Raw genomic sequence first — 57,671 nt, forward strand, 5'->3', positions numbered from 1 at the left:
AGCCCTGGCAATGAAGCCACCGCGCTGGTGGCGTTGGAGATCATCGAGCCCATGATCGTCTGAAAGCCGGAAGTGGCACCGTTCAACTGATTCTCCAGTGTATTGTTCAGGCTCATGTTTCCGCAGACCAGGTTACTGTTCCAGCCACCGCCAATGCTGATGCTGTCCATGTTCCCGGCGCTTCCCATGGTCACGGCGTTGCCGCCACCGACGCTGTACAAGACATCGTCACCGATGACGCTACCGGACGAGCTGGCACTGATCCCTGGCGTCTCGGCAAGGGCGCTGTGTACCGTCAGGGCGCTCATGATTGCGATAGTCAACATGGCGGCGCAGCGCATGATTGAAGTCCTCTTGATCATCATTGAAAGTCCGTACTGCCAAGAAAAGTTTGTCCTTGCCGCTTGCAGCAGGAATAGGGTCGCCATAGCGCCCAGGCATAACCGCCATCGGTCGCCTGCACACGGGGCTGCGAGTTCGGGAATACCGCACAGCTTTGACTGAGGGTCGGCGTGAGCTCTTGCCACTTACCGGTGGTGGCGTCGGTCTCGATCAATTCCCCGGCAGGCCAGTAGCCTGGCTGAGGCTTTGCCAGAAGGGGTTGATAGACGTGAATCTGACCGCGGCGAGTGACCACGTCACCAGCGCGCTGCGCGATCACGGCCGCTGCCTTGTAATCGTCGGCTTGATGGATAAAACCACTACGGGGATAAAGGCTTCCCCACATGTCCCCCGAGGTGAGACCGCCCACTTCTCGCCGACCGGGAATCAGGGCTTCGGGATAGGCTGATTCTGGAACGCCGTAACGCCAGGCGACGGTGTCCAGCGTGCTCAGCAGGTAAGGCATGTAGGGGGTCGCAGCACCCTGACAGGCATACCCCGAAGCGCTGGCAAACTTACTGAACGTAGCACCTCCGGGGTGGCCAATGACGTCAGTGTTTTTGAATTTGGCCAGGTTGTCTTCGTTGTTGTGGTTGGTGGTTCCGTCGCCGCCATCCTGGGCGAATGAAGTGGGTGAACTCAGCGAAGAGACTTCGACCCAAGGGTTTTCCCCAGTGTTCGAGTAGCTCGATACAACCGCGTCGGGAACATAATGTCGAACCTTGGTCGACGTCTTGACCTTGCAGCCAAACGGCGTGCAGAGCAGCCAGTAGCATATGCCGACCACCTTGTACTCCAGGCAGTCAGGCGACAGGGTTGAGGCGGCGAGGGTGGCCGAGGTCACTGTACCGGCGGCGGCTGGCCCGGTCGAGATCGACAGGGCCAAGGCCGTCCATGCCGAAGGCTTGCGCAGGTTCATCACGGTATATCTCCCTGGCCAGCTTCATCTTGATGGTGGGCAGCAGCACGCCACTGGGCAATGCGCTGTTCCGCCGCCAGAACATTGGTTTCGCCATACACAACAAACGTGCGGTCGACCACCACTGCTGGGACCTTCGTGACCCCAATGCTCCAGGCGTCTACAAGGTTTTGCTGAGATAAGGCCAGGTCGCGCTGCAAGCGCTGCACATCGCTGCTCTTGAGGCGTTGCTGCATGATGGCGATGGCTTGTTGCTGATTCGCCGGCAGTCCTTCAGAGAGCTTGGTCTCAAGCCGTTCTGATTCGTCCAAGAGAATCAGCCGGACATGTGCAGGTGCCTGAACTGGGTGGTTCCGGTCAGTAATGATTAACGTCTCCGCGTTCGCGAGGGGGACCTGTGCGGCCGCAATCAAGATCAGGAAGGCCACGCGGTTCTTGCAACTGAAGCTATAGGGTCTGGAGGGGGGCATGAGGCAGTACCTGCAGGTGGTGTCAGGTACAGAAAACGCGATTAATCAACTGTCGTCAGTAGGAAACCGTTATCGGGACGGTTGGGGTTTGGTGTCGTCTGCTCGGATCGTGCGCCCGCTATCGAGCAGCAGGCGACGTAGTATTTTCGGTAAGCAGTATTGCAAGCGGACCTGTAAGCTTTCCGCCGAGCTTTTGAGGTAGCGTCATAGGTCCCGTTTTCTCCGCAATCGCTGTGCTCACGATTTCCGATTACGGTAAAGTTACTCGTCCATTGTGTGTCTGGAGTTTCGATGTCGCAGTTCAAAGAGCCAGGGTTGATCCCAGGCGAGGTCACGTCTCACGCGTTTCCCCAGAATCGACGCCACGTTGGCATCACGCCGAGAGGGGACCTTTTTCGGCGGATTACCTTGTATAGGAATTATTGAAATTCCTATACAAGGACCCGTTTTTAGACGCCGATGTGGCGTGAAAAAAGCGTTTAACCAGCCTCAACGCCACGTTGGTATCACGCCGAGGGGGGCCTTTTTCGGCGGATTACCCTGTATAGGAATTATTGAAATTCCTATACATACACCTATGATTGACTATCAGAGATGGCTGTTTCCAACGCTAATCGGATCTTTGTAGCACGCGATGTCTCGATCGACGCGCTGTAACCGTAATCACCACGATTAACGCGGAAGGCCTGAACTCGTTCCCTCAGCGATTCATTTATCTGCTGACGCCCGCTTGTGCTGACATCTTTTTCAGCACTTCCTGGTTGGGAACTTTCCACCTCTTCCACCACGCTACTGCTATGTGTGTGCTTGAAGAAAATGGGAGGCAGCATTTTTTCTCCGAGCACAAGTTCGACACCAGCATCTTCCAAGAGCACGTTTGGAGACGCCGCGCTCTGCCTGTATGGATCGATTGTCCCGTATTCGGCCATGTTGTCATGCCACCGGTCAAACAGTGAGGCGCGCTGGTGGGCATGCAAAGCGAAGTGCAAATCGAATATTACGCAATCTGCGGCAGACTTCTGCGCCCCCACCTCCATGAAGGCGAATTTGGCCCTTTCATCAAGGTAAGTAAAAGCTTGGCGCCGTAGCTGGGTGTGGCCGACTGCAAAGGTAAGCACCTTGGCCGGTTCAAGAATAATTACGCTTGTTTCACCATTAGGTCTCAGTCGAACATCTGCTGCCACGTGATGTTCACCATCACGTTCAAGCCGCAAAATGGCGCGTTGGGAAACTGGACTGGTTTGTCCACGCAGAGATTGCAAAAAATCGAGCGGAGAGTCAAAGTGCTGTAGATTTAATCCAGGATAACGACGGTTGTAAGTTGAGACCATCGCTGGCAAATTCTTAATATCAAGCTTCAGAAGCGCCTCGTCTGGCTGCTTGTTTGTAGCCAACATTTTCAGCGTACGTGCACCATACGTCACCAAATTTGAGTTGACTCCTTCTTCACGTGCCCCTGTCAAACTATCGGCCAAGAGCTCGGCCTTCCCTAAGGAGACGCTGATTTATTCTAAAACCCAGCTGTTGCCCCCAGATAAATCAAGGCCTCCAGAGCGTTGCAGGGACGAAAAATCGAATAAATCAGCGCCTCCCTAAGGCCCGATCCGGCAGGTTACTGCTAGAAAGATTGATCTCCGGGGTTGCTGAAGGCGTATACGCCCCTGATTTGCTAACAATACAGCCCATAATTTCACCACTTTAGTAATTTGACTACAGAGAGGCCTCGGGTCCTTTGAAACCGTTATTGAGTGACGTCTGCGTCTTTCTCCATGGGGACGTCAGTCAGTGGTTTTCACCAAAAAAAGGTTCCATGAAAAAACGTGGTGCCACCCATTACCGGGGGCACTGCGGCAGTGGCAGCGTCAGAGGGGCTGACGGTGGATCGGGAAAGATCGTCGTCAGGCTGGCCGCGAGCGTCGAGATGCCCAGTTGGGGTCGCCTCAGAAAACGGATTTTAAAGTACGTTAAGCTGATTTCAGTCGTCGTAAATCTGCACAGATTGCGAATGAAGTTTCTCGCCAAAGCATCGGGTTGTTGCGCAGGCTTGCGTCCAGGTATTGATCTTCAACCTACTGTACGTAACGTGGGCGACAAGCAGGCTGCCGAACTCAAGTTGAGTAAGTCAGTCCGGCATCCAGTGATGCGGCAGCAGTTGTCCTATTTCACTCGCTCGCATCCGATGAAAACCAAGTGAGCCATAGCTACGGACCTGCATCCAAAGCAAGCGCGCTTGCAAAGCTTGTTCAAAGGCAGGATTCATTTATCTATCCTTCGTGCTGGCCAGCCAGTCGATTGCGGAAAGCAGCGCGTCACCGTCAGGTGCTCCCTGCAGCTTGATCGATCGTCCAGAGACTTTATCCTTGATGACCAACGTCGGTGTGGCAGTGATGCCGTCCTGGCTGGCCTTGTTCGCCTGGCTAATAACAGTCTGTCGGACAGCCGGGTTACTCGAAGCGCAGTTATCAATATATTGCTGTCGATCCTCAAACCCCGGGATCTGCGGATTGCCAGTAGCTCCAGCACCGTTCCACCGAGTACGTTGATAAATGAGCTCGACGGCGAGCCAGAACACGTCATTGCCTCCCTCGATCGCTGCGCACTCAGCCCAGCGAGCTTCATAGCTCGCGGCTGGCTCGTGCATGGGAAGAGGGAGGTGGTGCCACTGGAGGTTCACGTCTGGATGCTGATCAACCCATGCTTTGAGCTGTGGGAAATAATCCTTGCAGTACGGGCATTCCAGATCTGCATACTCCACGATGGTGAATCTGGCACGGCTGCTCCCGTAAACCCACGCGCCATTATGCTTCGTCTGTTTGGTTGTCTTGCTGACGCTGTCGGCGGTGTTGGGCATTTGCATGGCCTGTCTGACATCTGGCAGGCATTCAAAAGCCAGAATTGCCAAGGCTACCGCACCGATGCCGTACAGGATCTGGCGACGTGTGGGTCGCTTCATGCGGAGGCCTCTTTATCGAGGAACTGTTTGGCCAGCAACTCCTGATTCAGCAACGTGAGAAGAGCCTTCTGCGCGCTTTCAGGCTGTGGATGATGCTCAAGCCACTGGTCCAGCGCTTTGTGCAGTTGGGACTGGATCTCTCGACGATCAACCGCTACATGTTTCACGACTTCCAAGTGCTCGATCAGCACTGGCGCGCAGATCTTCAATGCCAGCAGGGCATCTTCCTGTGGGTTTTTGAGTAGTTGAGTCAGGCTGTCGATCAGATTTTGAGTCAGGGCATCCATGGCTCTCATGCCAGGTTCTCCAAGGGTGAAGAGGGGAATGTAATGGTTGCCGGTTCAATCCCGCGAAGGCGGTCGAGGTCGTGTGCGATCGCCATTGCGGCCCCCAGCTCGTCTACCCCTAACGACTGCATTAGATCGTACCGCTGTTTTTTTTCTTCCGGCTCAGTCATGGCCAATGCCAGGAGCAGGCTTGGGGGCACGGCTCGAAACAAAACCTCCATCGATTTGGAAAGCACAACCCCTTCAGTATACTTTCCGCTTTCTTTACGGGCTGACAGCATCAGTGACTTTTGCGCAGGCGTCAGCTTACGGAACGTGGTGATTTTCTCCACTTCATCCGGTGGCATGTTCAGGCAGATCCACCACTCGATCATGTTAAGCATCGGTGCTGCTGCTGACGGAAGGTCGTCGATGTTCTGAGTGGAAAGCCAGAACCAGGCACCGAGTTTTCTCCACATCTTGGTGATCTTGATGACGTAGGGCGAGAGAAGGGGGTTTTTCGTAATGATGTGACCCTCGTCAGTGAAGTTGACGATCGGACGCCCCTTGAATTGGTCCCGTTCTGCAATGTTGTTCACGGTGTTGATCAGCGAGATGTAGGCGACCGACAGTTGGGCGTTATACCCCTCGCGGGCGTAGGTGGCCAAGTCCAGGATTGTGATGTCGGCCTCAGGCCAAGGCGTACCCTCCCGGTTGAACATCTCACCGTCAGCCCCCATGCAGAACATGTCCATGGCTTCAGCCATCTCAAAGATGCGTTCTCGGCGCTTTTCCGGAAGGGTGGTGTCCTTGCCAGCGTCACTCAGCGCATCACGCACATCCTCCGTCTTGACTGCTCGTTCAGCGTCAAAGCATGTTCTGGCTGCCGTCAGAATGCAGTGCCTAATGGCGCTGCGGTCTGCGCGAGTGAGTCGAGCCTCTTCTCTCTCTTCGCCGCCGGTGATCATGAGCCTGGCCACGATCTCCATTTCGCCCAAAACATCACGCTCCTCTTCGCCCTGTTCAGGCATTGTTTGCAGATGCTCATCTGATCCTTCAATGTCATCGGCATCCAGGATCGTGACTTTGTCAGGTGTTGACACCAGGCGAATGGCATCAGTGAAGGGGGCCAGACTCACGCCCGACCCTGGCGCCAACTTGAGCCGGTTGACCGTCAGCCCAAGCTTTTGGGCAAAATCTCCCAGTAGGCCGAAACTATTACCGGCTTCAATGATGAACAGGCGCGGCCTGTAAATGGCGATTAACTGCATCAGCAAATTGTTGGCCGTGGCTGACTTACCTGAACCTGTCGGGCCAAACAGGAGCAGATGGGCATTCATCTGCCGATCAAGCTTGTTGAATGGGTCGAACGTCAGCGGTGCACCGCCCCTGTTGAACAGGGTTATGCCGGGGTTGCCCGTGCCGCTGGCACGACCCCATATCGGCGAAAGGTTCGCGACATGCTGGGCGAGCATCATCTGCGTGTACCAGTCCAAAGCATGTTTCTTGTTCACATCAAAACTGGCGGGCAGCCATCGCAGGTAACTGCTGAGAGGGGCGACTTCATCACGAGGATAGACAGGTTCCATACCAGCGCTAAGCATGGCATTGGCAAGCTCCATGCTCCGACTTTCCAGTTGTTGCTCATCCTTGCCGGTCAAGTAAAAAACCACGTTGCCCCGGTACAGCTTGTGTTTTCGACCGATCAGTTTCCGGGTTTCGTCGACCGCTTCACGGGTCAGGGCGGAGGCTTGATTGTCACCGACTGATTTACGTGCCAGTTTTTCCAGGTGGGCCTCCAGAACATCCTGTGGAGTGATCACCAGCGTGATGTTGAGTACTGTGTCCTCGGGCAACTTGTCGAACAAGGCATGCAGCGCGTCCCCGCCTTTACGGTTTTCACCCGTCAGGTGCCCGGTCTTTGGCGCATCGCGTAAGCGATCGAGGACGATGACCCGATGAGGGCGCGAGTCGAAGTACCAGAGACCTTTCTTGGCATCCGATTGCGGTTCGCTGTAAAACAGGCACTGAGAGAAATCATCGCCGCTGGCCAGCGGCAGCGTGCCTTCTTCTGGTGGTTCGACCTTGCGGTTATTGACGGTTTCGAAGAAACGATCGATGTCCTGGCGCTTTGATCCCAAGTGTTCGGGATGCGGGTTGAACCAGTGCAACAGCCAGTGACGAATGTCATGGCGATCCATGCGCCGGGTTTTGATGCCCGCGTTGGCCAGTCCTCTCGTCAGGCGCTCGCAAATGTTTTTCAAGTACATCGACGGCGTCTGGCCACGAACCAGTCCATCGCCGGTGCAACGCCGGTAGACGACCATGCGAACCCTGCGTTGCTGGCCGCGCCAGGGCAGTTGAGACACTTTGGTGTCTTCAAATAAACCTCCCGGCTTGGAGATTGCCTCTAGGTGATGTTTGAATTGCTGCAGGTACATTTCTGTAAACGCCGTACCCTGAGCGCGAGGCTGGACGTAATCATGCAACGTCTCCAGATAATCTTCCCAACTGGTTTCATCCTTGGCGTAGAACTGCACCACCCAAGGCGATTCATCCAGTTCGTCAAAACTGTCCTGCAGCGCATTTTCGAGAGCATCGCGCGCTTTGCGTAACCACTCAGGGTCCCGGCCTTCGGTGCCGATGGGGGTCAGTTCATAGAATGCTGCCAGTGACTTGCCGTCCTCGAGCAGCATCGCTTGCTCCTGAGGGAGGTACTCCGTCCAGGGCAGCATGTCGACGAATGACGGGTTGACGGCATACAGGGCTGCGATATCGTCGACCGTCGCAGGTTTGCGCTTGGGATCTAGCCACGCGCCCGGCTCTGGTATGCCCTCAGCCGCCAGGCGAGCCAGATAACGCTCTCTGGCCTGCGCGAAGATGGCCTCTTCTCGTAGCTGATCGGCGATCGTCTCGACGGGACTGTCAGCCACGCTGGCAGCACTTTTATCCTGACGCTTTTTTATACGTTCCAGAAATCCCATCAATAATCCTCCACCCGCTCACCGGGCATCGCGTATTGCACGCGTTGATACAGCGGAAAAACAGTCGTATACCCCGGTACTGGCGCGGGATCTGAGCCCGCCAGGTGAGGGAATACGTACATGACCAGGTCCGGATTGGGCAGGCGCTTGAACTGGCTGTAGATCTCGTTTTGAGCGGTACGGGTGTAGGCCGCGCTATCCTGTAAGGGCTGGGTAGCGCGTACATCGATTGGACGGCGCAACTCCGAGCGTGCATCGAGCAATTGCCGGCCACTAGCGCTCCCGGCCGAACCGGTCGTCCCTTGGTTCCAGACATCCATCATGGTGTTTTGACCATGCGGAAGCATTTGCTCTTTGTTTGTCGAGCATCCAGCCAGCAAGCCCGCCGTGAGAAGGCAAAACATCAGCGCGCTGCGCGCTGACCCCAATTGATCAATCCAGGTTGGCATTGGCATGGTTCGCTCCTGAGGCGTATTTGACCTTGCGGCCTTTGAGTTCGTAGTCAATTTCCAGCTCCTGATCGATGTGCAGTGAGACTTGCGCACCAGGCAGGACATAAATGGCCGCGAACGCTTGTCCGTAGAGTTTGTTAACCCAGCTCGAAACATCCGTGACGCCTTGGGTCAGGATCTTTCCCATCGCCTCGTTACCAGACAAACCGGTGCTACCCAGCGTCCCAGAAGCGTTCGAGATGTAAGAGGAGGTGCTGCCCTCGGTCTTGATCAACGAGGCTGCTCCAGCACCTGCTGCGGTAATCAGGGCTTGTGAACCGATGTACTGCTGCGCATTGCTGCGTCGCTCGCCGGCGATGCACGGAATGCCGTAGGGATCACTGATCCAGCCCAGACCACCCTGGATGGGTTGTTGGTCGCCAGAGTTGTTTTGGTTGTTCTGGTTATTATTCTGCTGATTACCGCCCTGGGCTGGGGCGGGTAACGTGCGGACAGTGCCGTCGTTGAACACGAAGGTCAGGCTTTTGATCTGCCCCCGCACGCATGAGAGGGTCCAGTCGCCGGACGCTGTACCGCTGGCCACGGCACCGGCCACGTCTGGGAGATCGATGCCATTGGCCGTCAGGTTGTCCGGGCCGATCAGCACTTTGAAGGGGTAGGGGTCATTAACCGTCCCATCCACGGGAACCCGGCCAATCAATGCTGACATGGCCACTGACCCCATCAACGTCGAGTTCTGAGGCAGGGTGTAGGCTCGACGTACCTTCTTACGCTCCTGTTGTTGGCCACCCATGTCATCACGAACAGACTGTGCGCCTGTCGTCAGGGCTTTCTGGCCTCGGTCTACGGATTCGCCGAAGGCTGTAGGAAAACTGTAGCCGCTCGGAGAGACGCTCGTGCCAGCGGCGATCGGTTTACCGTTGCTGTCCAGGGCCGTCGCGTCCTGCGGATCGATCCAAACGATGTCTGAACCGCTTGAGTCGGACTTGAACTGTTGGCCATCACCTTGCTGAACGCCCAGGCCAATCGGTAGATCCGGGTTCGTAGCGCCGGTTTGTCCCATCCGGGTCAGTTCGTCCATCTGTTTCTTGAAACCCTCCACCACGCTTTGCTGTTGCTGCTGACTGTCGAGCTTGAACTGCTCCTGGGCATTCTTCAGACGCTGCTCTACCGTCTGATCGATGTTCGCCAATCGTTGTTTGAGCGCCTCGTTGTCCTGCTTGACGGCCGAGTTCTGCGCCATCACATCGGTGATCTGCTGCTTGAGCTCGCGCCCTTCAGCCACGACCGTGCGTAGCGTGTCGCTCGGCGTGTCGCCTTCCACACCCAGAGCCTTGGCCTGTTCCGCTGTGAGTTTTGGGGCCGGTGCGTTGTCAGCCTGCTGTTCGGGTCCACCTCTCATCATCTTGATGCCGATGAACACCGTGAGCAGGAGAAGCGGAACCACCAGGTACTTGAGCAGCGGGTTACTCTTCATGCTTGGCTCCCCGGGTTGCACGCGGATCTGCTGGGGCGGCGGAGAACACGGTTGCTTGTGTCAGCCCGTGTCCCCGCGTGACCAGGTACAAGGTCGTAGTGTCACTGGCATCACCACGAGGTCCGAGATACGGGTGCTGAAATGCTGCGGTCGCGAACTCACCCATCAGTTCACGAGGGTCGAGCATGACGCGCTGCGCCGTCTGATTTTGTAGCTTCACGGCGGTCACCCAAAAATCGTCCAGACGCCACGCGCCCAAGGGTGTGGCCTTCACAGGCAGAGTGGGGAGCAGGGTGGTCAGATCCAGGCGGCGATCGATCTTCACCTGGGCAATGTCGTCCACAGGCTCGACGGTGCGCAACGGTGCATAGAGCATCTGGGCTGCATAGCGGGTGAGGACGACTGGGACGGGCGTTTCTCGCTTGACCACTTCCTCTGGTTCATCATCCTCAACCTTCGAGCGACTGGTTTCCTCTGGGCTTGCGGTAGAGGACTTGCCTGAGCGTGCTGTAGCAGCCCCTCCATAGCGTGCGGATGATGTTTCACCTTCCACAATCTTCACCGGCTCCAGCGCCGGTTGATCCGTAGGTGCCTCTGTAGCCGCGATGTCGACAAGTATGATCTCGCCGGTCTTTGCGTTCTGCAGCTGGAGACGTGTCGGCTCGATCGCTTCCTTGGCAAACAGGTAGATCGCGCCGCCCGTACTCTGCACGCGCAGCTTTTCAGTCAGCGAGCGCGGGAGTCCAACACGAACATTCTGATCAACGAAGACAATGCGTTCCTGATTGATGCGCAGTGGTATTGCCAGCGGCAACCGCTCCCAGCGGAGAATCTCCACCGCCGATGCGACTTGGGCGTTGCCAGCCAAGACCATCAGTAATGTCGAGCATGTGAGTACACGCAAAACACTCATTTGAAAACTCCTTTCGATGGAGCTGCGGGAGTTTCGACGTTGCCCTCGATGCGTTGTGGCGCGCCGTTGTAGCAGTCCCATGCCAAGCCGAAGGGATTGGTTTCAGGGTCGACGTCCATGCGTACAACGTGAAGCGGGTATCGTGCGAGGGCACGCTTGACCAGCTGACCGCCGTAATACTCGTCGGCTGAGATGTCGAGCGTCACCGTCCAGTCGTCGATGGAGTTGGTCACCGTCCGCAGTTCAGGCGAGTCGCCAAAGCCTCGGCCGGGAATCTCGTAGACACCGCGGACGCGCTTGCGCAGCTCACCACTGGACTTGCGCAGATCAAAATCGCTCTGCAGGTATTGCTTGCAAGCCGGTGTGATGTAGGCGTCCAGGCGTGTGATGTTCGTCTGATAATCCTGTTCACCGTCGACCGGCCAGCGGTTCATTTGCTGAAAGATGTACAGGCCAAAGGCGTACACCGACTGAGGAGGGATGTCCCACCAAAGGCGTGTGCTGCCGGAACGCAGGTCGGGCGGAACGTGAATGGTCATGTTCTGCGGTGCTCGATACCAGCCGATACCCAGCCCCAAGGCCAGGAGCGCCAGCAGGACGATGGCCATCCTCAAACTGGTGATGTGCGCTCGCTGCGAGTCGGCCAGCTTTAAATAACGGCTCATTGTTGCGCCCTCCGACGGCACGTCCAGTTGCCCGATCGGATGACCAGATTGGCGTTGTTGTATGACGTAGGACCGAGTGTGGCGAGCCGCAGCTGCAACGTGCGGTAGAACCAGGTCTCCGGTCGACCGCGTTTGAGGCGTCGCAAGACCCGAGCTGCGACGAGCAGCCCCAATGTTCCTCCGATGAGTGCGCAGACCACGGGCATGGATGGAGTGATCACGAAGGCCAACGGCAGCCCCATCACAAAGCCAAACCCGCTGCAGCCAAAAACGGTCACCCACATCTCATCCGCCGTAAGACCGCCAATCACCACGGGCTGGTTATTCAAGCGACTGGGCAGAAAACGCAGGGTTCCGTCTTCATGCTGATCGTGCTGAAGCTCAGACATGGAAGCCTCTACGACTTAAAGGATGTTAGACGCGGTGGTGACCAGGTAGATCGTGACGCCAATCAAGCAGACGCCGACGACAGCGGTGCTGCCCAGATCGGCCCATTTGGCCTTGCCCATGTGGATTTCGTGATAGACGCCCAGGGCATGTCGGCCCACCAGAATGATGCCGAACGCGCACAGGCATAAGCCCAGCAGCGTGAAGCCGTCGAAGGCGTAGTTTTGGAACGTCTGCAGGAAGCTGGTCCCTGTGCCGCGCGTGGGGGCTTGGGCACCCGGTAGCGCTGCAAAACTACTACCGGGGGTGGCAGCCATCAGCAGGACCGGATAAGGCCGATGTTTCAAAAAGGTACGTGCCTGGGTGAACAATGAAAGCAGCGTCATCTTTATCTCCTGTGAAAAATCAACTCAACAACATGAAAGTCATGATCATGAACAGCACCGCCCAGCGAGCGGCAGCGACTGCCGCCGCCGGAGCTGCCAGGTTTCGGGTAGCCCAGCCGCGATAAATGCTTGAAAACACCCAGACGCCCCACAGCAGGAGGATCCCCACTGCAATTCCGGTCCACAGCGTGTTGCTGCTGGCAGGCGTAAAGCCCGCCGCCGCCTGGAAGGCGCTGATCTGGGTGGAGGACATCGTCATGGCGTGTGATCACCGCTGACGTTGTACTGGCCTGATATCTCGACGGGGTCGCGGGGCTGTGCGCGGGACGGCGACAGGTAGTCCTGCAAACCTTGGCGGATGCGCGCGATGTCGCTGACCAACCGGGGATAGTCCAGGTGATAGCGTTGGGCCGGGTCTTGTGGAAGATCGACACTGCGTTGCGCAACGGCCTCGAGCGCGTTGAGCTGGCGAATCATCACTTCCACATTGGCTTGTTCAGAAGCCGTGCCGGCTGCCTGGGCATACGTGGAGAGCATCGGTGTGCATAGGAGGACTGCGGTCAAGCAGATCTGCACACGTGAAGACGTTGATCTGAGCACGGGGGGATTGAAGTTCACGTCGCGGGCCTTGGATGCTGTGGGAATCTATGTCCACAGCATGACCAAGGGCCGAGTTTGAATCAGTACGAAACCCTTTTTAGGTCTGAGAGGGTTTATCCAAACGGGTCGGTGTGACAATGCTGCGTTTAAATAAGAAAAGGAACCCGGTACTGATTGCATACCCAACCGCCCAGGCCTGGGCGTTTTGATTACCAAATCGTTCGTGGCCACGATTGATCGGCTGAACGCTGACCAGCTCCCACCCCTCTCGACCGTAGCGGTTCAATACGTCGAGAGTCTCAGGGTTGCTTAAGTAACCTTGAATATCCGGTTCGGTCGTCTCATCTGTCGACTTGAACATCAGCACGCCGCTGGTCACGGTTTTATAGGGCAGGGGGACGAAGGTCTGGGTGTATTCAAAGAGTGTCATAGGATACCAACTGCAAGGTGGGGTGATCGGACAGATCATCATCGAAAAGCTCGGCGATTGGTGTCCGGGAATTTTGCCCAATCAGGAAGTCTTTTTCAGAATTTCCCTTGAGTGGTGTTTAAGACGGATTCGGGTCCACGCAGTTAACGCAATCCTCGCCCAGTATCGCGTCGGCAGGTAGGGCGAGCTGAGGGCGAAGCAACTGTCGTATCCTACTGAATCCACTTTGCCCATCAGAAAGCTTCAGTCGCGCGCGATGAGTACCAAACGCCATCATTATTGACGGGCATAGCGCCTTTGCATATGGCTCATTCAGGCGCTAACAACTCCACCATGGCCTTTATTTTTCGAGATATGGGGGAATAACGGAACCCATCAGCACAAGCGCACCACGAACGTAACACTTAAAGTGCCCAGATCACCGCTCCCTTTATTGCGCATTAAGAAATTACCCGATGGAAACGTTTTTTATGGCTTTATCGAACCGTCCGGAAATCATCGATACCGCTGATGGCCATTCCCTTTCCAACTCAGACAACAGCGATCTTGGTAGCAATTGGCAGGTGCGTTTCTGGATGATTTTCTCCGGTCAAACTCTTTCCCTGATCGGCTCCGGGCTGACCCAGTTCGTTCTCCTTTGGTGGATTACAGACACAACGGGTAGTCTGGCAGCGCTGGCAACCGCTGGGGTCGTAGCGCTCTTGCCACAGGCGCTGATCAGCCCTCTGGGAGGCATATTTGCTGACCGCTACAGTCGCCGCGTGTTGATGATTGCCACCGATATGATCAGCGCGCTGTGCATGTCGATATTGATCGTACTGTTTCTTACCGAGCGTGTTGAACTGTGGCACATTTACTGGATGATGTTCGTACGCAGCGCGATGCAGGCGTTCCAGACGCCGGCCGCATCGGCTAGTGTTGCTATGCTTGTGCCACGCAGTTTTTTACCCCGTGCAGCGGGTTTGAGTCAGGCCATGCAGGGAATAAGCCTGGTTGCTGCCGCACCGCTAGGCGCGCTCGCTATCAGCATGATCCCGCTGGGATGGGCACTGTCCATCGATGTGGTGACAGCACTATTGGGCTGCTTGCCGTTGTTGCGCTACCGTATTCCCCAGGCATCCAATAGCAACCGCACGGGCCTATCAACTCTAAGGAGTGAGTTTCGCGATGGCTTGCATTTGATCTGGAGTCACCCTGGCTTGCGCCGCCTCTATGCGTTGATGGGGGCCGTGGTACTTGTGATTATGCCTTCGTTCACATTGGTGCCATTGTTGGTCAAAGAGCACTTCGGGGGTGGTGCGCCGCACGTTGCGTTTATTGATGCGATGGCAGGCGCTGGCATGTTGGTAGGGGGCGTAGTTGTGGCGCTATTTGCGCCTCGCCAGCCAGTCACATGGATCCTCTGGGGCTTCGCTACCTCATGTTTCGCGCTAGCATTAACAGGTCTGATGCCGGCCGACCTCTTCAACATCGCCGCAGTGTGTTGGATGGTTAGTGGCATGTCCTTCATTCTAGGCGATGCCCCAATGACTGCATTGCTGCAAAGCAGCATCCCCAATCACCTGCAAGGGCGTGGTCTTTCGTTGCTGAATATGGTCATGGGGCTAGCCGCTCCACTAGGTTTGGCACTGACAACTCCACTAGGGAGACGCTGATTTATTCTAAAACCCAGCTGTTGCCCCCAGATAAATCAAGGCCTCCAGAGCGTTGCAGGGACGAAAAATCGAATAAATCAGCGGCTCCCTAGGGAAGGTCTGAAAAAGCCTTTTCTTCAAAAGTCGAAGCCAGTAAATACAGGCGCTCCAGCCCGGTTCCTCTCCAAAAAAATGGGCTTTTTCAGAGGATACCTAGAGGGTGTAGACAAAATCATGTAGTGAGTCGGCGCGCGAGTATTCGAGCCTCGGCCAACCAAACCCATGCCTCGCTTACCGCAAAAAGGCGATCATGATGCATGATCAGTCGCCGAGCTCTCTCATTCCAGGCATGAGTTCGCTCCACTACCCATCGCTTGGGCATGACCACAAATCCAGTCTGAACAGGCTCCACGGAAAATAGATCGCCTTGTTCAGAGTGCCATTGCCCTGTTCTTCTGTTATTCGGGCCACGGATCACTTGAACATCGATAGCGTGCAGTTGATGGGTGCGCTGTGCCCATTTTCCTGCGTACGCACTATCAACAAAAAGCGTGCTCAGTGACGGATATTTTTCCTTCGAGTACGCCACCGCATCATCCGCCGCGTCACGATCCTGCACGCTTGCAGCACTGATACTGACAGCCAGCAGCAGGCCCAATGTATCGACAATCAGACTTCGTTTACGCCCCTTCACTTTTTTGCCTGCGTCGTAGCCGCTGTCACCGCCTTGAGGAGAACTGCGGGTCGACTGTGAATCCAGGATCGCTGCTGACGGGCTGTCAGCGCGTTCTTCCCGCTCACGCCATTGAGCTCGCAAGCGATCATGCATTTGCTCGAACTTGCCTTGAGCGCTCCACCGGCGGAACGTTTTGTAGACATTGTCCCAATGAGGAAAATCGCGGGGTAGCATTCGCCATGAGCACCCCGTGCGTACGACATAGCAACAGGCTTCCAGCAACGTGCGCCGAGAGTGAAGCGGTGGCACTCCTCGTCCGCCCTGGCTTTCAAACAGGTCGGCGACCAGTGCCCACTCGGTATCTGTCAAGCAACTCGGATATAGCTGCTCCGGCAGTTGGCGGCGGTGGGTTTCATTGTAGCCATAGGCTTTATTAGGTTCAGGTGACTGAAAACTTCCCTTGGCCCGCTGCTTTACACGCGTAATCCCTGCCATTTTCAACGCTTTTGCAAAGGTGTCGGGATGCGCAGTGATACCGGTTTCGGCGAAGAATACGAGCGCCAATTCGGCCTGGCTGGAATAGGGCTGTGCATGAGCGAGTTTCACCAGCACGGGATAGTGCTCGGCGGCAATCGAGCGAGGACGTCCGGTTTTAGGCATGGCTTGAGGGCTATTCAGACAAGGGAGTGAAAGTTTAATTTATTTTGTCTACACCCTCTAGGGAAACTCTGAAAAAGACTTCCTAATTTGGCAAAATCTCCGGACACCAGTCGCCGAGCTTTTCGATGATGAAACAGATGACCTTCGCCGACGCCGAGTATGCCGGCAAGCGCAAGCAGACCCGTAAGGAATTGTTCCTGATCGAGATGGATCAGGTGGTGCCCTGGAAAGGTTTGATTGCCCTGATTGAGCCCTATTATCCAAAAGGAGAAGGTGGCCGGCCCGCCTACCCACTGATGGCGATGCTGCGTGTTCATCTGATGCAGAACTGGTTCGGCTACAGCGATCCGGCGATGGAAGAAGCGCTGTATGAGACGACCATCCTGCGTCAGTTTTCAGGCCTGAGCCTGGAGCGCATTCCAGACGAAACCACCATTCTCAACTTCCGTCGTCTGCTGGAAAAGCACGAGTTGGCGACCGGGATTCTCGGCGTAATTAATGGTTATCTGGGCGACCGTGGCTTGTCGTTGCGTCAAGGCACCATCGTCGATGCCACGCTGATTCACGCGCCCAGTTCGACCAAGAACAAGGATGGCAAACGCGATCCTGAGATGCATCAAACCAAGAAAGGTAACCAGTACTATTTCGGCGCCAAGGCTCACATCGGCGCCGACGACGAGTCAGGCCTGGTGCACAGCGTGGTAGTAACAGCGGCCAATGTGGCAGACGTCACGCAGGTTGCCAAACTGCTGCACGGCGAGGAAAACGTAGTCTGCGCCGACGCAGGTTACACCGGGGTCGAGAAGCGCGAAGAACACGCTGGGCGCAAGGTCATTTGGCAGATTGCCGCCCGCCGCAGCACTTACAAAAAGCACGGAAAACGCAGTATTTTGTACAAGGCGACCCGCAAAATCGAGAAGGCCAAGGCCCAGGTTCGCGCCAAGGTCGAGCATCCGTTTCGGGTCATCAAACGCCAGTTTGGCTATGAAAAAGTGCGCTTTCGGGGCTTGGCCAAGAACACCGCGCAGATGGTGACGTTGTTCGCCCTGTCAAACCTGTGGATGGCCCGCCAACATTTGTTGGCGAGCGCAGGAGAGGTGCGCGTGTAATGCAAGAAATGGTTACCGCAAAAGGCTTTGCAGCGGCCGAAAGAGCTGAAAAGCGAAGATAATTGAGCAAATTTCGACATGCATCGTTTTTTGAAAAGTGCTGAGGACTCGGTAGCCGGAAAACATCCGGCTACTTCAGACCTTCCCTAGGGTCTGTTCCCGTTTGCACGTAACCCATTGATCCTTATGAGAACAGCCCCGTATTGTTGGAGTTCTCACACAACACCAATACGAGCCTGCAATGCCCCGATTAATGCTCAGTGATGAGCACTGGCCGAAGCTACGAGAAATTTTGCTACACGAATCGATCTACAACAAGCGAGATTTGCGCACCACGGTTGAAGGCATGCTGTATCGCATGCGTGTGGGTTGCCCTTGGCGAGACCTGCCGAAAGCGTTTGGAAACTGGAGCAAGGTCTACAAGCGGTTCAATGCCTGGTCTGCTTCAGGCAAGTGGGTCAAGGTGCTTGAGGTGCTGATGACTGATCCTGACATGGAGTGGGTCTTCATTGATGGCAGCTATGCCAAGGCTCATCAGCACAGCGCAGGTGCTGCCAGCACGCAGGACCAGGCCATCGGAAAAAGCCGAGCCGGTAACACCAGCAAGATTCACCTGGCTGTAGACGCTTGTGGGCTGCCTATTGCATTTGACGTGACCGCAGGCCAGACCAATGATTGTTCGCAGGCGGCCTCGTTGATTGCCAAGGTGCCCGATGCAGAAGTGATCATTGCGGACAAGGGCTACGACACTGAAGCGATACGGGCTCAGGTCGAGCAGCAAGGCAGCAAAGTGGTGATTCCACGAAAGCGCAATTCTCTGAAAGGGAACGCAGATCTGGACAAAGGGTTATATCGCAATCGACATCTCGTAGAAAACGCCTTCGCCCGGTTGAAGCATTTCCGGGCGGTGGCTTCTCGATTTGACAAACTCAAGAGAAACTATGAAAGCGTCATAGCAATGGCCTGCGCTTTTCTGTGGCTACCAATGTGAAACGGGAACAGACCCTAGGGAGGCGCTGCAAAAATAGCCAACTGTCCCCACCCTTGGCACACTAAGTTCCTTCAACAGCCTCCCTCTCCGTGAGCGTTACGCGCGTGCAGAAGACCTTCTCCGAACTCGAATATACCGGCAAGAAAAAGCAGACTCGCCGAGATCGCTTCCTGGCTGACCTTGAACAGTTGGTGCCCTGGGCCCTGCTGGAGGCGCAAGTGGCGCCGTTTTATAGCAACACCGCAGGCAAGCGCGGACGCCCTGCGATAGGGGTGTCGCGCATGTTGCGCATGTACGTCGTGCAGCAGTGTTTCGGTTTCTCCGATGAAGGTTGCGAAGATGCCGTCTACGACAGCCAGGCCATCCGCGGTTTTATGGGTATCGACCTGGGTCGCGAGTCTGCACCGGATGCCACCACCTTGCTGCGTTTTCGCCGCTTGCTGGAAGTCCATCAGCTAACCCGGCTGCTGTTTGAAACGATTAACCAGCATCTGGCCAGCCGGGGGCTGCTGCTCAAGGAAGGCACTATCGTCGACGCTACTCTGATCGCCGCGCCGCCCTCGGTCAAGAACCGAGAAGGCAAGCGTGATCCTGAGATGCATCAGGCCAGGAAAGGCAATCAATGGCACTTTGGGATGAAGGCCCACATTGGTGTAGACGCCACGTCGGGGCTGGTGCACAGCGTAGTAGGGACGGCCGCTAACGTGGCGGATGTCACCCAGGTTGGCCAGTTGCTTCACGGTGACGAAACCTATGTTTCGGGTGACGCTGGATACACCGGTGCGGCCAAGCGACCGGAGCATGCTGAACGGGACGTTATCTGGTCGATTGCAGAACGGCCAAGCAGTTACAAGCAGCACGGCGAAGGCAGCGTGCTGTATCGGGTCAAGCGCAAAATTGAATATGCCAAGGCGCAACTGCGTGCCAAGGTCGAGCACCCCTTCCAGGTAATCAAGGTGCGCTTCAATCATCGCAAGGTTCGCTACCGTGGGCTGGAAAAGAATACAGCGCAGTTGTTCAGTTTGTTTGGGTTGGCCAATCTGATGCTGGCCAAGCGGTATTTACAACAGACGGCAGGATAAATCCGTCTGAAAGGCGGGACTGGCCCGCCTTTCAGCAAAATGAGGGCAGAAATCTGCTCGAGAAACGTAAAATAAGGCCGGCAGGTTGAAAAAAACCGGCTTGGAAATGGGGACGGTGCGAACGGGTTAATTGTTCAGCGCCTCCCTAGGGAGGCGCTGATTTATTCGATTTTTCGTCCCTGCAACGCTCTGGAGGCCTTGATTTATCTGGGGGGCAACAGCTGGGTTTTAGAATAAATCAGCGTCTCCCTAGGTGAGCTTATCGGCGTGCGATGGCTGTTTGTCGTTACCGGCGTGTTAGGCGGACTGATTTGCCTGATGGGATTTTTTTCAACCGCCGTGCGCCGTCTTGAAGACGGCACGCACTATTGATGCCCTCTCACAAATAACGTTCATGGCATGGAACCGATAACGACTTTTTGGCCACTTACATGGTTTAAGGACATTCCGATGCATACACTCTAGGTTTGGCAGAGTGTTTGATCTCAACCGCAGGGACACCCGATGAAGCAGATGATCTTCGCCGACGCCGAGTACGCTGATAAATGTAAGCAAGCCTCTAAAGAGCGTTTTCTGACCAAGCCTCATTATCCAAAATGCGAATGGGTTCGTCCGGCCTTTCCGTCGATGGCCGTGCTGCGCATAAAACATGATTAAGCAGGCGGGATCAGCGGTAATGCGGGTTACACCGGCGTGGACAAGCATCAGGATCGTCAAATTATCTGGTCGATTGTTGTACGTCCGAGCCGCTGCAAAAAGCTTGGTGAGACAAGTTGGATCGTGCAGGTGCATTGCAAAATCAAGTACGCGAAAGCCCAGTACGCGCAAAGGTCGAACATCCGTTCGCGTGATCAAGCGCCAGTTTGGGTATACGAAAGTGCGGTTTCGCGGGCGCTCTAAAAACACCGGGCAACAGGCCGCGCTCTTTACCCTGTCGAATAATTGGGGGGTGCGAAAGCGCCTGCCGGGGATAGGGAAGTTGCACCTAAGTGTGGAAAACGTCTTGGGACTGTGCTAATCGACAAAAACTTAATGAATTAAACGCGGGAAAGGTCTGATTGTCTGATATGACGGGGAATTTTTTGAACCTCAGGCTACTAAAAGGTGATCAAAAGTTGATGCCTGCTTCAGACCTTCCTCAACGCGTTTAATGAAACAACCTGGAGGTGCCATGGTGTAATCATCTACCTGCTGACGCTATGAATGTCTGAATAACGTGAATCTCAGGATGCAGCGCTTGGCTGTGAAGGTCATACGTTTAAATGCGCCCCTTCAGTCAATATAGCGGCGTTTAAAATCGATAGAAAAACAAGGTCAACCATGTCATATCAAAAAGCAGAACCCGCTTACTTCACAACGACCCAAAGCCCAGTAGAGGTTTATACAGAATGGGACCCGTTGGAGGAGGTTATCGTCGGAATCATGGATGATATTCGTGTCCCGGATTGGGACATCGGCCTAAAAGCAATTATCCCGAAAGAATCCAGTGATTTTTTTATGACGTACTCCGGGCGACGCTTCCCAGAGGAGTTGCTTGTTAAAGCCAGGCAAGAAGTCAACACCTTGGCGCGAATATTGGAAACTGAAGGCGTTCGCGTAAAAAGGCCCAATGAGTCAAATCACCACCAACCCATCATGACGCCGCACTTTACAACGGGCGGAACCTTTTACTCCGCCATGCCCAGAGATTGTCTTTTCGCAATCGGCAAAAAAATCATTGAAGTACCCATGGCTTGGCGAAGCCGTTACTTCGAGACCTTCGCGTTCCGCGACCTGTTGAACGACTATTTCAGTCAGGGCGCCGAGTGGATCGCGGCCCCCAAGCCCATGCTGAAGGACGATGTCTGGCAACCGAATTATGATTTCGAACAAGAACTTCCGTTTCGTTCTATTATCACGGAGGTGGAGCCGCTGTTTGATGCCGCCGATTTTATGAAAATGGGCCGGGATATTATCGGGCAGCGCAGCCATGTGACGAACAATAAAGGCATTGAATGGTTGCGTAGAACCTTGGGTCCGGACTACCGCGTGCACATCTATGAGTTTGAAGAGCCGGGCCCCATGCACATTGATACAACGATATTGCCGTTAGCACCGGGCCGCGTACTCATCAATAAAGATTGGGTGCCACAGATTCCTGATATTTTCAAGGACTGGGAAATTCTCAATCCGCCCCCCTCCAACCTCCCGGATGACCATCCTTTGTTCATTACGTCGAAGTGGATTCACACGAATGTCCTGATGCTTGACGAGCGGACTGTCGTGGTCGAGAAAGATGAAGAGGCGCTCATCTCCGCTTTCCGCAAATGGGGCTTTGAAACCATTCTTTGCCCTTTCAAGCACTTCCAATCCTTCGGCGGGTCGTTCCATTGTGCCACTTTGGATGTTAAGCGACGGGGAGGACTGCACCGTTATATTTGAGGGCCTTGCCTAAGTGTGTGCAGGGCCTGAAGGCCCTGCCACTGACAAAGACATTTTCAATCGGACACAGACGATAGGAACTCGACATGCGCCCTACAAAAAAAATACTTGTGGTTTCTTCCGAACTGGATGCCGCGAAAACGGTACGCGACGTCAAAACCATGTACCCGTCTGCCACGTGGGATTTTATCTTCCTGTTGGAGGATTTTCTGGGAGTGGCCAACGATGAGCTGAAGTGCCCTGAACACTTTATCGTGCGCGACTTCGCCGACACAGCCGGGGTGATGGCGGTGCTGGAAGTGATCGCCCAGCAGCACGTTATCTCTCAGGTTGTCCCCAGCGATGAATTTTCTGTTTACATTGCTGCATTGGCCAATGACCGCTGGGATCTTCCCGGTATAACCCGTGAAAAAGCCAAATCTTTTCGTGACAAAAAAGCAATGAAGGAAATCGCTCAACACGCCGGTATCAGGACTGCGCGGGAAATCACCTTGTCCGACATCGAGGGCGGGCATGTTGAATTTCCTGTGGTCGTTAAACCGCGCTCTCTGGCAGGTTCAATGGGCGTCAAAATCATTACTGAAGCAAAACAACTGGCGGAAATGGATGTCGACTGGGGAGCGGCTTACCGAGATATGGATGAGCGTCAGTACATGATTGAACAGTACAACCCTAATACGATTTATCATATTGACTGCATTGTTCTTAAGGGCCACCTATCTTTTATTTCAGTCGGTCAGTACTTGGGTAAGCCTATTGACTTTTTGCAAGAAAAGCCGGTCGGAGTATTGTCTGTACCTGATCAGGCCGTCGAAGATACGTGGCGACCCTTTGCTGAATCCGTGATTAACGCTTTTGAAGCCCCTGAGGGGGTTTATCACATTGAAGCCTTTGCCGATGCCGGCTTCGGCTTAGAGTTATTGGAAATTGCTTATCGTCCTGGCGGAGCAGCGATTGTAGAAATGATTGAGATGGTGCATGGGCTGAATTTGAAATGCATTCACTTAGCGGCGCAACTTGGGCTCGTCGATTATGTCGATTCGCAACGTCAGGAAGAGGCGTTTGGTTATATGACTTTTCCAAAAAAGCATCTTTCTACTGAAGCGCTTTACGTTACTCAGATTTTCTTGCCCGCCCTCGAAAGCATGCCGACCTTGACAACCCACGTAGTGCCGGCTCTAGGTGACATCGCATCAGGTGAATTCTACTGTTACAAGGATTCGCTGGGATCCTTCGTATTTTGTGGAGACCGTGACCTTGTCTTACGGGATGTGTACTACCTGAGCGAACATTACTCGGTACAGGTCGCCGCGAAAAACAGCCCTCCGTTTGAGGAGTGACATTCCCCTTTGCGCAATTAATGATAACCACATTTAAAAGAGCTATCAGGTCATGGACAAAAATAAGCCAAACACTATTCTGATCGTCTCTTCCGAACTGGATGTAAGCGAGGTGGTCTCCCGAATCAGGAGTCTCTACCCGATCCCTGCCTGGACGTTCATCTACCTTCTGGAGGATCTTCTGGGGCAGGCGGGAGAGGAGCTGAATCGCGATGGACACTTTGTGATCCGAGACTTTGCCGTTCACACCGAGGTCGAAAAGGTATTCGGCCAGATTGCAACGAAATATTCCGTCACCGCCGTCATTCCGAATGACGAGTTTGCGGTATACATTGCTGCATGGGCCAACGACTGTTGGCAGCTGCCTGGATTGACGTTTGACGTGGCGACACGGTTCCGTGATAAAAAGCGAATGAAACACATTGCCCAAACGTTCAATATCCCGACAGCAAAAGAACTGTCGCTTGATGACATTACGCGTGGAGAGGTGACGTTTCCGGTTATTTTGAAGCCTCGGTCTCTGGCGGGCGCTGTAGGGGTCAGAATCATTACTAAGGCCCAGCAACTTTCTGAGGCATATGCCACCGAAAGTGATGACTATCAGGATATGAACGAGCACCAGTATCTTATTGAGACTTACAATTCACAACCCCTTTATCAAATTGATGCGGTGGTTCTAAAAGGGCAGCTGGCGTTCCTGTCTGCAGGTGAGTACCTAGGTAAACCCATCGATTATCTGGCCGAATGTCCACTGGGATATTTTTCACTTGCAGAAGACGATCTACACACCCTATGGCGTCCATTCATCGAGCGAGTGTTGTCCGCTTTTGAAGGGCCTGATGGTGTTTACCATATTGAAGCGTTTGGTGATGCGGGCGACGGATTTGAATTACTTGAGATTGCCTATCGGCCCGGTGGGGCTTCCACTGTCGATATGATAAAAATCGCTTATGGAATAGACCTGCGTTTCATTCATCTTGCCGTCCAGTTAGGGCTTGTCGATGCCTTGCACGTTGACCGTAAGGGCGAGGCGTTTGGCTATATGACGTTCCCTAAAAAACACTTGGCCAAAGAAATGCTTTATGTCACTCGGGTTTCACTGTCGAGTATGGAAACCCTGCAAACACTGAAGATGAAGAAAATTGCGCAGGTAGGCGATATCGCTTCAGGTGAATTTTTCTGCCACAAGGATTGTTTGGGGGCCTTTGTATTCTGTGGCGATCGAGGCAGCGTCGCTCATGACTTGAAATATGTTGAGGAGCATTATCAAGTGCATGCAGAAGCTGCGCGTGGTTGATAGACAGTACCCGTCCGGGCATCCCGGCTTGAATCAAACCGGTCGCAAGTTATGTGGCAGCAACTGATCTGTCTCGCATCGCCCGATGCATCGGCTGGCGCGTGAGAACCTTCCTTAAGGAGCCGCTGATTTATTCGATTTTTCGTCCCTGCAACGCTCTGGAGGCCTTGATTTATCTGGGGGCAACAGCTGTGCTTTAGAATAAATCAGCGTCTCCTTAAGTGTAGCGGCTTGCAATCGGAAACGACCGTGCTCGCAATCAGCACACTTTTCGGCTCAGATTAACTGCGACTGACGCAGCCCTCTGGCTCACATTAGTTGCGAGCAAGCTTGCATTCAACTGCGTCTGCTTGCATTACATCGCTGGCAACTCACATTAGCTGCGAGTGAAAATGAGCGGGGCAGATCGGCAAATCCGCCGTGAGCATTTCGTCGCGCAGTGTGTCCATGTCAGTGGTGTGCTTCCCACTCGACGCATTCGCCGATTTTGAGTCTGTCTTTGGAACCCAAGAGCCCTTGCGACCACACATTGGATCCGATTAATTCATCCGGGACAGCTGATAGCGCTATGAATCCTCTACAATCTATTCAACACAACATTACAACTCCCCCAATCAGTGGCGGTCAGCCATTAGACGCGGTGGGCCCTCAGGCCCAGCAATCCCATCCTGAAAGTATTTCACTTTCTCAATTGAGCGACAGCGCTCACCAAGCTCTCAACGCTCTAGCAAGCTCCTCAGCTAGTGCCGAACACCAAAGCATTGCATCATTGGTACTCAACGCTCTGCTGGATGGCACACTTCAATTTCAATCCAGTAACGACATGCAAGTAACCTATCAAGCGCCAATCTGTCTGCCAGATGATACCGATACCGTAAGAGCCGACCACTTGATTAATAACGAGCTGACGGTTCAGGCCCGATTAAATGATCAGTCGGAGTACGACATCGTCAGCGCACATTTGCATGGCTCTTCGAAAGCCATATCCTTCGACGTACCCAGCCCCCCGCCCGCACATGGTTCAGCATCTTCTGTCTTGAGTGAACGGACCCATCTAGGTATGAGTCGCGTTCTCTCACAAGATGCAGTAGACAGCAGTAGCCTGGAAACTCCGTTACTGAGCTCGCCAGACCATTCTCGTCCGCCATCACAGCCAAAGCCCGTGCATATCGGGTCGGTCCGCAGGGACTCTGGTAGCCTTGTTTCCGATAACCCGGTAGTGCAGGCCCTGCTATCGTTTGCGCAGGCCGACCAGGCATTTCCACCACAGGCCGCGAGCATTGCCGGGGTCCAGCTGGAAATGCGGCCACGTCGGGATATTGAGAAAGCACTTGAGGAATTCAAAGGCGCCTTCACTGTGGAGAAGGCGCAACTGATGTCCGGTGCCAACTCGTCGGAGCGTGTAGATGAGGATGTCAACGCAGACATCCATATCCCCTTATTGCTCAAGGCCATCGAGCGGGGGGCTGCGGCATTTGGTCCAAACGCATCAATCGGCCAGAATAGCGCGAAAGCGTTTCTCGCCTCATGTGCTCCCAAGATCACGTCCAATGACGATGTCCTCTCCGAGTTCATCAACCAGAAACTCAAGGGGGACGACGATCTTCAGGTTCGCCTGGGCGCACAGGAATTGTTGCATGTAGCCACCAAGAAGGAATTCCAGCTCGGCGGTCTAGCCGGCAGCATCGGGGTCAGCAGCATACTCGGCTCGGCATGGGAGCTTGGCGCTTCTGAGCTGTTGAAAAATGCCATCTTCGGCAAAAATTTCTCACCGAGCCAATATGCCCTGCAATTGGCTGGAATCGATTCAGTGCCTCCTTTGATTATCGAGTCCATGGACACCATGTGCGTACTTGCCATCATCAAGGGCATGAAAGGTGAGGAGTGGTCCATGAGCGATCTACTTCCCAAGGCGTTGAAGGCCGGTGCCATTTCCTCGGTGGTGTCATTCCCCAATAATGTTTTGCAGTATGCAGGTTTCAAATCCAGAGTCGGCGATCTTGCGGCAAACTCAGTGACAACTGAAGGGGCCATCTTTGGCGCCGCCTCCGGTATTCCACCCGAGGTCAAGGAAAGTGAAGAGCTGATGCGTGCTGGCTTATTCCAGAGCATGAAGGACGGCGTGATGGCTCATCCAGGCGAGGGGGTGGACACCAAAAAGACGATTGAGCGGATGACGCGCCATGCGCTGGATATCGCTCCGGGCGAAAGCACCGCTGTCAAGTCCATGGGGCTGGCATCGATTGTCGGGATGATTCCACTGATTGCCAGCAACAAGGCAACCGGGCTGCTGTCGGAACAGGTACTGCGTATTTTCCGGAGCGCCGTCTTCAATCCAATCGAAGCCATCGCTCTGAACGCGTTGGCGCTTGGCGGGCGTGTCAACGTTCCCGGGCTATTTGATTCCGACAATGCCAAGCATGCACGCGTGGTACAAACCATCCTTGCGCGGGCCAGCCAGCACATGGAAGCTGGAGACCGTGACATTTCCGCAGAGGAGCTACATCAAATGCTGGCTCCCCGGAGCGAGTTCCTGCGCCATGTGGGATCTGCGATTGTCAACGGCATGAATGCCAGCTTTGAGGCAATTCCCGCCCTGGTTCGGAAGCTTGGATACGGTGAGGCTCCATTGGCCGAACGTATTCCGTATCAAGACCTGGCTGTGCCCGACACGTCGCGGCAGCCCGCACCCTGAATCATAGTCGACGCGATCTACTGGACTTCACGAGCAGCAGTCAGGCGGGTAGCATGGTTTTTCACCGTGCTACCCTCGCCATCGCGGACGGTCCCACATTTGTCGGCACTACGGATCAATCTGGGGCTACCGTCGACTGGACAAGCGCAGATTTGGCTAAAGCGGACATCAATAACTTTGCTTTCTCTGGATGCGTCACATCATCTGGACCTACTTGCTCTACAACACCAAATCCTTCTGTGTGTATAGCTTTTGGTTTAAATAGCAGTTTTGCCGCCCCTGGCACTGAGGCCAGTAATGTCAGAGGATCATACAGGTTTAGCTTCGTCACCTTAGGCCAGATATCTTCAAACGAACTCTCTTTATTTTTATCCAGTTGTGCTGCTTCAATCTGTGCATTCGGCATGAACGTCCGAAAGAACCATGAGTCATCCAACCCGGGAAGCAATCCAGCTTGAATACCTTCCCAGAGGCCTTTCAACGCACTCTTCTGAACGTCTCTCAGGTAGTGGCCTACTGGATGTCCGCTCCCCGCTATCCCTTCGTAAAATGAAGGCGAAACCGCCGTTTTATAGGCCGCCTCCTTTGTCACTATACGAAGTGGAATGCCAAGCTCCTGCGCTTTCCGATAAAGACTGCGCGCAGCGTCCATGTCGGTCGCATTGTTGTAAGCGCGTGCATCAGGCTGTACAAAACCATCTGCGTCCTTTAAAGGCTCGACGCCGCCCATGATGGTGATGTCATCAACCCGTTTGCGCACCATATCTGGGCAGGTAGTGATGAGCGCATTGATATCACTCATGCCTGCAATTACGACAATACCGACTCCATGTGGCGCACGGGCCAGGCGCCTGCTCATGTCCTGCAAGCTGTCGCGGTGTATTTCACCAGGTCCAGCCCTTAAAGCATGACCTTCCAGTAAAAATTTGGCATGTTCCTTCGACTGAAGCGAATTCATTGCGTAATCCCGACCACGCGACACATGCACGTCATGCAACTCAAGCTTGTTGAACACGCCTTTGGCCATCTCGGCACGTTGAGAGCGAACTTCAGCATCACCCAGTGTTGCCACTACGTCCGTGATGTGCACAAAGCCCTCAGCCTGCAATTGCTTGCCCAAGGTGTAGGTCACGACATCATCCGGGTCCTTGTTAGGATCAGTGAAAAACCACGTATCCTTAGGGAGGCGCTGATTTATTCGATTTTTCGTCCCTGCAACGCTCTGGAGGCCTTGATTTATCTGGGGGCAACAGCTGGGTTTTAGAATAAATCAGCGTCTCCTTAGGTAAAAGGGGCTTGTGTGATCTCAGTTCGTTGATGGCCATATTTTCATCTGAGGTCAGATGAGAGTTACAGGCTCCCACTTGTGCAAGCATCGTGCGCTGTGCCGCAGTCAATAAAGCTGGCGCACTTTTCGACCGCTCCAAAACTGGGCTGCTCATGCTTGCTTGCTGAGAAAGTGCTGATTGCGCGCTACTTTCCGATGGAGTACGTGATATTTGTTTTGACTGATCTAGGATGAGACGTGAGGTGGTATGGCCTGCGGTGATAGGACGATGCATTGAGTCGACCTCCTGGATAGATGAACCTGCTGTGTGGCAAGCAACGCCGTTTCGGTTTCATCACTAGGGTGAAGTGCGGCGCGCTCCGGGTTACAACATATGCGGATTTTATCCGCCGGATACCTGACAGGCGAGAAACCTGTCTCAGCGGAGTTGGTGGAATCCGTGCTGTCGCGGCAACTGGATGATCTGGAACCAACCCTGACGCGCCATGGCTACCGCATCAAGGATCTGGTCGAACAGTTCGACGCCAGACCCACCGAGATCAAGGCGCTGTTCAGCAACGCGCTCGATCCGGCCCGAGCCGCTGAACTGCGTGACAAAATGCTGGCCGCAGGGCTGCCGATTTGATTCAGGCCGAAGACCGGTCAGTTGCAGTTAATGTGAGTCGGAGAAGATGGAATGCAAGCCGATGCGGCTGAATGCAAGCTCGCTCGCAATTAATCTGAGCCCGACGGCTCCGTCAGTCGCAGTTAATCTGAGCCGAAAATTGCGCTGATTGCGAGCACGGCTGTTTTCGATTGCAAGCCGCTACACTTAAGGTACGCATATTGGTCATGGCAATTGAGCGTCGCAAGGTGCAGCTTATCAAGGTCTTGAGCGCTGCTTCATGTCCTTGAAGCGCTGCATGATGTCGATCACGAGTGAGTTGACGGCCAGAATCTTCATGGCTCTTGTGACAGCTACGTACAGAAGGTTCAGCTCATCGTCGCGTTTGCCGGCGTCGATGTCAGGCGAGAGCGGATCTGCCGAAAAATCGTCATAAAGCCCAACGAAGTCCCACTCCAGACCTTTGGCTCTATGCGCGGTGCTGAGGGTCACGGTTGCATCGAGCTCCGACGTGACAGAAGCAGCACGCAGCTGCTCGATTCGTTGAGGTAGGTCTGGGTAGTTTTCGATGATTTTGATCGAACGCAGCATCTCAGGATCCTGCGTGGCCTTCGCGATCACGACATACTGGTCGTAATCGGCATAGTCAGTGAGCAGTTTTCGCTGCTGGACCTGGTGATTCATGTGCCGGCTGAAATAGAACAGGTCCTCCAGATCGCGCAAGGAATAGCTGTCGATCCCTCCGATCCACTGCCTGCGGTGGTTTTGGTTGACCAGGCGCAGCGCGTTCTCGATCACACCGCTCACAGTACGGTGCAGGTAGGTGCGGTGAGGGAGATCGTCCGGTAAGGCTCGTTTCACCAACGTCGGCTGTCCCAGGCCTTGCAGGGGGATCTTTTCACCCTTGAAGGACAGGATGACGTTGGCCACGTAGGCAACTGCCGGCCCAAACCTGAAGCTCTGAGTCAGAAAGTGTTTCTCGGCGTCCCTCATCGCTGGGCTGTTTAAAGCATCCACAGCGCCTCTGAACCGATAGAGCTGCTGATGTCGATCACCGACGGTGACTTGCGTGATTTTTTGGATCTGGACCAGATTCGCAATGACCGGGTTCACGTCTTGCCCTTCGTCGAGCAAAATCGCACCGAAGCGCTGGCTCAGATCCGGCTGGCTCATCTGGTACAGCTTCAGATAGCCGTCGTGCGTCATGGAGACTGAGCGATCGTTGATATCGACCATCTTGTCCCAAACGTCCATGGTCAGATTCAGCGCTTTGCTCATGTATTGTTGCTGGACCGAGGTCAGCGTGCGGTTGCTCTGGAATCGCACGAAGTGATCCTCCTTCAGCTCCAGGTCTTTGCTGGCCATGAACGCATTGAGGGTCGAGACGATGTCTTTGGCCAGCTCCCAATCCTGCGTATTGATCGTCCTTGCGATGTCGGTCAAACGCAGATTGCCGGCCTGCTTGTGTTTGTACTGGCTGCCATAGACAGCGTAGGCGAGGCCGTGAGCTGTTTTGCAGGTCACGTTGCGTGGAAAACGGTTCTTTGCCGCGATCTCAACGGCTTTGTTGTAGCAGAGGTACAGCATTTTGACCGACGAGTTATGCGTGGCGTAACCGACGAGTGTCGTTGTCTTCCCGGTACCGGCAAACGCCTGGACCAGTAGCTTCTTTGCGAAGGAGTGAATAGCTGGCAGTTGTTCTTCTGTCCATTGCATGGAGGGCACCTAGAGGTATTTTTTGAAGCTGGACGCCGTAATGCTGACCGCCAGGCCGAGCAGCGCCGCGCATGGCAGGAGCACTAGCAAAGGGCTCACGCTGAATGGCAGAGCCAGGTAAAGGCTCCAGGGGATTATCACCAGCGGCACCATCGTTGCCCGAGCTTTGTGATACAGGTAGCTGGACTCACGGCCGGCACCGAACCGCCGCAAGTCTCTGCGCACCAGTCCGTCGACGAAACCCACGAACGCCGTCATCATAAATAACGGGATTGCAAGGGTGAGGATCACCAGGCGTACGCAAAACACCAGTGTCGTGTAGAGAGCCGCGAGGCCGTAATCCTGAAACTTGCTGACTCCCACGCCCAGCATGTAACGCATATCGAAACCGCGTGTTCGTTGTCCTGTCGCAGCATAATCAGACGTGTGTTGAACCCAGTCCTGAAGCCCGGTCTTGACCACCAGCCAGTCATACGTGGTTTGAACCAGCCATGTCGCTGTTCGGCCAGGCTCTTGAACAACCACACTCTGCAGGAACCCTTTGGAGAGCCAACTGAGTTCATGATCGAGTATTGCACGAGCATGCTGCCAACCTGCCTCCGGCCAGAAAAAGTACATGCAGATCCATTCGACGATGATGGCCCCCCCAGAGACAGGAACATCACTGCCGCGAACCGGAAGGGCAGGGTGAACAGTGAACCGATGAGCGTCTGTTCCTGGTCTTGTTGCTGTTTCGCACGGTCGGCAACGTCTGCCATATCAGATGACCTCCCGCCGGTCGTTCAACAAGCCGAAAGTCATGCCGCGTCCTCGGGAGCTACAGCAATTTTTTTGAAGTCGTCGAGCAGATCAGCAGGCAGCGACTCGTTGAGCGTCTGATAACCAGGCGCTGACCACCAACCCGTGTCGTCGACCTTGCCCACCTGATAGGTCTGACGCATGCTTTCCGCCAGGGCTTGCAGATCTGCCGGCATCACCTCATAAGGATCATGCCCTGGCAAAGGCATTCTGATTTTCCACAGATTGCCGCCTTCCATGAGCGCAAAGCATTGGCCCTTGGGCAGGCCGACGACGTGCGCGGGCTCAATCATTGGCACGCTGACCTGCTGCACCTGGTCATGGCTGGAGGACGTGAACGCGGTATTGCCCGTTGCACTGTCATTCGCCGAGCTGGCCGGTGTGGATGTGAAAACCTGAACCTTAGGCAACTGGTTTGTGAGCAGCTCGGCGGTGGACGTTTCACGGACGCGCAGCATGAACACGTTGTTGAAGTTACCGATCACCTGGCCAGCCTTGGCTTTATTACCGATCTTCGCTTCGATATCGCTCATGGTCTGGGTGTAGGCAGTCACCTGCATGCCGGCACCGCCACCCTTGTTGATCATCGGAATGAATTCCTCACCCATCAGCTCGTTGAACTCATCGGCGTGGAGGTTGATAGGCACTTTGGTGCCAGGGACGCCGCCCGGTAGTCCGTCGTCGACACCGAACTTGTAGATATGGCCTGCTACCGAGACCAGGTCGGAGAACATCGAGTTGCCGACGGCAGCAGCGACCTCAGTGTCCGACAAGGCGTCCAGGCCGATATAGACCACAGCCTTTTTGCGGACTACTTGCATCCAGTCGAAGATCGGTCGCGGATCATTCACATCCTGATAGTCCGGCGAGATCAGTTCCGCCATGCGGCCTGTTGTCAGCTTCTCAAGCAGTGGCAGCAGCGAGGCGACGATCTTGTCGAAATAGGTCTTGTCGTAGCGGACCGCGCTGCGCAGTCCATCCATCACTGGATCTGCAACGCGCGTCTGAGACAGGTATTGATCGATGGCCACCACGCGGAACGGCCGGCCCTTCATATTGAACGGTACGTTTTTATCGTTGAGCTTGCCCTCAATGGCAACGATCGCCTCCCAAGCCTTTGGATCAGACTCATCAAAGTATTTAGAGGCATACTCTTGAAAGATCCCTTCGATGTTGATCACGTGCTGCTGGATCTGCAGGTAGTCAGGTCGACGGCCCAATGCGACAAGGGCTCTTGCGATGATGTTCACGAAACGCCATGCGAACTCACGGAATGCTGCTGAGTTACCTTCCCCTGAGAGTTGGCCTGCGATCCGGGTGGCCACCTCCGAAATCCGCCCAAAACGCCCAACGGCGTTGTAGCGTGCCGAGTGATCAGGCCAGCCCAGGTGGAACACATAAAATTCGTTCAGGCGTCCGGCGCGTTTGGCTTCCAGATACATGCGTTTGAGCAGATCGGCGTCGCCCTTCGGGTCGAAGACGATGACGACCTCGTGCTGGCCGTGCTTTTTTCGCCGGATGTCCTGAGTGATGAACAATTCCGCCAGGCGTGTTTTTCCGACACGCGTGGTGCCCAGAACAATTGAATGGCCTACCCGCTCACCCAAAGGGAGAGAGACGTTCTCCTCGTATGGCTCGATGCCGTGCAGCCTTGGCAACCCGCCGACGGGTGGCAGAGGTCGCACAGGATTGATGGGCACGTCCCATGATGTGGCTCTGGCCAGAAGCCGGACAGGGTATGGAGCGAACTCCGCTCTCTCCTCAAAGCGGCGTGCTGCACGGAACAGTGAGGTGGCTTCAACGTAGCTGGCGTACTTCGGCAGGTATGTGTCCATCAGGCGCTGGGTATGGCGCTGCTGCCAGCGAAAGCCCAGACCAATGAATAGACGTTGATTGCTCACCGGCACTTCTTTACTGGTCATCGTGTAATGAGGCAGACGACGGATATTTCGTCGATAGCGCAGCACATGCCATGCCTGTTTCAGGCGCACTAACCCCAAAGCCAGAAAGCCCGCAGCCGTCACGATGCCGAACAGCGGAGTCAGCGCGAACGCCCAAGGCGCGAACACGCATAGAAAAGCACCGGCAGCGCACACGTACACGGTGTACAGCTCAACGGCGGGTCTGAGTAGGGATTCGATGGCGTATTCATGAGCCATAACCCAACCTCCTATTGCTCGATGGCAGTTGGGGTGATCAACACCGGGTAGTGGTTCAGGCCGAGTCGTTGAGACAGGTCATCGCCAGAGGCGGGGTATACTAGCGTGTTGGGCAACCAGCTCCTGACTACAGCAAGTCGCTCTGGCGTGGCGACGTTGACCACCAGTCCTACGGCCTGCATCTGTTCAAGCACCGCGCCGCGCTCCTGGAGCCATCGGCGTGATGTTTCATCGTCCCCTATCAGGAACAACGGCTGCAGGCCTGGCGCGTTGATGATCCGGCCCTGAACGGATCCTGGAGTCATTCGAGTGGTGCGTACCGGTAATCCCTGTGCTGCTACAGGATTCAGGTGTGAGGTCAGGTCATTTGGGACAGAAGAGGGCTCGGGATTGAGAGATCGATAGTAAGGCAACGCTGAGTCACCACCTTTGTCTTCAACCACGGTGAGCTCTGCAGCCTGGCAGATCATAAATGGCAGGCAGAGCGCTGCGCCGAGGTTCACTGATTGGGTCATGGATTGGTCACCAGCATTTGGATGCCGGTTACCCGGCTGAGATGTTTGGCAAAGGCCTTGCGATAATTGGCGGCTGGAGCGCCGCCGGCAGGCCGGTGATAGCGTCCGGCGACGGTGATCCAGTCACCACCAAGCGCTCGCTGTTCAGCCAGGATCTGCGCAGTCACATCGAGGTTTTTGTAGGGATTGAGCGCGTCGCACGGATTGCTTGATTTGAACCTCTGGCCGTTCCAGCCCATGTTCACCTGTCCCAGACCCACGTCGACACGCTTTGGGCCTGCCTGAACCAGTGCTATGAGTAGGGCGGTGCAGGCATCTGCGCGGGTTGCAAAACGGTAACCCGCGCCGGCGACATTCAGTGTCCAGGGCCACGGCACAAGCTGCCCACGCAACTTTGCCCCGCTTTCCTGCAGCGCCACTGAGTAGAGCACTTCCGAAGGGATGCTCGCGGCGTGGGCAGCCAACTGATAAGCCGGTGGAGGCAGCTCGGCTGCGTGACTTGTCAGCGCGAAGCACAGCAGGGCAAGGCCTGCCCACGTCACTGACGCAGCCATTGCCCATTCACCTCTCGCACAACGGCCGGTAACTCGCCACCCAGGCTCAGGCCAAGCCAGCGTCCACCGTCATGGTTGAGGGTGATTTGTCGGGTTCTGACATTCGCAGGGTCGATCCCCGAGACAATCGCCCAGTTGCGAATTCGCTCGTCGTCGTTCTGGCTACCCACCATGTAGACGTCAAACGGCTGCTTCTGAGCTTGAAGGGCCTTAACCCGAACTGAGCACTCCGGGCAATCGTCCTTGACGAATACTGCCAATCGGCCATTGCCCTGGTTAGCAGGGCTCCCGGTCGCACCTTGGGACGCCGAACTGGAGATGGGCATCAGATTGGGATAGAGGCGTTTGAAGGCATCGTCATATGCGCGTTGATACGCCAATTCTTTTGCCGTGCGCTGCGCCTCGGCTTTGACCTGGAGCTCTGCATACCGCCGGCGCTCTTCATCATTGCGGGCTTCGATACCCAATGCAGTCAGCGGATCCAGCCCGGGGGAATACACACCTCGTGAACTCTGCATCAGCGTTTGGTAGCGCTGCCATTCTTGGGAACTGAGGTTCCAGTCCCGGGCCAACATCTCGTCGCTGGATTGCGACTGGCTGTCGGTCAACACGCTCTGTTGCTCCCGGCTGTTGGACTGTGGGGAGTTGTTGGTCGCCGCGTTGGCCAAGCCCACTTGTGTCAGCAGGGTTATTCCCACCAGTGTGAACATTCTCAGGTTGTAGATGGACATATGAACCTCTAAGGAGACGCTGATTTATTCTAAAACCCAGCTGTTGCCCCCAGATAAATCAAGGCCTCCAGAGCCTTGCAGGGACGAAAAATCGAATAAATCAGCGGCTCCCTAAGGACGCAGGGGCAGAATGCGGGTGGAGCCGTTGATGCTGAACAGTGCGCGGGATTCATCCAGGCTGTTGAGCTGCCAGTTGCTCCCTGCGACCATATCGCCGGGGCGTATGAGGTTCAGTTGGCTCAGTTGAGTGCTGCCAGGCGGGGCAACTGACAAGAAACGTTCCCCTCCGCGATACTCCACACCCACGACCGAAAACGGTGGAGGTGCCTCTGGAGCTTTGGTTTGTGCTGTTGTTTTGCGGGAGGGGGCAGGAGTCTTTGGCTTGGCCGCAGCAGTGACTTGAGCAGATGCGGCTTTAGTTGCACGCAAGTCCTGGAGTTTTACTTGAAGCTCCTCGATCCTAGCGCCCATGACCACAACCTCTTGCATCGAAGCACCCTGCTGGGCAGCGTCCTTCGCCGCTTCCTGCACCTGCTTCAGGAGGGCTTGAACGGCATCGATGCGGTTGGACAGAGCCTGCTGGCCGGCCCTGAAATCATCGATGGTCACGGACTTCAACTGGCTGGCGGCATCGAGCCGGTCATCCACGCCGTTGATGCGTAGGGTGATGGCGTTTACGGTTTCCAGGTTCGCAGCGGACTCAAAGTCGGCCTTGAGGTGGAAAATCTGCCACTGTTGGTAGACCAGCGTGCCGATCAGGACGATCAGGGTCAGTATTTGCAGGATGGCAGAACGGGAAAGAGAAGGGCGCAGTGGCAGCTTCATGGAGGACCTCACTCAAGATGTGAGGCACGTTCGCAAAAGCGGTCCATCTATGCAGCAGCAAACCATTATTATGGTTGAATAGGTTTAGAACGCGAGTGTGTAACCAGGCTTATTGCTTTCAAGCTAAGGAGCCGCTGATTTATTCGATTTTTCGCCCCGGCGATGCTCTGGAGACCTTGATTTGTCAGGGTGCAACAGCTGGGTTTTAGAATAAATCAGCGTCTACTTAAACGTCGGCCCAGCGAAGCTTCAGGTAGTCAACCACCTGCTGAGTCTGTGAGGCCCGCAGAAACATATGTCGAAAAAACATGCACCCGGACACCTCAGCCAGAGAATCATTCAGGTCAAGCTGACGGGTAATTTCAGGCACGCCTCCCTCAACAGTCCAGTCGGGCTCGGCCTCTGATGCCGTTCCCACTTTATACAGAGCCATACCAACATATAACGCTGTGCCGGTACCACTGACGGTATCCGCCCACCACCGTGTGATGACGTCATAGCGGGCAACCTCCCGGGCAAACGGCCAGTAGACCTGTGGGGCGATATAATCAATGATGCCGTCAATTACCCATTTCCGGGTGTCTGCATACGCAAAATCGTAATTGGGTGCACCTGCCTGCGTATCAGACCCCAGCGGGTCATCAGATTTATTACGCCAGACGCCTGCCGGGCTGATACCAAACAAGACATCTGTGTTAACTGCCGCTATTTTTTTATGGCATGCATCAACCAGCGAATACGTGTTATTTCGTCGCCAGTCGGCCTTTGTGGTAAAGGTCGTATTGTATGTCTGGTAGGTAGCATCATCATTCAGCAGGGAATCTGCGGATTCATAATAAAAATAATCATCGAACTGAATGGCATCAACATCGTATTTGGTGACAATTTCTTCAACAATATTACTCACCCAAGCCTGAGCTTCTGGCACGCCGGGATTGAGAACAAAGCGCTTCGCTGAAGTGCCTGTCCATTCAGGATGCAGTTTAAACACACTGACCGGCGAGTCAGAGGATGAGTTATTCAGCTCTTCTATTGTGGCATCGCTGGTGTTCATTGATATGCGGTACGGGTTCACCCATGCGTGCAGCTCGATATTACGAGCGTGCGCCTGCTCAACAGCATAAGCCAGTGGGTCGAAGCCGGGATTTTTCCCCAGCGTCCCCGTCAGGTACTTCGACCATGGAAGCAGGTCTGATGCGTAGAATGCATCTGCGCAGGGAACAACCTGGAATATCACTGCATTCATTTTCATTGCCGCAATATCATCAAGAATGCCGGTCAACTCTTCTTTCTGTGCACTGACACGTGCGGCCTCATCAGTGATGGCCAGAGATGAGGCTGACGGCCAGTCAAGATTCGTAACGGTTGCGACCCAAGTCGCCTTGAGATTTTTGTTCGCAGTCGCCATTGCGATTTCTCCTTTGAGTATGGTTCTGAGGGAACGAAATATGCTGTCCATGCATGGGCATTTTGAAATGCCTATGCATGAACGAGCGCTACACCTGCCAATGCGCTGGTATGTAACCATAGCCGAAGCGAGCTGCTGGGCTGAGCGCACGAAGAGCGCCTGCTCTCACAGGCGTTCTTTAGGCATTATATGGGAACGACGTGTCAGCTCAGCGTCACGTCCTTCATCGCAGGAATATAACCGTAGTCATATTCTTCCTGCACGAACGAGCGATCCCCTTTCAAGAGGATTCTCACCGTCGGCGCTTCGGTCCCGCCGATACGATAATCCTCGCCGTCGGTGGGCACGCTGTCGATGAACGAAGTCACCAGACCGTTCGGCATGACGCAGTGGGAATACGTCTGGAAAGGCTGCTCGGGCGGATTGCCGAGCACCAGGCCGGAAGCGTTCATTGGCCGGTACGGACCGAACAAATGTTCGCCGACAAAACCGTAGACACCGTCTGGCCCTGTAAGACCTTCGGCATACGTAAACTTGTGACTGATGGTGAACAAGTAATACTTGCCGTCTTGAAAGACATAGTGCGGGCGCTCGGTCTGATCATTCACGCCGACGGCAGTGACCAATGGCGGAAGTATTTTCCACTCTTCGCCACTGAGATCTTTTGCAACCGCCAGACCGATACAACCCACCTGGAATCTGGCACCCCCGACGTTTTCATGACCCGGTGGCACAGGGCCAAGTTCGGCAACCCCTACTGTGTGCGAACCGCGTTCACCGGCGACATTGCCTTCAAACACCATATACAACTTGCCATCATTAGGATCAATGAACGGACTGGGGTCGCGAAAGTTCCAGCTCGAGTTCTGCGCTTCGGTTTGATAATAGGTGCCGTCGGCCTCGAACAGTTTTTTGACTTGGGTAAAGTCTTTCAACTCCACGCCCTGATCGGACGTCACAATACGGCCACGTACTTTGGCGATTGCTGCGCCGGGCGTGACGCAGGTGTAATAGAGATCAATATCGCCTTTGTCATTCAACAGTATGGGTGTGCCCGCCCACTCTCGAGTGGTGGGCGATACCCCCTCGGCCATTACACGACCACCAAAGATCCAGTCCTTGCCGGTACGCGAGTACCAGTAGCACATGCGTGCGCGGCCATGACGGTCTTCCCAGTCACGCTTGATGTCATAACGGCCATTGGCGTCGAGATATTGCGGATCATTGGGGTGACGGTCAGCCGTCAGGGTCAGGATGACCGACCAGCCGTTGACCGAAACCACCGTGCCATCCAGCTCGCGCAGCGGCATGGTGTCCCAGATGAATACCGTGTCACTCATGACCGGAAAGTCCTGACTGACCAGTGGCTGCGTGGTGGTCGGGTCATTTTCATTGACCTTCAGCGCATCGGCGCGGGACCAGACAGTAGGTGGGTATTTGATGTTATCTACGAGAGGACTATTTTGGAGCTGGCTTACAGCAGAGTTGCTATTGTACATAATTGATACCTTCAGATAGTTGTGGGAGGCAGCAGCGACGCTGCTGTACCTCTGTTGCTCAAAGGCGATAACTCAAGGCTCACGGCCTTCACATGATTCAACGTCCCGCAGCGGGAGCACTTGATCTGGAGTTCGGTGTAGTCACCCATGCGGGCCAGCAGCTTCTTGCACTGCCCGCATCGATAGTCTTTCAACATTTGTAATGGTCTCCTTATGCTTCGCCCAATGAAAAACCCCGCCGAGGCGGGGTTTGGAGGGGATCGCAATTTACCGGTTGGCGCTGTTGGAAAGCCCGTATCCGGCGGCTGCCCTGAGGCGCAAATCGCATATCGTGGTACCTTTTTACCCCCCTCCGGAAAGGCTGGAAAGGGGCAGTTTCGGGGTAGGTCGAGTTTGGCCGGAGTTCAACACGAGTTCGACCACAGTTGCGCAATTGATCCGGATAAACGGTACGAGACAGCGCTTCATTGGGGGCGCTTCAGAAAACGGAATTTAAAGTACGTGAAGTATCAAGCTGCTCATCAATTCACGATACCGGCGTTTTTCGTCTACCGAGGCTGACGATGCAGAAACCTGGCAAAGCGCCACCACTCCATTTTGCTCAGATGAGCAAACAGCTCTTAAACCGTGATCTCTCGAGTTGCGTGCTGTGTGGTGTCCAAATGCTTTACGTACGGACCCTGTCGGGTTTGGCGGTGCATCAGTTGCTGATCAATGCCCGTGACATTGGTCTGTTGAAGTACGTGCGTCCCTAATGAATGCAAGCCCGTTCGCAATTAATCTGAGCCCGAAGGCTCCGTTAGACGCAGAAGAGTTCCCAGTCGCCTACTCATTCAGAAGAAGATAAAACATAGCCACCCGAAGGTGGCCATGGTCAAGCGTTAATGAGTTGTCTGGCGAGCGCCATTTCTACAGAATCACCGTCCTGATTCAACGAGTCCAGTCCGGACTCTGGAACATCACCTGATGTGCTCTGCGATACGGCGATTTTCTTGGCCATCAGCTGCAGGCAGGTGATCTGTGAACTGCCGATGTAACCGAAAAAAATCACCCTCACAGACTGTGTGAAAACCTAGCAATCTGCGCAGCGCTCAAAGAAAATGCTCCGTATCGAAAGATACAGAGCATTTTTCGTTATGGCCTACATCCAAGGTGAGTCCCGCAGCCAGACCAGCCTATTCCCGGTCTCGCTGGAAGAGTTGATCCCCGAGGATCACCTCGTTCGTGTCATTGACCTGTACGTTGCCAGGCTCGATCTGGTGCAACTGGGCTTCGATAAAGCGATTCCAAAAAGCACGGGGCGCCCTGCTTATGATCCCGCCGATCAGCTAAAACTCTACCTCTACGGCTATTTTCAGCGGATTCGCTCATCGCGACGTCTTGAAGCCGAGTGTCAGCGCAACATCGAAGTGATGTGGCTGATCAACCGGCTCAAGCCCGACTTCAAGACCATCGCCGATTTTCGCAAGAACAATAAACCCGCCTTCATCGCGACCTGCCGTGCTTTCGTTCGGTTTTGTCGCACGGCAGGCTTGATCGCCGGTGAGTTGGTGGCCATCGACGGCAGCAAGTTTCAGGCGGTCGCATCCTCACGGCGTCATGTGAATTTGAAGCAGCTCAAGCGCCAGGAAGAAAAACTGGATAAGCGCATCGCTCAGTATCTGGCCGAGCTGGATGAGGCCGACAAGGCTGAAACCACAGATTCAATTGATCGCAGCGCAATCAAGGTAGCCCTGGCACAGCTTGAGGCTCGACAACAGGATAATCAGAGTTGCCAGGCACTGATGCGTTCGATGGGCATCGAGCAGTTCAACACCCATGAAAGCGATGCCCGAATGATGCGCACGGCCAAAGGGCCACGTGTGGCCTACAACGTGCAAACCGTCGTGGACGCCGAGCATTGCCTGATTTTGCATCATGAGGTCACCCAAGATGGCGATGACCGAAAGCAACTGGAGCCGATGGCCAAGGCCGCCAAAGCAGAGTTACAGCAAGATGATCTGACGGTCACTGCCGATGCCGGCTACTCCAATGGCAAGCAGTTTCAGGCCTGCGAGGATGCTTCGATTACGGCCTATGTACCGCCCAATCGTTCGAAAAACCCTGGCAGTCAGGAAGAGCAGCTCTTTGAGCGAAAAGACTTTATCTATGAGACCGGACACGATCGTTTCCAGTGTCCGGCAGGCAAATGGTTAACGCTAAAACAGCACAACAAAGGTGATCGGATCTATCAGGCTGAGGTCGATGACTGCGCCAACTGCGCGCTGAAAACGCAATGCACTCGAGCCCGGCGCCGTTATGTCTCACGACATGCCCATGAAGAGGCTTTCGAGCGGATGGAGCAAAGAATGCAGGCGCATCCTGAGATGATGGCCAACCGAAGATCCATCGTTGAGCACCCCTTCGGCAACCTCAAGCAATGGCTATTTGGTAATGGCCGTTTCTTGCTGCGACAACTGGAGGGTACAAAAGCTGAAATGGCCTTGGCGGTGAATGCCTATAACCTGAAACGAGCGATTAAAGTGCTCGGTGTGCGCCATCTGATGGCTTTGATGGGCTGAGCGGACATTTTTTTCGTCTGCTGCCAATACAAAAAAAACGCCCCGAACAAGTCGGGGCGTTTGCTTGGGCCTTCATCAGTGTGTTTTCACACAGTCTGCTCACGTCCTGCTTCTGTCCGATCCTCCATGAACGCCTTGCCGCCTGTTGCACCGTGTAGACGTTGTAACCCGCCTGCATGTGTCGCCGCTGATGCCCTAGGGCCGGGCGCTTCCTACGAAAGCCTGTGAAATATCTTCATCGTAGTGCGCACTTGGTCAACATCTGCACCATCGCGGCGAAGCCGATGTTGACCTTCAATGGGTCATGGACAATGACATCCAAATCAGCGGATTGGCTTGGTTCACCACCGGGCAGGTCAAGTCATGGCAGACGTCGCTGCTTATTAAACATGATCGAGCCGAGCAGCAGGACCAGAATGCTCGCTATCAACATAGCGGAGTTCGCCCCTTGAAACCGTGCGATCAACCCCCAAGCCAACGCCCCTAGTGTACTGTTTGCGAAATAATTTACCCATGACCTGCAACCTAAGTCATTGATAAAATTTGAATTTTCCGTTATTCAGTAGATGGTTTTTTCGAAAACAGTACACTAGCGTCCCTCCAAGGTAATTTGAAAAAAAGTACAAGGACAGTCTGAAGGCTCTCTGGCCCGGCGGCGAGGCTCTCGTCAGGTCACCGCACAATCGTATGAATAGGATAAACAAGGCGCAGCCGCAAAGTAACAGCGCCAGGCCGTGAATGACTACATGCGATGTCAGCGCGAGCAGTGTTGTAGTTATCGAGAAGATGAGCGTCAACACAGCCTCTTCGTACCGGGCGAAGAGTCGGATCGAAAAACGACCCGAAAAGGTTCCAAGCAGAGCCCCAACTCCCCAAAATACCATCAGCAATGTGTACCGGGTCGCATTGTCGCCGTAGTGAAGTCTGACCAGAGAAGGCAGCAGGGTTTGGACACTACAGCATCCAAACGCTAGGGCTCCGACCAAGAGCAGGTTCTTTGCCGATGTTAAATTGATGAGTGACGTGGGTGGAGCCTTGTCCACCCCATTGTTTTTGATGGTGGTACGCCATTGGGCCTTATCCCAGAAAACGATGACCATTACCGTCCAAAGGCTAGCGACAATACCGACCAGAGCTGGTAGCGCGGTTAGGCTCTGGTGTATGACGTACGCAACGAATAAGGGGCCGGCCAGTTTTGCAATGCTGACCGCCAACCCGTGAACCGACAACACCGTATCTATATCATTCTCGCCAAACAGGGAGATGATCGTTGCTTGATAGGACGGCCCCCTGATCGCAATGCCGGCATTCAGGATGAGCAACGCGCTCATCCCTAAAGCGAAACTCGGGCTTCGTATGAAGTAGACGGCACCCAACACACAGCTCACGCCAATCAAAACCTGCCCTATGAAATGCAGCCCTTTGCGAGAGTAGCGATCGCCTAGATAACCTACAAACAGAGTGAGTATGGCAAAAGGCGCGTTACTGGCGAAATAGACCCAGAAGGCTGCGTCAACATGGCCCGCGCTCCACGACCAGGCAAACAGCAATGTTTGCGTCTGAAAGACGATCTGAAGTACCAACGTGCCAACCCAATACCCGGCGAAGGTAGGATTTTTCATGATGTCGAGCAGGCGGCTGCTATTGGCGGTGGGGGTCATGTCGCTCCTTATCAGGCTGCGGGCAGCAGACTGTCAACTACGGAGGGTAATGCCCAGGGTGTATCGGCCAAGGCCACGGCCCCACTGTTTTTCAATTCATCGATGGCCCCATAGCCCCACAGTGCACCCACCGGATTTATTGCATTTAGCTGCGCAGCCTGCATGTCATCACGTTTATCGCCAATCATGAAAACGCTAGATGGGGGCTTCGCAAGGGATGCCAGCAGCGCCTTCACCAGATCAGCCTTGTCATCCAGTTTACCGTCGGGTGAAGTGCCGAAGATCGACTGGAAAGCATTGAACAATCCGTTGTAGGTAAGCATTTTTTCAGCAAATTCTTGTCGTTTAGAGGTCGCAATAAAGAGCGAGTAGTTACGGTTCGAAAAATGACTGAGCGCATTGCTTATGCCTGTGTACGGAAAGCTTTTGTACAGGCCTTGCTCCCTGTAGTGGGAGCGGTACAAGTGGACGCACTCGTCGACTCGATCGTCTGCGTAGGGCGCCAAAAGCTCTGCGACAATTTGCTTCATTGGGGGGCCAAATAGCTTCTGCGTCTCGGCGACGGGAATAAAATCATGGCCCATTTGACGGATGGCATACGTCAAACTCTCAAGGATTCCGGGAGCCGAGTCGAGGACAGTGCCGTCCATATCGAAAATAATGGTGGAATCGGTCACGTGTTGACCTCCTGATAGAGAAAGGGCTTCTTCAAAGGGGCTGACGCCTGACGGTGGTTTCAAGCACATTGACGACTGCTCCATCGTTGAAGTAACCGTTTAAAAAGTACCATGGCCGTTGGCATAACGCCGAGATCACTGGTTCTGGCAGAGGTTTGGCCGTCAGATCGAATATGGAGGAAGGGAAGGCATTGTCCTCATTCAGGACCTGGTCCATCAGCAGCGTTCTTTTGTGGTGGTGGATCTCTTCAATTCCAACGACGGTGGCAGTCTCCGAGGAGAGTCGAGGAATGACGACCGCATCAATGCGTCCGTGAGATCGCATCGGAGAATTAAACAGCCTGGCCAGCAAACGGGGAGAGAGCGAAGCTTTTTTAAAGGGATGTGTTTTTGACCAGAAGCCGATCTCGCCGCTCGGGCTCACGTAATGCTCATTCGCAGGCAAGTGCAGTTCGGCAATGTCACGTAGATGAAACTCGCCCACCTGGCTTTGTATGGGGCTCCCATGGGCAGCCAGACAATCGCCGTCCAGGTAAACTAGGCTCCTGTCGTTGGCACAAAAGCTGCCTCCGGGGTGGCGCAAACTATTGATTAGCAGCGAAGTCTTTCCAGCACCGGAACCGCCAAGTACCAAACAGCCACTGTGTTCGAATGAGATAAAGCCGCCATGAATCCTGAGCAGGTCATGTTCGCTGAGCGTGATCATCGCTTCACGTGACAAGCGTACGGCCAGTAACAGCGCGCTGACCTCATCGGAGATGCACCAAACGATTACCGAGTTTGAGCTAAACAACATCCAACCGCTGTCCACTGCGTGTGCCAGTCTAAAATCACCGACTCGCAACACCTGCAAGGTCGCTCCGAAATACCACGGCATCGTTTCAGCCTGTGCCTCAAAGCCATGGGTTAGTTGTTCAAGCTCGGCGGGAAGCGCCCCGGTGTTGACCTTTACCGCATACCGAACGCAAGAATCGTCTTCTTGAAGCGGCACCGCGAAATAAGGTGATACATAAGCGCTGAAGAGGCGCAAGGTGCCAGCATCCGCCAAGGTAACCTTGAGCGTGGTGCCCATGAAACCGAACACTGTCGAGAATCTCGAGTGCGCGCTTTCTCGTTCATACACGGTCATAAGAGCGTTGAGATACTTGTCCATCGTGTGTTCGTCTCAAAGTAGCGGTTCGGTTGGGGTCTCTGTTCCTACACTTGCGGTCAATGATGCCCCTGAAGATGCTGGATAAAATCGATAATGTATTCGTACTGTTGATCAGCCGGTTCATTCATCAATTTCAGTATTCGCTTGTCGGAAGCGAGCAGTTCTTCGCACAGCTTCTCGTATTGGGCATGCACTGCCTGTAAAAGCGCAAGGTTGTCATGTTGCCAACGCAGCTCACCATCAAGGGCACGACAGTGCAGTCTCTCTCGCAATACGTGCAGATCCGGAAGCATGCAAACCAGCACGTCAGGAAAGCCATGGGGAAGGAAAAGGCGGTCGATGTGTTCGTTTAATCGCCTGGTTTCATCTTCCGTTATCCAACCTAGGGAGACGCTGATTTATTCTAAAACCCAGCTGTTGCCCCCAGATAAATCAAGGCCTCCAGAGCGTTGCAGGGACGAAAAATCGAATAAATCAGCGCCTCCCTAGTTCCTGGTAGGCGTTGATGTAGCAGAGGGTATCGTAGATACAACGGTCTGCCAGCACCGTGGTGGGGCGTGGAGCTTTTTTATTCTCTATTTGTTCAACAAGGTATTTTATGGCGCGAACGCTGGCCCGTTGGTACGCGGATGTCTCAGGTATCTGGAATGAGAAAGCAAAGCCCCGGGAATACCTGCTGTGAGTTACCAATTGATTGATGGCGGTAGATTTACCCGCGCCATGCGGACCGCAAAAGTAGAGAATCGATGATGTCATGCTGGAGTCATTACGTGGGTCTTGACACCTCGGCTTTCCAATGCGGCCTTTTTTTCCGCACTCTCGGAAAGGAGGTACACATCGACAATGTCCAGATGCTTCAATATTTCGGCAATCTGACCGAAGTCGCGAAGATCATAGTCGAGCCCCAAACGCATACAAGCATCCAAGCTGCTAAGATTGTGCTGTTGCCTTTCTGTGTAAACTCTGACTTTACTTACGAGTCCCCTACCTCGTCCGTCATGCTCGTCCGTGTAGATAATCAAACCGTTATCCAGCCGATTGAGTGTATGCATGGCGTCGGTCATCTGTGTACAGCAGTCACACTCATGATCGCCTGCAATATGCCCCAGCGCGCAGGCCGATTGAATTCGCAAAGGAACGGGGGACATTAGATTTCGATAGGCAAACATGTGATGAAATAGTTGGCCTTTATAATTGGCCTCCATGGCACCTATATAAAACTTACCGATATCATTTGTGATCGTTGCACCCCATGCAGCATCTAGAACTTGAAAATCAGGCATAAATCAACCTGTAATGACTGCGAATTAAACAACCGTTATTAGTTGACGGTTGCAATAAGAAGAGGAACTTCGGTGACTTTTTCATGCGGATAACCATGCCCCCACATACCGTCCTCCCCAAAGCATTCGCCGTGATCGCCAGCGATGACCACCAACAGTGGATGAGAAATCTTCGATAGGAGAATGCCCACTTTTCGATCGACTTCTTCCAGCGCTGTCACTTGTAATTTTTGCAACTGCGCGAGCGCAGCGGTATCCACGTCCACCTCGTGAGAGAACGCTTTTTTCAACCCCCACAAGTTCTTATGTTTTTTTATTGTTTCTTTTGCTGATTCCGGCAAAGGCGCGACACCGCAGTCGTAGGGTACATGGGTTTCAGGACAATTTATAAACAGGAAGAACGGGTCGCTGCCTATTTCATCAACAAGCTCATCAATATGATTCAGTGGAAACTCATAAGCCTCCCTTTCCGTAAACACGGAAACGAAGTCATTCTTCCCATAAAAATGAAAGGTATCGAAATGCTTGGCCAGCGCAGGATGCCTGAACCAGCGAACACCCCCGGCACCAATCACTCGGAAGCCACGTTTTGCGTAGGATTTGGGGACCGATTCACCGTCAATGCTGACACCGATGGTCATAGGGTCGCGTCGGCGTCCTGAAGCGAGACGCCATAGCTGGCGTACTTCAGGACTATAGAAATCATTGAAAGGAGGCGTGATAACGGAAGGCAGATAGCCCATGAAAAAGCTCATGTGTGCCGGTAGCGTGTACGTTCCATGGGTGCCCGCCGCGCGTGTATGACCGAGACTGTCAAAAGTCGGCGTCCTGGCTTGAGAAAAAGAATCATAACGACATGAATCCACAGTAATAAATAGCACACTCCGTTCTGACATTGCTAGGGAGACGCTGATTTATTCTAAAACCCAGCTGTTGCCCCCTGATAAATCAAGGCCTCCAGAGCGTTGCAGGGACGAAAAATCGAATAAATCAGCGGCTCCCTAGCTGGGCTATCTGGTTCATGGATCCTCCTTGAGTATCGAACAGTCATTACATGCCAGTGAATACGAAGAGTAGATGGACGATGTATTATCAACTACTCTTGAATCAGCACATCCTTGTGCAACTAATACATCCGTTTAATGTGACAACCTCAAGCGGTGTTATTTAGGTGCGTGAATGGCACCGCCACTTGAAGTGAAGGTGATTACAGCGCTTACGGCTTGCTGTTCGGTCGTGGTAAGTACGCGAATATTATGATTCATGAAGATCATCCTTTTAGTTCATAAATTGAGATCAATTTGATCGTCTTCGAGACTTTTTAATCGCCTCGCATCAACCCTAAACAGCCCCAGGGGATGTGTCAAAAAATCATCCAACAGTAAATGTTACAAGATGTTTCATGATTTCGGCGCGGCAAAGCATGTCGGTTAATTTCTTGACATGTGACAAATCAATGCTTAAGGAGACGCTGATTTATTCTAAAACCCAGCTGTTGCCCCCAGATAAATCAAGGCCTCCAGAGCGTTGCAGGGACGAAAAATCGAATAAATCAGCGCCTCCTTAAGGAGACGCTGAACAATTAACCCGTTCGCACCGTCCCCATTTCCAAGCCGGTTTTTTTCAACCTGCCGGCCTTATTTTACGTTTCTCGAGCAGATTTCTGCCCTCATTTTGCTGAAAGGCGGGCCAGTCCCGCCTTTCAGACGGATTTATCCTGCCGTCTGTTGTAAATACCGCTTGGCCAGCATCAGATTGGCCAACCCAAACAAACTGAACAACTGCGCTGTATTCTTTTCCAGCCCACGGTAGCGAACCTTGCGATGATTGAAGCGCACCTTGATTACCTGGAAGGGGTGCTCGACCTTGGCACGCAGTTGCGCCTTGGCATATTCAATTTTGCGCTTGACCCGATACAGCACGCTGCCTTCGCCGTGCTGCTTGTAACTGCTTGGCCGTTCTGCAATCGACCAGATAACGTCCCGTTCAGCATGCTCCGGTCGCTTGGCCGCACCGGTGTATCCAGCGTCACCCGAAACATAGGTTTCGTCACCGTGAAGCAACTGGCCAACCTGGGTGACATCCGCCACGTTAGCGGCCGTCCCTACTACGCTGTGCACCAGCCCCGACGTGGCGTCTACACCAATGTGGGCCTTCATCCCAAAGTGCCATTGATTGCCTTTCCTGGCCTGATGCATCTCAGGATCACGCTTGCCTTCTCGGTTCTTGACCGAGGGCGGCGCGGCGATCAGAGTAGCGTCGACGATAGTGCCTTCCTTGAGCAGCAGCCCCCGGCTGGCCAGATGCTGGTTAATCGTTTCAAACAGCAGCCGGGTTAGCTGATGGACTTCCAGCAAGCGGCGAAAACGCAGCAAGGTGGTGGCATCCGGTGCAGACTCGCGACCCAGGTCGATACCCATAAAACCGCGGATGGCCTGGCTGTCGTAGACGGCATCTTCGCAACCTTCATCGGAGAAACCGAAACACTGCTGCACGACGTACATGCGCAACATGCGCGACACCCCTATCGCAGGGCGTCCGCGCTTGCCTGCGGTGTTGCTATAAAACGGCGCCACTTGCGCCTCCAGCAGGGCCCAGGGCACCAACTGTTCAAGGTCAGCCAGGAAGCGATCTCGGCGAGTCTGCTTTTTCTTGCCGGTATATTCGAGTTCGGAGAAGGTCTTCTGCACGCGCGTAACGCTCACGGAGAGGGAGGCTGTTGAAGGAACTTAGTGTGCCAAGGGTGGGGACAGTTGGCTATTTTTGCAGCGCCTCCTTAAGTCTTCGAGTCCTAAGGTTGCTGGAATTGAGGGGATATCACTTTGATATTGATTGGTGTCACATTGCCGCTTTTATCACTGTAAGGAGGTTAAATGAGTTATGCATCTCAAGCTCGCGTGACGCCGTCAGAGACGGAGTTGGCTGCAATCAAGGAAAGGCTCGATGCTTTTTTGAATAATGATGAGCAAAAACCTTTGTATACGTTCCTGTCTGGCTCGGTTGCCGAAGGACTGGCGACGCCAAGCTCCGACTATGATGTATATGCCGTTTATGAAACCTGCAGCGAAGGTGAAACGCTTGTTACAGGCGGACCTAGGGAGACGCTGATTTATTCTAAAACCCAGCTGTTGCCCCCAGATAAATCAAGGCCTCCAGAGCGTTGCAGGGACGAAAAATCGAATAAATCAGCGCCTCCCTAGACCTATCGAAGTCACCCGAATTAGCCTCGCTAAAATAGAGCATATCGTCGAGATGCTCTTAGACGGCGAAGACCTACCAAGCATGACAAACTATGAATTGCTGCTGTGTCATCGACTGTATTGCGGGATTGGCCTAACCAACGCTCACAGTTTCGATCAATTGAAAAAAATGTTGGATATCGATATTTTCAGAAAAAGGCTGGGGGATTTCTGTCAGCTCAATGCCGAGCGCTCATTGAGGGCCTCTTCCGGTTTCGTCGATGCGGGAGACTTCGATTCTGCCGTGCTCGCAGCTCGAACCGCGTCAAAGCACAGCTTTAATCAGTTTCTGGTCTTCTGTGGCGCCACGTCTTTACTGGACAAATGGCAGCTACGATATGCACAGCTTTTTATCGGTGAAACACATTTGGCACTGGAGCGCTTTGCGGATGTTTTCGCTGGCGAATTCAGCGGCTCCGTATGCCAAAAAAAAGTTTACCTCCATCGGTGTTATCGCTTTCTGCAGGTCATGTCGGATCATTCCGTGATGTCTAATCGTATGCCTGAAAAGGAATTCTGGACTGTCTCTCGTTTCCTCCCATCTCATCCTTCAGGAAGGAACCGGCTGCTTGAAAAACCAGCAGGTGTTCGTGTTGTTAGTCACGCAGACACTTTTTTCCTACTGCGGGTAAATATCCCGATCATGGAGCTTCCAGTGCCTGCGGTACTGATATGGGCACTGATCGATAACGACTCTTGCGTCAACGACGTTCTGCAACGAGCTATTGAAGGGTTCCAAATATCCAGAGAAGAATGTCTTCAATATCTGCAGGTATTTCTATTGGCTGGTGTTGTTACGATGAGCTGTTTCAACCTTGCTCTGAGTGAGCTGACTGATGACTGATGGTGCGGTCACAGGGTGTATTTTCCCAGTAACCCTAAGAGCTCAATCTGGGCGAAGTTCAGAGCAATTTGATCATATCCAACTATGTTCATAATGAACGTATTTAAAATTAATTATTTAACTATCAAGCTATGAAGTGAGTGTTTATGACAAAAACTTACACAGACGCCACTAACGCCAGGAGATTTCATGATGAGGAGTCTAAGTGCTGGGATATCTATCCGCCTCGTCTGGATATAAGCAAGGGTGATCGAGCCAGCCTAAAAAAACAAAAGCCTTGTGTGCTGTGGTTTACCGGGCTGTCAGGGGCGGGAAAAACCACGCTGTCTAGTTTGGTTGAACTTAAGCTTTTCAAGTTGGGGTATCATACATATGTGCTCGATGGTGACAATGTAAGGAGCGGGCTGAATCGTGACCTTGGCTTCACAGAGCCTGAACGTGCCGAGAATATGCGGAGAGTAGGTGAAGTCGCAAAGTTAATGTGTGATGCGGGATTGATCGTATTATGCGCATTCGTTTCTCCACTTACATCGGAGCGAAAAAAGCTTCGTGATTTTTTTCAACCTAATGAGTTTTTTGAGATTTTTGTGGATTGTCCGTTGGCTACCGTAGAAGCTCGGGATACAAAAGGATTATATAAAAAAGCCCGGATTGGCGACTTGGCGAATTTTACTGGTGTTAACGCTCCATACGAGGCACCCACGACGCCAGACCTTCACCTGAAGACGGAAGTATATTCGCCAGATTATGTCTCTGAGCAATTGATGCAATTTCTTAAAGAGACTGGGTTCATTTAACTGCTCTCATTCATACAATAATCAAAAACGAAAAGGAATGGCAGCCGCACATGAACTCATGTAGGTTCCCTGAGAAGAGCGACTAAGGAGTCGCTGATTTATTCGATTTTTCGTCCCGGCAACGCTCTGGAGGCCTTGATTTATCTGGGGGGGCAACAGCTGGGTTTTAGAATAAATCAGTGTCTCCTTAGGGAGGCGCTGATTTATTCGATTTTTCGTCCCCGCAACGCTCTGGAGGCCTTGATTTATCTGGGGGCAACAGCTGGGTTTTAGAATAAATCAGCGTCTCCTTAGAAATGAAGAAACAGCCGAGTTAAAACGACGAGTTCGTTCTGCCACCATCCCTCAGCGAGAGCGGCGGCTAGCACGCATAATCCTGCTGGCTGCCGAAGGCGAAACTCGAGATAACATCGCACGGTTGACGGGCATTTTCATGCCCAACGATCACGCTCTGGTATCGCCAGATTCAGGCGTTGGAGCGAACACAGCCGGGTTTGCTTTTGGGCATCGGTCACATCCAGACTAAGTCCATGATTTCACCCGCCATGGCACTGTCACGTTATTCGCTGCACTGGGTTACGTCCAAGGGAATTGATCAGCAGCATCGAGCGTTAGGGAGGCGCTGATTTATTCGATTTTTCGTCCCTGCAACGCTCTGGAGGCCTTGATTTATCTGGGGGCAACAGCTGGGTTTTAGAATAAATCAGCGTCTCCTTAGCAGAGGCATCAAGAGTGGCTGACCTTTCTCAACAAGATCAACAAAGAAACGCCTAGGGAGGCGCTGATTTATTCGATTTTTCGTCCCTGCAACGCTCTGGAGGCCTTGATTTATCTGGGGGCAACAGCTGGGTTTTAGAATAAATCAGCGTCTCCCTAAGGAGGCGCTGCAAAAATAGCCAACTGTCCCCACCCTTGGCACACTAAGTTCCTTCAACAGCCTCCCTCTCCGTGAGCGTTACGCGCGTGCAGAAGACCTTCTCCGAACTCGAATATACCGGCAAGAAAAAGCAGACTCGCCGAGATCGCTTCCTGGCTGACCTTGAACAGTTGGTGCCCTGGGCCCTGCTGGAGGCGCAAGTGGCGCCGTTTTATAGCAACACCGCAGGCAAGCGCGGACGCCCTGCGATAGGGGTGTCGCGCATGTTGCGCATGTACGTCGTGCAGCAGTGTTTCGGTTTCTCCGATGAAGGTTGCGAAGATGCCGTCTACGACAGCCAGGCCATCCGCGGTTTTATGAGTATCGACCTGGGTCGCGAGTCTGCACCGGATGCCACCACCTTGCTGCGTTTTCGCCGCTTGCTGGAAGTCCATCAGCTAACCCGGCTGCTGTTTGAAACGATTAACCAGCATCTGGCCAGCCGGGGGCTGCTGCTCAAGGAAGGCACTATCGTCGACGCTACTCTGATCGCCGCGCCGCCCTCGGTCAAGAACCGAGAAGGCAAGCGTGATCCTGAGATGCATCAGGCCAGGAAAGGCAATCAATGGCACTTTGGGATGAAGGCCCACATTGGTGTAGACGCCACGTCGGGGCTGGTGCACAGCGTAGTAGGGACGGCCGCTAACGTGGCGGATGTCACCCAGGTTGGCCAGTTGCTTCACGGTGACGAAACCTATGTTTCGGGTGACGCTGGATACACCGGTGCGGCCAAGCGACCGGAGCATGCTGAACGGGACGTTATCTGGTCGATTGCAGAACGGCCAAGCAGTTACAAGCAGCACGGCGAAGGCAGCGTGCTGTATCGGGTCAAGCGCAAAATTGAATATGCCAAGGCGCAACTGCGTGCCAAGGTCGAGCACCCCTTCCAGGTAATCAAGGTGCGCTTCAATCATCGCAAGGTTCGCTACCGTGGGCTGGAAAAGAATACAGCGCAGTTGTTCAGTTTGTTTGGGTTGGCCAATCTGATGCTGGCCAAGCGGTATTTACAACAGACGGCAGGATAAATCCGTCTGAAAGGCGGGACTGGCCCGCCTTTCAGCAAAATGAGGGCAGAAATCTGCTCGAGAAACGTAAAATAAGGCCGGCAGGTTGAAAAAAACCGGCTTGGAAATGGGGACGGTGCGAACGGGTTAATTGTTCAGCGTCTCCCTAAGCACCTCCAGCTTCATCAGATCGTCGATATGAACCACGCATTGCATTGAGCATCAAGAATCTGAATTTTTGAAAGCATTTACTAGGCCTATCTGTTTGAATTTGGATCCATTCTATTGTACTGCTTTCGAAAAAACTTGCCCATACATCTACGATGTTGCCTATTAATGAATATTGTTTTTACTCAAAAAAACGACAGATTTTTTCGAAAACAGCACACTATAAACCGTCGGTAGTTTCTACAATGGCCAGCAGACCCCATAAACAAGGCCACCCGAAGGTGGCCATGGTCAAGCGTTGATGAGTTGTCTGGCGAGCGCCATTTCTACAGAATCGCCGTCCTGGTTTAACGAGTCCAGTCCAGACTCTGGAACATCCCCTGACGTGCTCTGTGATACGGCGATCTTCTTGGCCATCAGCTGCAGGCAGGTGATCTGAGAGCTGCCGATGTAGCCGAAAAAGATCACCCGGACGTCTTGCTTCTGTCCGATCCTCCATGAGCGCCTTGCCGCCTGTTGCACCGTGTAGACTTTCCAACCCGTCTGCATGAACGCAATGGTCGGAAAGTCGAGCAGATCCAGACCTGTTTTTACGAGCTCCGGGTTGGTGATCAGTACGTCGACGCCTCGATCAACCTGGTCAAGGATCCAGTCCTCGCGCCTGGCGGTGTCCACCGAAGCACGCAGCACTGCCACCTTCAGTCCCGATTGTTCAAGCACTCGCTTCATGCGACTTGTAGTGTCTCTGGTTCCCGTGTAAACCGAGTAGGCCAGAACCCTGCGGTTCAGGGCTTTTTCAGCAAGACATAGGTCCAGAAGTGCCTGTTCCTTAGGGAGACGCTGATTTATTCTAAAACCCAGCTGTTGCCCCCAGATAAATCAAGGCCTCCAGAGCGTTGCAGGGACGAAAAATCGAATAAATCAGCGCCTCCTTAGGCATGAGCTCATCGTCACCGAAGATCAATGGCGCGAAAGCCAGTGTGTCTCTGGATCGAGGATGCTTCACCACCTCAGGTCGAAAGCAGCAGTCCGGCCATGCCAACAGCACGTTCAACACCACCCCTAACAGCGTGGTGTCTCTGCGGGCCAGTGCCTGACGAAGCTCGATGGTCAATGTCTGGGCAAGTTTAAGGTGAGCCGCCTCCTGGTCTGGAGACATCGGCACGTCAATGAACTCCTCCCGGTAACCAGGTAGTAAATTGCCGCCGATATCCTTGAGTTTCAGGAACACAGTGAAGGGTAAAACGAAGCGGTGAATACCTTTCGGGCCGAAACCCGGAGCTTTGACCGTCCGCACCGAGAGTTTCTTACCATTGGCAGTCTTGTGAGAGCTGCCATCACGCTCGGTGTAGATGTCCTTCAATACCCCGTGATCCCGCATAAAAGACATCGCCGCCGGCGCCATGCTTCCTCGCGAGTTGGGCTGATAGCCGTCCTCGATCATACGTCTGGTGAGGATCCGGAACAGGAGGTAGAACAGATCGTCTGCATAGCCGCCCATGAGAGTGCCGGTCAGCAGCACAGTCTTTCGTGCTTTGGCTGCGAGCACGCCCATAGCCTGACCTTGTGCCGATCCACTGTTTTTGTACTCGTGCCCCTCGTCCACGACCAGTAGGTCGAAGCACCCATCAGGTAGGTAGCGCTTGATGAACTCGGTGGGCTGGTAACCCCCCTCGCCGAACCCGAACTCGATGTTGGCCATCGCACGCTCCATGCGCTTGGCCTGGCGGTCGCTGAAGATGAAATTGCCTTTGGCGTCCATCAGGTTGATGAACTCAGAGACATTGTCCAGAAGCATCGAGGCGAGAAAGTCTTCGCCGAAGTCAGACAAAAGCCGTTCTGCACGAACAGGTCCGATTGTAGGGATGCGACACATCGACTTGAGGACCGTGTTGCGGCGGCTGCCGCCATCCGATTTGCCCGGACGCATCAGCGTCCATAAAGCGGCATTACAGTGATCGCAGCGTCGACGTCGCTCTTCACGCTGAAATTCCTCAGCGGTGATCAGATTGCCTTCCTGGTCCTGGAGCAGACGTCCACAATCTGGACACGCTGCCAGGCTCCTTCCACCGCCGGCACGCCGTTGCCAAAAGGCCAGACGCCAGTGGAACCCCATCCGCATCCGCACGCGGCCGAGAATAAAGAACTCCTGACGTCCGTCGTAGGTATCACCCAGTTGATCGCGCAGCTTCAGCAGCTTGACCAGGGTATCCGGTCCGTTGAGCACCCAGACGCGAGCGTCAGGGATGGTTTCGAGGATCTCTCGCCGCCACTTGTAGACTAGGTGCGGAGGCGCGATGACCATCGTCCTGCGATAACCAGCTCCATGCATGACTGCAGCGAGCGCGATGGCCATCATCGTTTTGCCTGTCCCCATCTCGGCATTGATGATGCCAGCCTGCTCATTCTGATCGAGCAAAAGCGCGGCAATGGCCTGGACCACTTGGGCCTGCGCTGGGAAGGGCTGTCGTTTGAGGCCCTCCAGCACCCACTGGCGAGCCGGATTGTCGATGCCGGCATAGACCGGTGGATTGGAGCGGTTGAGTGACTCCAGAAGTTCGTCACCAAACTCCTCGATAAACTCAGTGAGCCCAATATTCAAAGCATCGGCTTTCAGGTGGCTCGAGGCCCTTGGCAATGTAATGTCGTTCATGGTGTTTCTCCGCATGAGAATGAAACAGGGCACGCACGACACCACGGAGGGTATTGGGCATACCCTGCGGGTTGGTTGAGAGAATGTTTTGTTTAATGCGCTGTCAGTAGTCAGACGGCAACATGATGGTGGTCACGGAGCGATCGACCTCGGTGATGATCCAAAGTCTGGTTTCATCTCCAGCGTCAATGTCATACCCGGAAAACAATCGACCTTCAGCACTCAGTGCTTGCTGGTTGCTGTCCCAGTCGTCGTTCGAAATCTCGCCCCAATCGCCCGTCGCGTGACGCCGCAGGTACTGCATCACGTCGAGAGAGTTGTTTTCGAGCAGACTTTGAACGCTATGCGTGAGCACCACACGGCCCAGTTCAAATAAAGCGTCCTGACTACGTGCATCAGTGTTTGAGGTGGTTTCGTGTGCTGCTGGTGTTGTCGCATCTGAGCTGATGGTCAGTGCGCACCCGAGGTAGGATGAGCCTGGCGTCATATCCCATGCCCGAATCCGGGGCACAAAACGATCAGTCAGTATCCGTGTCTCGAAAACGTTGCCGTCCTCGTCCTCGGTGAATTCGGTCTTGGGAACCTTATCCTTGTAAGTGTCGCCCTTGAGCACCAGGACACGCCCGGACCGAGAGGTCACTACACCGGTTATGGCTCCAGCAGCGAGTGCAAGTGCCAAGTGCCACCTTGAAAGTGCCTTCACAGGGGCCCGCGGTTGAGCGCCAGTCTGGCCAAAGTGCAGCGTGAAATCAGGCCATAGGCCTCTCAGACGAAGAACCTCTTCACTGAATTGCTCTGGTTCAAGCGTGATTCGGTAGAATTGTTCCAGATCATTGGCGATCGGCAGGACAGCGTATTGCTCCCATGGCCAAGTGGCCGGTAGCAGATCAGCAGCTTGCTCCCCGGATCCGATTGCCCGCAAATGCTCACGCATCGCCGCCACTTCCCGGGGTCTTGCCAGATCCTGACGCCGTACCCTGATTCCGAATATAACGACCTGTTTGAACGTCCGGTCTACCGCAGCGCATATCCGCAGCCCGGTAAAGTGATTGGTGAGCCAGCCACACAGCTCGTCGTCCAGCACGTAGTGAGGAACGATGAATACCATCACCCCTCCGTACTGAAGCAACGGCAGTGACCGTTGGTAAAATGCCTTCTCCAGCCTTTTGCGGCCGCTACCCTGGTACTGTGAAGCGCCAGAGTGATCAGCGACCAGATCCCCGTAGGGAGGGTTGAGCCAGAGCAGTCCGAAGGACTGTCGAGAGATCATGGTGTCCATCAAGTCACCCTGCAGCACTCGGTCCAGCAACGTTTTCGAGTGATCAGCGCGCTCTTTGTCGTACTCAACCGCATACGCCTCGGTTCGGTCGCGCTCCAGACGGTGTGCGACTTCAGCCAAAGCCACGCCTTCTCCCGAGCACGGATCAAGA

48 protein-coding genes and 11 pseudogenes (2 of these 59 cut by a window edge) are annotated in these 57,671 nt (G+C 54.1%); 19 read left to right on the forward strand and 40 right to left on the reverse strand.

The annotated features are described in order from the left end of the window. The 4 genes and pseudogenes from BLT55_RS03015 to hopZ4 all read right to left on the reverse strand — a co-directional run. Positions 1–365, reverse strand: the beginning of a protein-coding gene (locus BLT55_RS03015; protein WP_167359949.1) for an integrating conjugative element protein. 1,027 nt of this gene lie to the left of the window's left edge; only the first 365 of its 1,392 coding nucleotides appear in the window; the start codon lies at positions 363–365; its stop codon lies beyond the left edge, outside the window. Further along, positions 362–1,300: a TIGR03756 family integrating conjugative element protein gene (locus BLT55_RS03020; protein WP_055001230.1), complete on the reverse strand. Its 939-nt coding sequence runs from the start codon at positions 1,298–1,300 to the stop codon at positions 362–364. Before BLT55_RS03020 ends, BLT55_RS03015 begins: the two co-directional genes overlap by 4 nt. After that, positions 1,300–1,770, reverse strand: a complete 471-nt coding sequence (locus BLT55_RS03025) for a TIGR03757 family integrating conjugative element protein (protein WP_055001231.1) — start codon at positions 1,768–1,770, stop codon at positions 1,300–1,302. The genes BLT55_RS03020 and BLT55_RS03025 overlap by 1 nt, the downstream gene beginning before the upstream one ends. A 575-nt stretch (positions 1,771–2,345) precedes the next feature. Continuing rightward, positions 2,346–3,260, reverse strand: a pseudogene (hopZ4, locus tag BLT55_RS03030) (type III secretion system YopJ family effector HopZ4); the annotation flags it as partial. Positions 3,261–3,580: 320 nt separating this feature from the next. On the opposite strand from hopZ4, the gene BLT55_RS33375 reads away from it, so the two are divergent. Continuing rightward, on the forward strand, positions 3,581–3,964 hold the full coding sequence (locus BLT55_RS33375) for a hypothetical protein (RefSeq protein WP_060410090.1): 384 nt from the start codon (positions 3,581–3,583) through the stop codon (positions 3,962–3,964). 66 nt (positions 3,965–4,030) lie between these two features. On the opposite strand, the gene BLT55_RS03035 is transcribed toward BLT55_RS33375, so the two are convergent. From BLT55_RS03035 to BLT55_RS03090, 12 genes are all read right to left on the reverse strand, one after another. Further along, positions 4,031–4,723, reverse strand: a complete 693-nt coding sequence (locus BLT55_RS03035) for a DsbA family protein (protein WP_046835050.1) — start codon at positions 4,721–4,723, stop codon at positions 4,031–4,033. Further along, positions 4,720–5,019, reverse strand: a complete 300-nt coding sequence (locus BLT55_RS03040) for a hypothetical protein (RefSeq protein WP_004662717.1) — start codon at positions 5,017–5,019, stop codon at positions 4,720–4,722. Before BLT55_RS03040 ends, BLT55_RS03035 begins: the two co-directional genes overlap by 4 nt. Further along, on the reverse strand, positions 5,016–7,973 hold the full coding sequence (locus BLT55_RS03045; protein WP_167359950.1) for a conjugative transfer ATPase: 2,958 nt from the start codon (positions 7,971–7,973) through the stop codon (positions 5,016–5,018). The genes BLT55_RS03040 and BLT55_RS03045 overlap by 4 nt, the downstream gene beginning before the upstream one ends. Next, positions 7,973–8,428, reverse strand: a complete 456-nt coding sequence (locus tag BLT55_RS03050; RefSeq protein WP_005740043.1) for a TIGR03751 family conjugal transfer lipoprotein — start codon at positions 8,426–8,428, stop codon at positions 7,973–7,975. The genes BLT55_RS03045 and BLT55_RS03050 overlap by 1 nt, the downstream gene beginning before the upstream one ends. Continuing rightward, positions 8,406–9,902 (reverse strand): TIGR03752 family integrating conjugative element protein, encoded by a 1,497-nt coding sequence (locus BLT55_RS03055; RefSeq protein ID WP_074799955.1) that lies wholly within the window; start codon positions 9,900–9,902, stop codon positions 8,406–8,408. The genes BLT55_RS03050 and BLT55_RS03055 overlap by 23 nt, the downstream gene beginning before the upstream one ends. Continuing rightward, positions 9,892–10,815, reverse strand: coding sequence for a TIGR03749 family integrating conjugative element protein (locus BLT55_RS03060; RefSeq protein ID WP_054999085.1), 924 nt, complete (start codon positions 10,813–10,815; stop codon positions 9,892–9,894). Before BLT55_RS03060 ends, BLT55_RS03055 begins: the two co-directional genes overlap by 11 nt. Continuing rightward, positions 10,812–11,480, reverse strand: coding sequence for a PFL_4703 family integrating conjugative element protein (locus tag BLT55_RS03065; RefSeq protein WP_003319098.1), 669 nt, complete (start codon positions 11,478–11,480; stop codon positions 10,812–10,814). Before BLT55_RS03065 ends, BLT55_RS03060 begins: the two co-directional genes overlap by 4 nt. Then, positions 11,477–11,869 carry a TIGR03750 family conjugal transfer protein gene (locus BLT55_RS03070; RefSeq protein ID WP_005740039.1) on the reverse strand — a complete coding sequence of 131 codons (393 nt, stop codon included), beginning with the start codon at positions 11,867–11,869 and terminating at the stop codon, positions 11,477–11,479. The genes BLT55_RS03065 and BLT55_RS03070 overlap by 4 nt, the downstream gene beginning before the upstream one ends. A gap of 15 nt (positions 11,870–11,884) precedes the next feature. Continuing rightward, a complete protein-coding gene (locus BLT55_RS03075; protein WP_003347754.1) occupies positions 11,885–12,253 on the reverse strand; it encodes a TIGR03745 family integrating conjugative element membrane protein in 369 nt (122 codons plus the stop codon). A gap of 19 nt (positions 12,254–12,272) precedes the next feature. Continuing rightward, positions 12,273–12,512 (reverse strand): TIGR03758 family integrating conjugative element protein, encoded by a 240-nt coding sequence (locus BLT55_RS03080; protein WP_044423286.1) that lies wholly within the window; start codon positions 12,510–12,512, stop codon positions 12,273–12,275. Then, positions 12,509–12,871: an integrative conjugative element protein, RAQPRD family gene (locus tag BLT55_RS03085; RefSeq protein WP_074799959.1), complete on the reverse strand. Its 363-nt coding sequence runs from the start codon at positions 12,869–12,871 to the stop codon at positions 12,509–12,511. The genes BLT55_RS03080 and BLT55_RS03085 overlap by 4 nt, the downstream gene beginning before the upstream one ends. Positions 12,872–12,950: 79 nt before the next feature. Beyond that, positions 12,951–13,283 (reverse strand): DUF4177 domain-containing protein, encoded by a 333-nt coding sequence (locus BLT55_RS03090; RefSeq protein WP_054999086.1) that lies wholly within the window; start codon positions 13,281–13,283, stop codon positions 12,951–12,953. Positions 13,284–13,738: 455 nt separating this feature from the next. Here BLT55_RS03090 and BLT55_RS03095 point away from each other — a divergent pair. Beyond that, positions 13,739–14,929, forward strand: a pseudogene (locus BLT55_RS03095) (MFS transporter); the annotation flags it as partial. A 220-nt stretch (positions 14,930–15,149) separates the two neighbouring features. On the opposite strand, the gene BLT55_RS03100 reads toward BLT55_RS03095, so the two are convergent. Then, the gene (locus BLT55_RS03100) at positions 15,150–16,253 is read right to left on the reverse strand and encodes an IS5-like element ISPsy19 family transposase (protein WP_004663854.1); all 1,104 of its coding nucleotides are present in this window, start codon (positions 16,251–16,253) and stop codon (positions 15,150–15,152) included. Between the two features lie 128 nt (positions 16,254–16,381). Between BLT55_RS03100 and BLT55_RS03105 the strand changes: the two genes are divergently transcribed. From BLT55_RS03105 to hopD1, 10 genes and pseudogenes are all read left to right on the forward strand, one after another. Then, complete coding sequence (locus tag BLT55_RS03105) at positions 16,382–17,362, forward strand: IS5-like element ISPsy2 family transposase (RefSeq protein ID WP_074801274.1); 981 nt, start codon at positions 16,382–16,384, stop codon at positions 17,360–17,362. A gap of 241 nt (positions 17,363–17,603) precedes the next feature. After that, on the forward strand, positions 17,604–18,353 hold the full coding sequence (locus BLT55_RS03110; RefSeq protein WP_082438194.1) for an IS5 family transposase: 750 nt from the start codon (positions 17,604–17,606) through the stop codon (positions 18,351–18,353). Positions 18,354–18,457: 104 nt separating this feature from the next. After that, complete coding sequence (locus BLT55_RS03115) at positions 18,458–19,435, forward strand: IS5 family transposase (RefSeq protein ID WP_007247761.1); 978 nt, start codon at positions 18,458–18,460, stop codon at positions 19,433–19,435. A gap of 237 nt (positions 19,436–19,672) precedes the next feature. After that, a pseudogene (locus BLT55_RS34490) lies at positions 19,673–19,807 on the forward strand (MFS transporter); the annotation flags it as partial. A 132-nt stretch (positions 19,808–19,939) separates the two neighbouring features. Further along, positions 19,940–20,092: a hypothetical protein gene (locus tag BLT55_RS34635; protein WP_054999647.1), complete on the forward strand. Its 153-nt coding sequence runs from the start codon at positions 19,940–19,942 to the stop codon at positions 20,090–20,092. A gap of 9 nt (positions 20,093–20,101) precedes the next feature. Then, positions 20,102–20,453: pseudogene (locus BLT55_RS30745) on the forward strand (transposase); the annotation flags it as partial. A gap of 302 nt (positions 20,454–20,755) precedes the next feature. Continuing rightward, on the forward strand, positions 20,756–21,856 hold the full coding sequence (locus BLT55_RS03125) for an amidinotransferase (RefSeq protein ID WP_005614684.1): 1,101 nt from the start codon (positions 20,756–20,758) through the stop codon (positions 21,854–21,856). A gap of 86 nt (positions 21,857–21,942) precedes the next feature. Beyond that, positions 21,943–23,196 (forward strand): ATP-grasp domain-containing protein, encoded by a 1,254-nt coding sequence (locus BLT55_RS03130; protein ID WP_054999648.1) that lies wholly within the window; start codon positions 21,943–21,945, stop codon positions 23,194–23,196. A 52-nt stretch (positions 23,197–23,248) separates the two neighbouring features. Continuing rightward, positions 23,249–24,493, forward strand: coding sequence for an ATP-grasp domain-containing protein (locus tag BLT55_RS03135; RefSeq protein WP_007247282.1), 1,245 nt, complete (start codon positions 23,249–23,251; stop codon positions 24,491–24,493). Positions 24,494–25,061: 568 nt separating this feature from the next. Then, on the forward strand, positions 25,062–27,188 hold the full coding sequence (hopD1, locus tag BLT55_RS03140) for a type III secretion system effector HopD1 (RefSeq protein ID WP_074799961.1): 2,127 nt from the start codon (positions 25,062–25,064) through the stop codon (positions 27,186–27,188). A gap of 115 nt (positions 27,189–27,303) precedes the next feature. Here hopD1 and xopQ read toward each other — a convergent pair whose 3' ends face one another. After that, positions 27,304–28,428: a type III secretion system effector XopQ gene (gene xopQ, locus BLT55_RS03145; RefSeq protein WP_244159014.1), complete on the reverse strand. Its 1,125-nt coding sequence runs from the start codon at positions 28,426–28,428 to the stop codon at positions 27,304–27,306. A 49-nt stretch (positions 28,429–28,477) separates the two neighbouring features. Further along, positions 28,478–28,630 (reverse strand): annotated as a pseudogene (locus BLT55_RS34640) (type III secretion system effector protein); the annotation flags it as partial. A gap of 219 nt (positions 28,631–28,849) precedes the next feature. Here BLT55_RS34640 and BLT55_RS03155 point away from each other — a divergent pair. Further along, complete coding sequence (locus tag BLT55_RS03155; RefSeq protein ID WP_162234971.1) at positions 28,850–29,101, forward strand: phosphoribulokinase; 252 nt, start codon at positions 28,850–28,852, stop codon at positions 29,099–29,101. A gap of 237 nt (positions 29,102–29,338) precedes the next feature. On the opposite strand, the gene BLT55_RS03160 is transcribed toward BLT55_RS03155, so the two are convergent. The 11 genes and pseudogenes from BLT55_RS03160 to BLT55_RS34645 form a co-directional block, all read right to left on the reverse strand. Continuing rightward, complete coding sequence (locus BLT55_RS03160) at positions 29,339–30,796, reverse strand: UvrD-helicase domain-containing protein (protein WP_074799969.1); 1,458 nt, start codon at positions 30,794–30,796, stop codon at positions 29,339–29,341. Between the two features lie 9 nt (positions 30,797–30,805). Continuing rightward, positions 30,806–31,554: pseudogene (locus tag BLT55_RS03165) on the reverse strand (TIGR03747 family integrating conjugative element membrane protein). A gap of 39 nt (positions 31,555–31,593) precedes the next feature. After that, a complete protein-coding gene (traD, locus tag BLT55_RS03170) occupies positions 31,594–33,753 on the reverse strand; it encodes a type IV conjugative transfer system coupling protein TraD (protein ID WP_074799971.1) in 2,160 nt (719 codons plus the stop codon). A gap of 11 nt (positions 33,754–33,764) precedes the next feature. Further along, entirely contained in the window at positions 33,765–34,268 is a 504-nt protein-coding gene (locus BLT55_RS03175) for an integrating conjugative element protein (RefSeq protein ID WP_055001159.1), read from the reverse strand. Continuing rightward, a complete protein-coding gene (locus BLT55_RS03180) occupies positions 34,265–34,822 on the reverse strand; it encodes a lysozyme family protein (protein WP_004667210.1) in 558 nt (185 codons plus the stop codon). The genes BLT55_RS03175 and BLT55_RS03180 overlap by 4 nt, the downstream gene beginning before the upstream one ends. Continuing rightward, positions 34,807–35,553, reverse strand: a complete 747-nt coding sequence (locus BLT55_RS03185; RefSeq protein ID WP_074799974.1) for a TIGR03759 family integrating conjugative element protein — start codon at positions 35,551–35,553, stop codon at positions 34,807–34,809. Before BLT55_RS03185 ends, BLT55_RS03180 begins: the two co-directional genes overlap by 16 nt. 111 nt (positions 35,554–35,664) lie before the next feature. Then, entirely contained in the window at positions 35,665–36,378 is a 714-nt protein-coding gene (locus BLT55_RS03190) for a hypothetical protein (protein ID WP_074799977.1), read from the reverse strand. A 226-nt stretch (positions 36,379–36,604) separates the two neighbouring features. Beyond that, on the reverse strand, positions 36,605–37,786 hold the full coding sequence (locus BLT55_RS03195; protein ID WP_074799979.1) for a glycoside hydrolase family 10-like protein: 1,182 nt from the start codon (positions 37,784–37,786) through the stop codon (positions 36,605–36,607). Positions 37,787–37,989: 203 nt separating this feature from the next. Further along, positions 37,990–39,285: a glycoside hydrolase family 68 protein gene (locus BLT55_RS03200; RefSeq protein ID WP_074799982.1), complete on the reverse strand. Its 1,296-nt coding sequence runs from the start codon at positions 39,283–39,285 to the stop codon at positions 37,990–37,992. 11 nt (positions 39,286–39,296) lie between these two features. Further along, positions 39,297–39,482, reverse strand: a complete 186-nt coding sequence (locus BLT55_RS03205) for a Com family DNA-binding transcriptional regulator (protein ID WP_055000164.1) — start codon at positions 39,480–39,482, stop codon at positions 39,297–39,299. A 677-nt stretch (positions 39,483–40,159) separates the two neighbouring features. Then, positions 40,160–40,348: pseudogene (locus BLT55_RS34645) on the reverse strand (hypothetical protein); the annotation flags it as partial. Between the two features lie 73 nt (positions 40,349–40,421). On the opposite strand from BLT55_RS34645, the gene BLT55_RS03220 reads away from it, so the two are divergent. Continuing rightward, positions 40,422–41,846 carry an IS1182-like element ISPsy6 family transposase gene (locus tag BLT55_RS03220; RefSeq protein WP_055001182.1) on the forward strand — a complete coding sequence of 475 codons (1,425 nt, stop codon included), beginning with the start codon at positions 40,422–40,424 and terminating at the stop codon, positions 41,844–41,846. Positions 41,847–41,946: 100 nt separating this feature from the next. Here the strand turns inward: BLT55_RS03220 and BLT55_RS33705 are convergent. The 8 genes and pseudogenes from BLT55_RS33705 to BLT55_RS03255 all read right to left on the reverse strand — a co-directional run. Next, positions 41,947–42,024: pseudogene (locus BLT55_RS33705) on the reverse strand (helicase-related protein); the annotation flags it as partial. 352 nt (positions 42,025–42,376) lie between these two features. Beyond that, positions 42,377–43,507: an MFS transporter gene (locus tag BLT55_RS03225; protein WP_223862840.1), complete on the reverse strand. Its 1,131-nt coding sequence runs from the start codon at positions 43,505–43,507 to the stop codon at positions 42,377–42,379. 11 nt (positions 43,508–43,518) lie between these two features. Beyond that, the gene (locus BLT55_RS03230) at positions 43,519–44,184 is read right to left on the reverse strand and encodes an HAD hydrolase-like protein (protein ID WP_054999233.1); all 666 of its coding nucleotides are present in this window, start codon (positions 44,182–44,184) and stop codon (positions 43,519–43,521) included. Positions 44,185–44,215: 31 nt separating this feature from the next. Further along, positions 44,216–45,337, reverse strand: coding sequence for a hypothetical protein (locus tag BLT55_RS03235; protein ID WP_054999232.1), 1,122 nt, complete (start codon positions 45,335–45,337; stop codon positions 44,216–44,218). A 56-nt stretch (positions 45,338–45,393) separates the two neighbouring features. Then, a complete protein-coding gene (locus tag BLT55_RS31540) occupies positions 45,394–45,630 on the reverse strand; it encodes a hypothetical protein (RefSeq protein WP_139206372.1) in 237 nt (78 codons plus the stop codon). A gap of 459 nt (positions 45,631–46,089) precedes the next feature. Continuing rightward, complete coding sequence (locus BLT55_RS03245; RefSeq protein ID WP_074799987.1) at positions 46,090–46,620, reverse strand: GTP cyclohydrolase II; 531 nt, start codon at positions 46,618–46,620, stop codon at positions 46,090–46,092. Positions 46,621–46,658: 38 nt separating this feature from the next. Continuing rightward, entirely contained in the window at positions 46,659–47,363 is a 705-nt protein-coding gene (locus BLT55_RS03250) for a sulfatase-like hydrolase/transferase (protein WP_074799989.1), read from the reverse strand. A 969-nt stretch (positions 47,364–48,332) separates the two neighbouring features. Beyond that, a complete protein-coding gene (locus tag BLT55_RS03255; protein WP_007247761.1) occupies positions 48,333–49,310 on the reverse strand; it encodes an IS5 family transposase in 978 nt (325 codons plus the stop codon). A gap of 183 nt (positions 49,311–49,493) precedes the next feature. Here BLT55_RS03255 and BLT55_RS31545 point away from each other — a divergent pair, with 183 nt between their 5' ends. The 5 genes and pseudogenes from BLT55_RS31545 to BLT55_RS03275 all read left to right on the forward strand — a co-directional run bounded on the left by BLT55_RS31545 (position 49,494) and on the right by BLT55_RS03275 (position 53,441). Next, positions 49,494–49,820, forward strand: a complete 327-nt coding sequence (locus BLT55_RS31545) for a DNA polymerase beta superfamily protein (RefSeq protein WP_074799992.1) — start codon at positions 49,494–49,496, stop codon at positions 49,818–49,820. A gap of 82 nt (positions 49,821–49,902) precedes the next feature. Next, entirely contained in the window at positions 49,903–50,703 is an 801-nt protein-coding gene (locus BLT55_RS03265; protein WP_139206373.1) for a hypothetical protein, read from the forward strand. A gap of 146 nt (positions 50,704–50,849) precedes the next feature. Further along, complete coding sequence (gene cysC / locus BLT55_RS03270) at positions 50,850–51,500, forward strand: adenylyl-sulfate kinase (RefSeq protein ID WP_074799995.1); 651 nt, start codon at positions 50,850–50,852, stop codon at positions 51,498–51,500. A gap of 274 nt (positions 51,501–51,774) precedes the next feature. Beyond that, a pseudogene (locus BLT55_RS31555) lies at positions 51,775–52,112 on the forward strand (helix-turn-helix domain-containing protein); the annotation flags it as partial. A gap of 351 nt (positions 52,113–52,463) precedes the next feature. Continuing rightward, a complete protein-coding gene (locus BLT55_RS03275) occupies positions 52,464–53,441 on the forward strand; it encodes an IS5 family transposase (protein WP_074799822.1) in 978 nt (325 codons plus the stop codon). 438 nt (positions 53,442–53,879) lie between these two features. On the opposite strand, the pseudogene BLT55_RS03285 reads toward BLT55_RS03275, so the two are convergent. Both BLT55_RS03285 and BLT55_RS03290 read right to left on the reverse strand, forming a co-directional pair. Beyond that, positions 53,880–56,241: pseudogene (locus tag BLT55_RS03285) on the reverse strand (SNF2-related protein). Positions 56,242–56,344: 103 nt separating this feature from the next. Then, positions 56,345–57,671: pseudogene (locus tag BLT55_RS03290) on the reverse strand (DUF6094 domain-containing protein); it runs 133 nt beyond the window's last position.

This window comes from Pseudomonas cannabina (assembly GCF_900100365.1).
Taxonomy (GTDB): Bacteria; Pseudomonadota; Gammaproteobacteria; order Pseudomonadales; family Pseudomonadaceae; genus Aquipseudomonas; species Aquipseudomonas cannabina.

Bases quoted from the DNA above. Each gene is read 5' to 3' on its own strand.
- BLT55_RS03160 (WP_074799969.1), bottom strand. From the start codon at position 30,796: ATGCAATGGACAGAAGAACAACTGCCAGCTATTCACTCCTTCGCAAAG.
- BLT55_RS03225 (WP_223862840.1), bottom strand. From the start codon at position 43,507: ATGACCCCCACCGCCAATAGCAGCCGCCTGCTCGACATCATGAAAAAT.
- BLT55_RS03025 (WP_055001231.1), bottom strand. From the start codon at position 1,770: ATGCCCCCCTCCAGACCCTATAGCTTCAGTTGCAAGAACCGCGTGGCC.
- BLT55_RS03050 (WP_005740043.1), bottom strand. From the start codon at position 8,428: ATGCCAATGCCAACCTGGATTGATCAATTGGGGTCAGCGCGCAGCGCG.
- BLT55_RS31545 (WP_074799992.1), top strand. From the start codon at position 49,494: ATGAGTTATGCATCTCAAGCTCGCGTGACGCCGTCAGAGACGGAGTTG.
- traD (WP_074799971.1), bottom strand. From the start codon at position 33,753: ATGGCTCATGAATACGCCATCGAATCCCTACTCAGACCCGCCGTTGAG.
- BLT55_RS03205 (WP_055000164.1), bottom strand. From the start codon at position 39,482: ATGTTGAAAGACTATCGATGCGGGCAGTGCAAGAAGCTGCTGGCCCGC.
- BLT55_RS31540 (WP_139206372.1), bottom strand. From the start codon at position 45,630: ATGCTTCCGGATCTGCACGTATTGCGAGAGAGACTGCACTGTCGTGCC.
- BLT55_RS03060 (WP_054999085.1), bottom strand. From the start codon at position 10,815: ATGAGTGTTTTGCGTGTACTCACATGCTCGACATTACTGATGGTCTTG.
- BLT55_RS03105 (WP_074801274.1), top strand. From the start codon at position 16,382: ATGAAACAGATGACCTTCGCCGACGCCGAGTATGCCGGCAAGCGCAAG.
- BLT55_RS03100 (WP_004663854.1), bottom strand. From the start codon at position 16,253: ATGCCTAAAACCGGACGTCCTCGCTCGATTGCCGCCGAGCACTATCCC.
- BLT55_RS03220 (WP_055001182.1), top strand. From the start codon at position 40,422: ATGGCCTACATCCAAGGTGAGTCCCGCAGCCAGACCAGCCTATTCCCG.
- BLT55_RS03245 (WP_074799987.1), bottom strand. From the start codon at position 46,620: ATGCCTGATTTTCAAGTTCTAGATGCTGCATGGGGTGCAACGATCACA.
- BLT55_RS03040 (WP_004662717.1), bottom strand. From the start codon at position 5,019: ATGAGAGCCATGGATGCCCTGACTCAAAATCTGATCGACAGCCTGACT.
- BLT55_RS03110 (WP_082438194.1), top strand. From the start codon at position 17,604: ATGCCCCGATTAATGCTCAGTGATGAGCACTGGCCGAAGCTACGAGAA.
- BLT55_RS03020 (WP_055001230.1), bottom strand. From the start codon at position 1,300: ATGAACCTGCGCAAGCCTTCGGCATGGACGGCCTTGGCCCTGTCGATC.
- BLT55_RS03065 (WP_003319098.1), bottom strand. From the start codon at position 11,480: ATGAGCCGTTATTTAAAGCTGGCCGACTCGCAGCGAGCGCACATCACC.
- BLT55_RS03200 (WP_074799982.1), bottom strand. From the start codon at position 39,285: ATGTACAATAGCAACTCTGCTGTAAGCCAGCTCCAAAATAGTCCTCTC.
- BLT55_RS03190 (WP_074799977.1), bottom strand. From the start codon at position 36,378: ATGAAGCTGCCACTGCGCCCTTCTCTTTCCCGTTCTGCCATCCTGCAA.
- BLT55_RS03175 (WP_055001159.1), bottom strand. From the start codon at position 34,268: ATGACCCAATCAGTGAACCTCGGCGCAGCGCTCTGCCTGCCATTTATG.
- BLT55_RS03035 (WP_046835050.1), bottom strand. From the start codon at position 4,723: ATGAAGCGACCCACACGTCGCCAGATCCTGTACGGCATCGGTGCGGTA.
- BLT55_RS03195 (WP_074799979.1), bottom strand. From the start codon at position 37,786: ATGGCGACTGCGAACAAAAATCTCAAGGCGACTTGGGTCGCAACCGTT.
- hopD1 (WP_074799961.1), top strand. From the start codon at position 25,062: ATGAATCCTCTACAATCTATTCAACACAACATTACAACTCCCCCAATC.
- BLT55_RS33375 (WP_060410090.1), top strand. From the start codon at position 3,581: ATGAAAAAACGTGGTGCCACCCATTACCGGGGGCACTGCGGCAGTGGC.
- BLT55_RS03130 (WP_054999648.1), top strand. From the start codon at position 21,943: ATGCGCCCTACAAAAAAAATACTTGTGGTTTCTTCCGAACTGGATGCC.
- BLT55_RS34635 (WP_054999647.1), top strand. From the start codon at position 19,940: ATGAAGCAGATGATCTTCGCCGACGCCGAGTACGCTGATAAATGTAAG.
- BLT55_RS03080 (WP_044423286.1), bottom strand. From the start codon at position 12,512: ATGACGATGTCCTCCACCCAGATCAGCGCCTTCCAGGCGGCGGCGGGC.
- BLT55_RS03075 (WP_003347754.1), bottom strand. From the start codon at position 12,253: ATGACGCTGCTTTCATTGTTCACCCAGGCACGTACCTTTTTGAAACAT.
- BLT55_RS03055 (WP_074799955.1), bottom strand. From the start codon at position 9,902: ATGAAGAGTAACCCGCTGCTCAAGTACCTGGTGGTTCCGCTTCTCCTG.
- BLT55_RS03090 (WP_054999086.1), bottom strand. From the start codon at position 13,283: ATGACACTCTTTGAATACACCCAGACCTTCGTCCCCCTGCCCTATAAA.
- BLT55_RS03250 (WP_074799989.1), bottom strand. From the start codon at position 47,363: ATGGGCTATCTGCCTTCCGTTATCACGCCTCCTTTCAATGATTTCTAT.
- cysC (WP_074799995.1), top strand. From the start codon at position 50,850: ATGACAAAAACTTACACAGACGCCACTAACGCCAGGAGATTTCATGAT.
- BLT55_RS03045 (WP_167359950.1), bottom strand. From the start codon at position 7,973: ATGGGATTTCTGGAACGTATAAAAAAGCGTCAGGATAAAAGTGCTGCC.
- BLT55_RS03185 (WP_074799974.1), bottom strand. From the start codon at position 35,553: ATGTCCATCTACAACCTGAGAATGTTCACACTGGTGGGAATAACCCTG.
- BLT55_RS03265 (WP_139206373.1), top strand. From the start codon at position 49,903: ATGACAAACTATGAATTGCTGCTGTGTCATCGACTGTATTGCGGGATT.
- BLT55_RS03235 (WP_054999232.1), bottom strand. From the start codon at position 45,337: ATGGACAAGTATCTCAACGCTCTTATGACCGTGTATGAACGAGAAAGC.
- BLT55_RS03070 (WP_005740039.1), bottom strand. From the start codon at position 11,869: ATGTCTGAGCTTCAGCACGATCAGCATGAAGACGGAACCCTGCGTTTT.
- BLT55_RS03180 (WP_004667210.1), bottom strand. From the start codon at position 34,822: ATGGCTGCGTCAGTGACGTGGGCAGGCCTTGCCCTGCTGTGCTTCGCG.
- BLT55_RS03125 (WP_005614684.1), top strand. From the start codon at position 20,756: ATGTCATATCAAAAAGCAGAACCCGCTTACTTCACAACGACCCAAAGC.
- BLT55_RS03135 (WP_007247282.1), top strand. From the start codon at position 23,249: ATGGACAAAAATAAGCCAAACACTATTCTGATCGTCTCTTCCGAACTG.
- BLT55_RS03155 (WP_162234971.1), top strand. From the start codon at position 28,850: ATGCGGATTTTATCCGCCGGATACCTGACAGGCGAGAAACCTGTCTCA.